This window comes from Pantoea sp. RCC30.1 (assembly GCF_058148845.1).
Genome location: NZ_JBXUHX010000017.1, coordinates 40,628 through 95,928, shown reverse-complemented (window position 1 = coordinate 95,928; position 55,301 = coordinate 40,628). Strand labels below are relative to the sequence as shown.

Here is a 55,301-nt window from a genome sequence, read left to right as displayed (position 1 = left end):
GAAACTGTTTTGCAAAGCAGGAGCCTGCTCTCTCTCTCCTCACATTGTTATGCGCGAATGCGGGCTGGACTTCACTCAGGTGAATGTTGATCTGGCAACAAAACTCACTGAACGCGGTGACGATTTCCGCCAGGTTAATCCTAAAGGCCAGGTGCCCGCGCTGCTGCTCAGCGACGGCACCGTGCTGACGGAAGGCGTCGCGATTGTACAGTATCTGGCGGATCTCAAGCCCGATCGCCATCTGCTGGCACCGGTCGGCAGTCTGACGCGTTACCACACCATAGAATGGCTCAGCTTTATCGGCAGCGAGCTGCACAAAAGCTTTGGACCGCTGTTTCGCCCGGGTTACTCCGACGAGGTGAAAGCGCAGACCCGCAGCCAGCTGGAGGCGAAATTCCGCTATGTCGATGAGTCGTTGCATGACAAGCAGTGGCTTATGGGGATGCATTTCAGCGTGGCGGATGCTTATCTGTTTGTGGTGACGCGCTGGGCAAAAGCGCTGGGACTGGATTTGTCCGGCTTTACGGCGCTTGGGGCATGGTTTGATCGTGTCGCGGAACGTCCTGCGGTGCAGGCGGCGCTTAAAGCGGAAGGCTTAGCCTGAGTGAACAGGGCCGGTTATCCGGCCCTGATGCTTTATAGTTTTTCGGCCGCGAAGTGCTGCGTCGGACGGGCGATGGCATCCTGTGCCGCCACCAGCTGCAGTTCATACTCACCCATCTCATGGGTTTTCAGCATCACCTCATACACCGACGCGGTCACGTGCTCCAGCGCATCCTGTAGTGATTTGCCGTGCAGCAGATTTACCAGCAGCAGACCGCTGGTCAGATCGCCCACGCCGACCGGCTGACGGACACCGAAATCGACCAACGGACGGCTGATGTGCCAGGCGTCTTCCGCCGTCACCAGCAGCATCTCAAAACGATCGCTGCGACGACCTGCCCGCGCCAGATGCTTCACCAGCACCACACGTGGTCCCTGAGCAATCAGTGCCCGCGCAGCGTCCACCGCCGCGTCGACGTCCGTGATGGTGCGCTCGCTCAGCATCTCCAGCTCAAGCAGATTCGGGGCAATAATATCGCTGGCAGGCATCGCCATTTTGCAGTGAAACTCCGCCACACCCGGTGCCACGATGCAGCCTTTCTCCGGATGTCCCATCACCGGGTCGCAAAAATACCAGGCATTCGGGTTGGCCGCTTTCACCTGACGAACAATTTGCAGAATCTGCTCCCCCTGCTCCGCCGAACCCAGATAACCGCTCAGCACCGCGTCACAGGTCTTCAGACGGTCAATGTCCGCAATCCCTTTAACAATGTCGGTTAAATGGGTTGCAGGCATTACCGTGCCGGTCCAGTGGCCATACTGCGTATGGTTAGAAAACTGCACGGTATTCAGTGGCCAGACGTTTGCCCCCAGGCGGCGCATCGGAAACTCCGCTGCTGCGTTACCGGCGTGACCAAAAACAACGTGCGACTGAATTGCTAAGATATTTTTCACTTGTTTGCCCTGTCCAGCCTTGCCATAAAAAAAGGCCGGAAACCGGCCCTGAAAGCTTACTGCCAGTTAATCAGGCAGTAATGTTTTTTGCCGCGACGCAACAGCGTATAGCGGTTAAACAGTTTGTCGCTGTCGCTGAAGCGGTATTCCGCATCAGACTGCTTTTCACCGTTCAGAGAAACGGCATTGGACCCGATCATGGTGCGTGCCTGGCCGCGCGACGGCACCAGCTCCGCTTTCACCAGCGCCTGCTGCAGATCGTCGTCAGCGCTCAGCACGATGGTTGGCATACCATCCTGCGCCAGCTGCTCAAAGTCAGCTTCGGTCATTTCGCTCACAGAGCCAGAGAAAAGGCTGGCGGTGATGCGTTTCGCCGCTGTCAGGCCCGCTTCGCCATGCACCAGACGTGTCACCTGCTCAGCCAGCACATACTGCGCGCGTGGCGCGGTGCCGCTGTTTTTGTCCTCTTCTTCCAGCACGTTGATCTCTTCAATGCTCAGGAAGGTGAAGAACTTCAGGAAGCGATAGACGTCAGCATCCGCAGTGTTGATCCAGAACTGATAGAACTTATATGGGCTGGTTTTCTTCGCATCCAGCCAGACTGCGCCGCCTTCGGTTTTACCGAATTTGGTGCCATCCGACTTGGTGATCAGCGGAACGGTCAGGCCAAAGACCTGTTTCTGATGCAGACGACGGGTCAGATCGATACCGGAGGTGATGTTACCCCACTGATCGGAGCCACCAATCTGCAGCGATACGCCGTGCAGTTCGTTCAGGCAGGCGAAGTCGTAACCCTGCAGCAGATTGTAGGAGAACTCGGTATAGGAGATGCCCTGATCGTCACGGTTCAGACGCTGCTTCACCGCTTCTTTGTTGATCATCTGATTCACAGAGAAGTGCTTGCCGATATCACGCAGGAAGGTCAGCACGTTCATGCCGCCAAACCAGTCGTAGTTATTGGCGGCGATGGCGCTATTACTGCCGCAATCGAAGTCGAGGAATGGCGCCACCTGCTGGCGGATCTTTTCAACCCATTCGTTGACGGTTTCGCTGGTATTAAGTTTACGCTCTGCGGCTTTAAAGCTCGGGTCGCCAATCAGACCGGTTGCACCGCCGACCAGTGCCACCGGCTTGTGGCCGGCATCCTGAAAACGCTTCAGGCAGAGCAGCGGTACCAGATGGCCCAAATGCAAGCTGTCAGCAGTGGGGTCGAATCCGCAATAGAGCGAAATTGGCCCCTGCGCCAGTTTCTCTGTTAACGCGTTTTCATCCGTCACCTGGGCGATAAGGCCCCTCTCCTGCAATTGTTGTATCAGGTTACTGCTGGTCATTACTGACTCCAAATTGATCAGACTGCACCTATGCTGGTACACAGCTTTCCGCTGAGTTGCGGAATCGAAAAAAAACAGGGCTATAGCATAAAGCGCTGACGCCTTCTGTGCCAGCGCTGATAGGGGTAAATCGCGCAGATTCAGGGTGCCAGACGGTCGATTTTCCAGCCGTCGTGATCGCGCTGGTAGATGAAACGATCGTGAAGACGATGTTCGCCTCCCTGCCAGAACTCCACCGTGTGAAATTTCACCCGATAACCCCCCCAGAAGCTGGGCAGAGGCACCTCGCCCTGCTGGAACTTCTGCTTAAGTTCAAGGAACTTCCCTTCCAGAATGCCGCGTGCCGAAATCCGGCTCGACTGCTTCGACACCCACGCACCAATCTGACTATCGCGCGGACGGCTGTGGAAATATTTCAGCACCTCCAGCGGCGACAGTTTTTCCACTTCGCCCAGCACCATCACCTGACGCTCCAGAAAATGCCATGGGAAGTGCAGGCAAATGCGCGGATTGTGCGCCAACTGCAACGCCTTGCGGCTGCCGAGGTTGGTGTAAAAGACCATGCCCTGCGCATCAAAGTGTTTCAGCAGCACGATACGCTGCCATGGCTGGCCCTGCTCATCCACGGTGGCCACGGTCATGGCGGTAGGATCGGGCAGTTTTGCCTCACAGGCCTGGCTCAGCCACTGTTCAAACAGCGCAATCGGATTGTCCGGCAGATCCTTACGACGCAATCCGCCGCGGGTATATTCACGCCGCAGATGGGCAATGGTGTGTAGCGTTTCGCTGTCGCTCATTAATGCTCGCCTATTCAGAGATAAAGTCAGTTGGCAGGTTGCAGCTCACAATCATTCACGACAATCTTATCGTTACGTTCGATAAATGCGCCGTTACCTTTGGACCAGAAAACATAAGTGTCATCGCTGTAGCGCGCGCCGGAGGCAGATACGGTCTGCTTCAGCGTCAGGGGCTTGCCGTCCATAATGAAGCTCACCTGCTCCTTCGCCTCGTCCAGCGTTACGGTCAGCGGCAGCGTTCCGCAGCGATAGTGCAGGGTCTGCGGCGACGGTGGCTGTTTATGCATCAGGCTACAGCCCGAGAGCAGCAGCACCGCGGCAATGGATAATCCTTTCAACATAAGCGGGTCTCCTTCACGAGTGAAGCTGGCATTATAAGAAGGATTTAGCGCGAAGTAAGTGGGAATCCGCGCCAATCTGGTAGATGCTGTCAGGCAGGCTGAATTATTGCGCCTTTTCAGGCGGTTGTCTGAATGCGCAGGCCGCGTTCTCAGGCTACGCTCTATAGATTCTTAAGCGAGGAAGACAAACATGAAATTTGATAACGAAGATGCATTTAAGCTGGCCGTGGCCTTTATGAATCACAAAGAGAATGCCACCATCGCCAGCAGCTACTTTAAAACCTTTATCGACACCTACCAGAAGTTTGACCGCTGGCTGAGCGCATCGGACCCGGTCAGCGCCATGAAAGCAGAAAAAGCGGCCGCCAAAGCGGGCGAAGACTCCGTTCTCTGATCTCCTTCTCCACAGGTCCGATAGCCTTCAGGGTATCGGACCTGTGAATCCCGCCAGACATTCACCCCGATGCTGACTATTTCCGTAGTGCTATTCTGGCTTTTACGGAAATATCCGCTCTGGCTACCGTGCTTATTTCCCGCATTAGCATCGATCTTATTTCGATACAGCCCATCCTCTGCTGTAAAGGCACTGAACGGCTGTGTACATTTGCAATAAATGCTATTTCACGCCGTCATGCCCCCTAATCAGCACCACACACTCCGGTTTTGTTTAAAAAACAGGCAGCGAGACGCGACAGGGCCAGCAAACCTGATAAAGCCGTCTATGCTGTAAACGTTCGGATATACTTCATGGAGCAGAAAAAATGAAAATGAAATCCCTGTCAGCCATCGCGTTGTTGGCTCTCTCTTTAGGTACGCTGGCAGGTTGTGCCTCGAATCAGTCGATTAAGACCACTGATGGCCGCACGATTGTGACTGATGGCAAACCTCAGATTGATTCAGATACTGGTCTGGTTTCGTACCGTAATGCTCAGACAGGAAAAACTGAGCAGATCAATCGTAATGAGATCAGTAATATGAGTGAACTCGACAACTAATATAAGGTGAATAAGATGAAAAAAGCGCTGATTTTACCTCTCGCCGCATTGATTGGTATGACCGTATTAACCGGCTGCACCCGTACCAGTTATGCGATTCAGACTAACGATGGACGCACCATTATTAGTGATGGCAAGCCTTCTGAATCGGATGCCGGCCTGCTGGCTTATACCGATGCAAATGGCGTGAAGCAGCAGATTAATAAAGCGGACGTTAAAGCGGTTTCTGAAGTACCGAAGAAATAAACAGATCGCTGTTGTCCGATGAATAAAGCCGCCCACGGGCGGCTTTATTTTTTCCTGTAATCAATGCGCTGTCTGGGACAAAAAGATATCTATTCCCGGTCTCTTTTAAATCAGAAATATCCGGTGCGTCGTGGCAATAATATTGCTATGTACGGTCAGACATTGCGCCGGAAGTATTGCAAAATATGAAGCACCCAGACGTTTCGCTTATCTGAATTTCAGGCAACGCTCCTGTTATATGACCAGCATAACAGCTCAGTAATTTTCTGACGAACAAATGCGCCCTGCTTTTGTTATGTACTATCAGGAGGTTATGGCTTCGTTTAAAGGTTCAGTTTATTTTTGGTCATCTTCACCGCCTTCAGCCGGGATTTCCGACCTTTTAGTCCGGCGCGCCTTTAACTAGAATATTTATATCGCTATTTAATCAGGAGGGTACAGATGGTTTATCACGATAAAACAACCGGTCATATGATTCTTGGTGAAGCAGCAATTAATCTGGCGTTTGAAGAGCAGGAAATCACCCTGGTGTCATTAATTCGTCAACTGGGCGAAATGGCTGAGAATGAGCGCAGCGACGATCGGGTAGAGCAGTTTGCTGACGCGCGAAACTGGCTAAAAAGTTTCATTAATCCCACAACCCGTGATCGCGCCGAACTGAACTGGCTGGTCGAGACCGGACAGGCACCGGTTTTCCTTAAAGATTATCGTTAGTTATGTGCGGGCCATTGCTGTTTATTTTTAGGGTGCCGCGCGCGGCCTCTCAGCAAGAGACACCGGGACAGGTGTGAGTGCAAATCAGTTATGCCGACCAGAACGTGAACTGTAACGCTCTGTATTTGGCTCCTGTGTCGGCCTGAAACGGCTTCCAGGCAGATTGATGAGTGCGATTACCCTGCGCTCGTCAATCTGCCATCTGGCCGTTAACCGGCAATGCTCGCCTTCTCCCCACCCTGCCGTCACAATCAGCGCGTCAGCGGCTCACCGCTTTCAGTCACCCGTTGTGCCTGTGGATGTTTCGCTGTCTGGGTTTCAAACCCACCACGGGCGGCAAAAACAGAACAGCTAATCGCTGCTACGAGTGTCAGTAAGATTGAAGTTTTCACGAAACAGGCCTTAATTTTCCACGCTATAGATTAAAGCGTGGAAGCCTGGCACATAATCAGATGAGGGGAAAGGCGAGTGCGGAGTTTTTCTGTCTGGAAGCGTGAGCCGGAGAAGTCTGTTAGCCGAAAATCGCACGACCCAAAGCCTGTTCAATATCGAACTCTCTGGGGCGTCCCCGCTCTTTGTTTTTATGCGTTGTGGCTGTCGTGGTCATTATTACCGGCCTGGGGAGGTGTGTCGCTATCAAAATCAATGGCGATTCTATCCCAGGCGGGGGAACAAGATAGGCCGTCCGTTGCCCGTCACGAGCAGACGGCCCGTTATTTCCCGGACGCATTAATATGATTAGCCACTGTCTGACCAGCCGCAGTCTGGTCTGCGGTGCAAGTCGGACGCGGTTCATTCAGATAAGGATGTTGTCTCTGTGCGGCCTTTTTCCCGTTGCTGACTGCGCTTCAGCGCGTTTGTTTTTATCAGCCATAACGTAAATTGCTTAATAAGCAGGCTGGCGTGGTTTTCATTGTCAGCAAAACATAAAAAAAGCCGGGTTTTTATATTGCTGTTATCGTCGATCGCATAAATCTCATATTCGTCGTGATGCCGGGATTTTATGACTGCTGTGAAATGTATTGCGGGCCAGAACATCACTCTGGCTTCAAACTGCCTGAAATCCATTATATTTACCTGGTAATTTACTTAAAATACCCGATGAAAAACTGCTCATCGGGACAGGTAAAGCATAACCTCCCGCCTCTTTTATCGCGTGATAAAAAAAGCTTTTAGCAGAGACCGTGGCTTCAGCAGCAGAGGAACATCGGATCAGCGCTCACTTAAGCGCAACCACAGGCAGATCGGTTATCCGGGTGGTATAGGCAGGCGACAGCATCTCACGCTTCATTGACCAGGCTTTGTTAATCCCCTGCCCCGCAAACCAGAGATTTCCGCTGCCGAGTTTGTTGACTGTGTCGATCAGCTTCATCAGCTCTTCACTATTGCGGCGTGGCTGATGTTCATCAAACAGATCAAGCTGAGCTACACCCTGACTGAAAAAATCCCCCAGCACGATGCCCGCCTTCATGTAGCGATGTCCCTCAATCCAGATGTTATCCAGACACGCCATCGCGACGCTGATAATGTCGCGGGTGTCCTGCGTCGGGATCAGCAACTGACCGGTAGACTGATTACCGTAAAAGGGTTCGTCAGCCGCATGCGGGCTGGTACGCACAAACACCCCTATCTGGCGACAATATTGATTCTCACGACGCAGCTTTTCTGCCGCGCGCTCGGCATAGGCGCAGACGGCTTCGCGCATCTGATCGTAGTCGGAGATACGGCTGCCAAACGAACGAGAACACATGATTTGCTGTTTTACCGGCGTCACCGACTCCAGCTCCAGGCAGGACTCACCGCGCAATTCTCTGACGGTGCGCTCCAGCACCACGCTGAACTGTTTACGAATGGACTCGGTGCTTTGATCGGCCAGATCTTTCGCCGTCATGATGCCCATGGCGTTGAGTCGTTTGCCGATCCGGTGACCGACGCCCCAGACGTCAGCCACATCAATCAGCGCCAGCAGCTTTCTTTGACGTTCGGGGGCCGACAGATCGACAATGCCGCCGGTTTTGCTCCACTTCTTGGCCGCAAAATTCGCCAGTTTGGCCAGCGTTTTAGTCTGGGCAATGCCGACGCCCACGGTCAGATGGGTCTCTTTGCGAATCCGTTCTCTGACCTGGCGACCAAAGGTTTCCAGCGCCATACAGTTCTGCACACCGGTGAGATCCATAAAAGCCTCGTCGATCGAGTAAATCTCCACCGATGGCGCCATCTCTTCCAGTAGGGTCATCACCCGAAGGCTCATATCGGCGTAGAGCACGTAATTGGAGCTGAAGACGTGCACCGCGTGACGCGTCAGCTCTTCACGCATTTTAAAATAGGGCGCGCCCATTTTGACGCCGGCTTTCTTTGCCTCGGCACTGCGTGCAATCACGCAGCCGTCGTTATTCGACAGCACCACCACCGGTTTACCTTTAAGATCAGGCCGGAAAACGGTCTCACACGATGCGTAAAAGCAGTTCACATCAACCAGCGCGAACATGGTCAGTGGGTCGCTTTAATCACAAAGGTCACCACGCCAAACACCTCCAGCGCATCTTCAGTCTGGATAGCAATCGGTTTAAATTTCGTGTTCATCGGCATCAGTTGCAGGCAGGGATGAAGCTGGAGACGTTTAACGGTGAATTCGCCTTCAACGGCGGCGACCACGATATCGCCGTGTGAGGCGGTGAGGGAGCTGTCGACCACCAGCATGTCTCCATCGTTAATGCCCGCCTCAATCATCGACTCGCCGCTAACCCGGACAAAATAGGTGGCGCTGGGGTGCTGAACCATAAGCGCATTGAGATCGATACGTTGCTCGACATAATCCTGCGCCGGAGAAGGAAATCCACACGGCACACGTTCGATATAAAGCGGTAAAGGCATAACGGCGCGAATGTCCGCAGGTTTAATGAATTCCATAATGTCACTCCCTTCTCAAACTACTGTATATAAATACAGTAATAGCTAATCCCCCTTTTAATCAAGTGACAGAAAAGATTTTTAAGCGAAGGGGTTGATGGTAATGCACTTTTTTTTAAGCGTTTTTTCGCATTGCCGTCAGAGTAAGCAGAAACGGGTTACTTTCGCCGCACTGCGGGAATATCAGCGTTTTTTTCTTACAGTAACGCATCTTATAAATTCAGCCGCTGATTATTCTGACTTAAGGAAAATCTGACAACGCCTCTCTGGACACTGGCGGAGGTTTGAATATTACGAGCGGGCTGGTTATTCTGCTTTTTTAAGCATGGAGGGGTTATGGCAGACGACGATCGAATCAAACATCTGGAAGAGGCAGTCGCGCAGTTAAGGGTTGAGACCACGGTATTAAAAGCGATACTTGGTCAGCAAATAGCACTGAATAATCTTAATTACAAAGGGAAGTTTGACGATGTGCTGGCGGCGCTGGCGAAAGAATATGCCGAGCGCGGTCTGGAGGAAGGCAATAATCAGGCCATCCATGATGCCCTGCGTGAATATATTAAATATGAGCCGCCTGCAGTGGAATAAGCGGTTTCTGGCAGCGTCCGATTGCCGGACATGTCCGGCTCACGAACGCTGCCACCCCTCTGACCTGACCTGCCCCGGCAACTGCCTCAGGCAAAACCGGTCAGTGATTAAGCCTGACTGTCACTCTCCAGCGCATCCTGAATTGCATCGGCCAGATTACCAATTTCATTCGCCACGGCCTGCAGATCCCAGGAGGTTTTTGAGCCGGTTGCCGATGTGGAGGCGCTGACCGACTCCTTTGCCACTGACAGAGCCGCTGCCACAGCCACTGCACGTTTATGTTGTTCCTGAGTTACGCCCGCAGGCGGAATCGCGAAATAGTCGTGAACCATGATCATTTCCTTGTGATGAATAAGGGCTCAACCTTAGCCTTCTGCATCAGGCGTGGGAAGTGAATTATGCGGCGTGGCTGGTCAGACGGCCAGGATTGCAGCAGTATCGATGCGTTGTGCCTTTTTCCTGCGCTAAAACCTGTACAGCTTTTTCTGCGATCTGCGGAAAAACCCCGCTTTAACGCCATAAGGTGACATTTTCTACTCTTCACACCTTTTCCCCTGAAAACCCTCCCGGCCCGAAAAATACAAGCAACACTCTGTATTTTATAGGTTAATAATAAAAATCATTTCTCCGATTTAAACATGCATCTGACATACATCACCGACCAGTGTAATTTTGTCAAATTTCGTTGTACAAGTTTTCAATTCTTGTATAACTTTATCCCGTGATGTTAAATCACTTGTAACGAGGGTGCTTTGCACCGCATCTGAAGGTGTTGTGGATTTCCACCTTCAGATGCATTTTTTTTGCGTCATCCGGCAACCGGATCTGAATCGACGTATTCTCCCCCCTTTCTTATGAGGCCTGACATGCAAACAACGATGAATACAGAGTCTCAGATTTCTGATTACTTCATGAACTCTGGCGCGGCGCTGACCACTGAACAACAGGTGGTCGCCGCCGTTCATGCTGAACTCGCCCGTTCGAAAGCTCATGTCTCACAAAAAGATGTCGTGCTGGGCCTGATTAATCGCCTGGAGAGCGAGCGTGACGTGGTTAAGCAGGATATTTACCGTCAGGCTCTGGAACATGTTCTGCAGCGTGCTTCGGCCACCAGCGAAAGCTAAATTGTTAAGTGGGAACGCGATTGAGCATGGATGCTTTTCCCGTCCGGAATCAGCCCCTTTTGAGGGGCTTTTTTGTTTTCCCTGCACTGCGCCACACGTCCCTTTCTTATCGCTAATATTGCCTGTTCTGTCGGGCCAGATATAGCTCCGGAAATCACCTCTTTTGCCGCTTATTTCGCCGAAAATTCCGGTTAATTTCTCTCGTTTCGCTTTATTTATCCGATATCTGTGTCCAGACTTTTCCTGCATCTACTGCAAACACAGACGAGGAAAATAACTATGTTTCATCATTCATCAAAACTTCAATTCCCGGTTCGTGTAGAGAAGCCCGATCCAGAATTTGCCATGCTGTTACAGCAGGCCATCGGCGGCGTCGAAGGTGAGATTCGTGTAGCGATGCAATACTTTTTCCAGGCGATGGGCGCGCGGGGTGATGTGCGGATTCGGGATCTGCTGATCTCCACCGCCACCGAAGAGCTGAGCCATATCGAAATGCTGGGCTACGCCGTGGCGCTGAACCTGGAAGGTGCACCGCTCTCTTACCAGGAAGCGTCAGCGAAAGATCCGGTGGTCAATGCCATTCTGGGCGGCATGAACCCACGCCATATCCTCTCTTCCGGTCTGGCTGCGATGCCGGTGAACGCCAACGGCATGCCTTTCGACATGAGTCACATCTACGCATCCGGCAACGTGGCCGCTGATATGCTGGCTAACGTCACCGCAGAAGCCACGGGCCGTGTGCTGGCTACCCGCCTCTACAACATGACCGAAGACAAAGGCATGAAGGATTTCCTCTCCTTCCTGATCGCCCGTGACACCATGCACCAGCAGCAGTGGCTGGCGGTGATCGAAGAGATGGGCGGACTGAACGCGTCGCTGCCGATCCCGAACAGCTTCCCGCAGGAACATGAGGCGCAGGAACACTCTTACTACTGTCTGAATACCTCGCTGGATAAACCGCTGCCGGAAGGTCGCTGGAGCAGTGGTCCGGCTTACGATGGTCATGGTCAGTTCAGCGCGAAACAGCAGCCCGACATTCTGGGCGATGAGCCGGTGCTGGGCAATGCCCGTCCCGGGTCCGGTGCGCAGTCAGAACAGATCGACGGCGTCACACCACCAAAACCTTAATCCCTCACCTGTCAGGATCTGATGTCCTGACAGGGTTGTCCCATTTTTACGGAGGAAAAGTCATGTCATCCACTCAGCGTCCACAACCCCCTTTTGCAGAGCAGCAGCAGTCGTGGCCTGGCAGCACTGCCGCGATGCAGCCGCAGCCCGATCATGGTGAAGAGAGCTATCAGGGTTCAGGCCGTCTGGCGGGTAAAAAAGCGATTATTACCGGCGGGGATTCTGGCATTGGCCGGGCCGTCGCCATTGCCTTTGCCCGGGAAGGTGCCGATGTGCTGATCTCTTATCTTGATGAGCATGAGGATGCGCAGGATACCGCCCGGCTGGTCGAGGCCGCGGGGCAGAAAGCGGTGCTGGTGCCTGGCGACATCACCGATGCGTCACACTGCAACGTATTGGTCGATAAAGCCGTCGAAGCCTTTGGTGAGATTAACATTGTGGTCAATAACGCGGCGTATCAGATGACCCGCGAGTCGCTGGATGAAATCAGCGACGATGAGTTTGATCGCACCATGAAGACTAACCTTTATGCGATGTTTTACATCACTAAAGCGGCCACGAAACATATGCCAGCGGGCGGTTCGATCATTAATACCGCCTCGATCAATGCTGACCAGCCGAAACCGAAGCTGCTTGCTTACTCCGCGACCAAGGCCGCCATCATTAACTTCTCAGGGGGCCTGGCCGCCCTGCTGGCGGAGAAAGGCATCCGTGCCAATGCGGTCGCTCCCGGTCCTATCTGGACACCGCTGATCCCTTCGACCATGCCGGTTGAACAGGTGAAGAACTTTGGCAGTGAAGTGCCGCTGCAGCGTGCCGGTCAGCCTGCTGAGCTGGCACCCACCTACGTGATGCTGGCCAGTGACGAAGCCAGTTACATTTCCGGGGCAACCATCGCCGTCACGGGCGGCGTGGCCATTATTTAACGTTCGCCGATTCCCTGGTCTCTTCGGCCAGGGGATTCCCTATCAGTTTCTGCGTTAACCCCCACTGATAGAGCGACTCCCGCGCCAGATTCTTCATTTTCACTTCGCACATGATGTCGAAATCCTGGAAAGACAGCGCCCACGCATTTAGCGTCGGATTAAAGAAGTAGTCGGAGTGCGCCCGCAGTTTGCTTTTGCTCACGCCCAGCTGCTGCTGATCGGGCCAGCCCTCCTGCGGAATAATTCCTTCCTGCGAAATTGAATAGTGCAGCACAGGCCGCACGCCGCGCCACGACTCAATAACCCTGGCGACACGCGCATCATCCGGCTGAATAAACTCACTCTCTTTGACCCAGTGATGGTGGATATCCAGCACCACCGGACAGAGCGGTGCCGCCTGCAGCACATCATCCAGCGAGCAGGATATCTCATCATTCTCCACCGTCAGCATCCGCCGTGCTTCCGGGCTGAGCTGATTAAATGATCGTTTAAAGCCGTCGAATCCCGCCTTACCGTTCATATGAATATTGATTTTGAAATCCTGGAAGGTCTTGCCGTAACCCATCAGACAGGCGCAGAGCGTGTGATACTCCACATCCTCCAGCGCGCGCACCACCACATCGGGATTATCGGAAGCCAGTACCGTATATTGTCCCGGATGGAAGGAGAGCCGGATCTGATGCGCCCGCGCCAGTTCACCACAGCGGGCAAAGAGCGGATAGAGCTCAGGCAGGAACTCCGCAAACAGCGGGGTCGCTTCGGGCACGGTGTAGAGTGGCAGCAGATCGCTGCCGATACGCATCATCCTGAGTGGTTCTGGTAACGTAGCCAGATGCTCAAGCGTCAGGTAGAGATTATTAAGGTTAGTAACGGTAATCTCATGAACCAGCTGATGACGTTCAGCCTGCGGTAAACTCAGAAATCGTTTACGGGTGGTGGCACGAAACGGGAAAAACTGTTTGCCGTCGCTATTGAGATACTTACATGCAAAGCCTAATTTCATGTCTGCTCCTGATTTATGCTTATCAGAAGTGTAACAGGCCCCTGCCGACCAGCCAGTCGCGGGCCGCAGACTCAGGCTGAATAATTACAGGGAGACTCACTATGCAGGGCCATGAAATCCAGCGCATCGCCATTGAAGCGGCTGAACGGCTGCCCGCCGCTGAATGCAGCTATCCATTCGGGCCGGAACATCAGGTCTATAAAGTGTGTGGAAAAGTGTTTTTGCTGCTGACTGAACTGCGGGGCGTGCCGATTATCACCCTGAAGTGCGAACCGCAGCAGGCGGAGTTGCACCGGGTGATCTATCCCTCGATCACCGCCGGTTATCATATGAATAAACGTCACTGGATCACGGTCTATCCCGGTGACAACCTTTCGCCGGGTCTGATTCAACAGCTGGTTGAGGAGTCATATCAGCGTGTGGTGCGCGGCATCCCCGCCTCACGCCGCCCGGCCTGGGTGGGATGAAACGGGTGAACGGAGTGAGTGAGTCTGGATGAAAGCTGAGTCTGATAAAAATTAAAAACCCCACGCTGACTCGCGGCTCATCCGATCCCGGCCCGGCACTCAGTGATGCAGCATCTCATCTACCACCTGGGGGTTTGTCATCTGGTACGGGTAATAGGTTGGCCAGTTGTCCATCTCAGCCAGCAGGGCCTGCTGAGAGTCGTTACCCATAAATATATGGAAATGGGCGGACTTGCGCGGCCCGATAGTATGGTCGCTGAACTGCACATATTTAGGCGCTTTGCTGCTGGCGTCCTGGCACTCAAACAGATAGCGCACCCCTTTTTTGCCTGAATTGTAAGTCAGGATTTTGTGGCCCGCGTAGCGGTAGTGACAGGCGCTGACCCGATCGCCGACGTGAAACTCCATCACCCCATTTTCGATACCGATGGTATCGACGTCGGTGGCGTAGCCTTTACGATAATAAGCTTTAACTTCCTCTGCCGTTTTACGGTGATCCTGCTGCGCTTTCTTCTGCCAGACAGGGTCCAGCTCACCGCTTTGAAGCAGCGGATAGACCGACTGCCACAGCCCGTCCCAGTCAGAAAGCAGACGGTCTTTCACATCGCTATCAGCAAAGACCCCTTTTGCTGCTTGCTGCTCCATCGCTGACAGCGGTTTGCCATGTGTATGCGTGCCATGTGCCAGTGTCTGCTGGCTGATTAGCAGCGCGCCCATAACCCCAATCCATTTGCCTGCGTAATTCGTCAAAGCCTGATCCTCAGTCAACGTTACAAACTAAAATGTTATGATATAACATTTCACAATTCAACCCAAAATGTCACATTACAGCATTAATTTTATTTATTGATTACCGCCCTCTCCTGGAACATCACACTGTCAGGCGACGGGCGAATCTGATGGGGTAGTAAAGCAGGTTTCCAGCATAGCGGGTGCGGGCTGACACGGCGCTAAGCCAGACGGCGCAAGGCGTGAATAAGCGAAGCGATAACGGGAATTAAGACGTAAGTCTGATTTTTCTGCTGGACGGAAAAGGCGCAGTCACTGCGGTTAAATGGCCGGTTTACCCTCAGTATTGTTCAGGTTGTTCTATATTTAGTGTCGTCGAAAGTAAAATAACAGCTGGAGCATGGATTCATGTCGAAAGAAACAGAGAAGAAACCCCTGAGCGAACGCGCGCCCACCACCGGTCCGGAATCATCAGAGCCGGGCCTGGGATCGCTTGCACCAAAAGATGGTTCGCATCAGCCCCCAGCCGAACCGACCCCGCCAGGCAAGCAGCCTACCGCTCCGGGCAGCCTGAAAGCGCCACAGACGCACAACGCTAAACTTGACCAGCTTGAAGCCAGCCGCAAAAACGGCACCGATCGCGCCCTCACCACCAACCAGGGCACACGCATCGCAAACGATCAGAACTCACTGCGCGCCGGTTCGCGGGGTCCGACGCTGCTGGAAGACTTCATTATGCGTGAGAAGATCACGCATTTTGACCATGAGCGTATCCCTGAGCGTATCGTGCATGCCCGTGGCTCTGCCGCACATGGCTATTTCCAGCCTTACCGCTCACTGACAGATCTGACCAAAGCGCAGTTCCTTAGTGACCCCGAGCAGACCACGCCGGTGTTCGTGCGTTTCTCAACGGTTCAGGGCGGAGCGGGCTCTGCGGATACCGTGCGTGATATTCGCGGTTTCGCCGCCAAGTTCTACACCGAAGAGGGTGTCTTTGACCTGGTCGGTAACAACACGCCGGTGTTCTTCATTCAGGATGCGCATAAATTCCCTGATTTTGTGCACGCCGTTAAGCCAGAGCCGCACAATGAAATCCCGCAGGGTCAGAGTGCCCATGACACCTTCTGGGATTACGTCTCTCTGCAGCCGGAAACCATGCACAACGTCATCTGGGCGATGTCTGACCGTGGTATTCCGCGCAGCTATCGCACCATGGAAGGCTTTGGTATTCACACCTTCCGCCTGATCAACGCCGAAGGCAAAGCGACCTTTGTCCGTTTCCACTGGAAGCCGGTGGCCGGTAAAGCCTCGCTGCTGTGGGATGAATCGCAGAAACTGACCGGCCGCGATCCCGATTTCCATCGCCGCGATCTGTGGGAAGCGATTGAAGCCGGTGATTTCCCGGAATATGAACTGGGTCTGCAGCTGATCCCGGAAGAGGATGAGTTCAAATTCGACTTCGATATTCTGGATGCCACCAAGCTGATCCCGGAAGCGCTGGTGCCGGTGGAAATTGTCGGCAAGATGGTGCTGAACCGTAATCCGGACAACTTTTTTGCCGAAACCGAGCAGGTGGCGTTTCACCCAGGCCATATCGTGCCAGGTCTGGATTTCTCCAACGATCCGCTGCTGCAGGGCCGTCTGTTCTCCTATACCGACACGCAGATCAGTCGTCTGGGTGGACCGAACTTCCATGAGATCCCGATCAACCGTCCGACCTGCCCGTACCATAACTTCCAGCGTCAGGGCATGCATCGTCAGGATATCGACACCAATCCGGCAAACTACGAGCCAAACTCAATCAACGACAACTGGCCACGCGAAACCCCACCGGCTGCAAAAGGCGGCGGCTTCGAGAGTTATCAGGAGCGGGTTGAGGGCCACAAAGTGCGCGAGCGCAGCCCGTTATTTGGTGAATATTATTCCCAGCCGCGTCTGTTCTGGAACAGCCAGACTGAGGTTGAGCAACAGCACATCATTGGTGCCTACTCGTTTGAACTGAGTAAAGTGGGTCGCGCCTATATCCGTGAGCGCGTGGTGGATCATCTCGCACGCATCGATATTAAGCTGGCGCAGGGTGTGGCGGATAATCTGGGCATCGCGCTGACCGATGAGCAGCTCAACATCCAGCCACCTGCTGCGGTGAACGGCTTGACGAAAGATGACAGCCTGAGCCTCTATGCGATTCCTGATGGTGAGATCAAAGGCCGTCAGGTCGCGCTGCTGCTGAGCGATGGTGTGAAAGCGGCGGATGTGCTGGCGATTCTGCAGGCATTGAAAGCGGAAGGCGTGCACGCCAAACTGCTGGCGCCGCATATGGGCCAGGTGCGTGCCGACGATGGTTCGGTACTGCCGGTCGATGCGACTTTCGCCGGTCTGCCTTCGCTGACCTTTGATGCGGTGATGGTGCCGAATGGCAATATCGATGCCCTGCTGTTAAGCGGCGATGCCCGCTACTTCCTGCTGGAAGCCTACAAGCACCTCAAGGTGATTGGTCTGGTGGGCGACGCGCGTCGATTTAAAGCGCAGTTCGGTCTGGAAGATGCCGATCAGGAAGAAGGCATTGTGCAGGGCGACTCGGCGGAGAGCGCACTGATGTCTGATTTTACTCAGGCGATGAAGGCGCACCGCGTCTGGTCACGCAGCCAGAAGGCACAATCCGTTCCAGCCTGATGCGTTGAGTGAATAAAAAACCGCCCCCTGGGGCGGTTTTTTTATGCCGGAAATCGTAGCACTGTCGCGTGCGCAGTGATCTGTCAGACGTTCCGTTATCAGAAGGTCTGCCAGTTCTCATTGTCTGTCACGACGGCAGGCTGACGTTTTGGCACGCCCATCGCCTTCGCGACCGGTGCAGCGGAGAACGTGGCGTGCAGGCTGCCGGTTTTGAATACCGATACCGTTTTACGCAGATAGCTCGCCTGCTCTTCCAGTGAGGCGGCGGCACTGGCCGACTCCTCCACCAGCGCGGCGTTCTGCTGCGTCACGCCATCCATCTCAGAAACCGCAATGCAGACCTGCTCAATGCCACGAGTCTGTTCTGTCGAGGATGCGGCGATCTCTTCGATCAGCTGCGTCACCCGGCTCACCGACTTCACGATGCTCTCCATGGCGATGCCCGCCTGAGAAGCATGATCGGCACCGGTTTTAATGCGCTCGGCTGAGCGGTCGATCAGACCACGGATCTCCTGCGCGGCGCTGGCGCTGCGTCCGGCCAGCGAGCGCACTTCACCCGCGACTACCGCAAATCCTCGCCCCTGCTCACCGGCACGCGCAGCTTCAACCGCGGCGTTCAGTGCCAGAATATTGGTCTGGAAGGCGATGCTGTCAATAATGGCGATAATACCGGCGATCTGATTCGAGCTTTCGCTGATCTGATCCATGTTGGCGATAACCCGGGCAACGGTTTCGCCGCCCTTTTGTGCTGTGGCGGACGCCTCTTTCGACACCGTAGTCGCCTGCTGCGCATTGTCTGCGTTAAGTTTCACCGTCGAGGTGAGCTGCTCCATACTGGCGGCGGTCTGCTCCAGCGCGGCAGCCTGCTGCTCGGTACGGGAGGAGAGATCGGTACTGCCAGCGGAAATTTCCGCGGCACCCGTAAAGATAGAGCGCGTCGCATCATCCACTGAGGTAATGGTCACCACCAGCGCATCGCGCATCTGCTGCAGTTCCTGAATCAGCAGGCCCATCTCGTTGCGGCCTTCGTGCTGAATATCGGAGGTTAAATCGCCTGCCGAGATGGCACGCATATGGCCGGTCAGTCGGGCCAGCGGGCTAATCAGCAGCTTCTGCAGTCCCATCCAGACCGCCACGCCAATCACGCCGGTAATCAGGCCGATAGTCAGCAGCGCCCAGAGCGCATCCGTCAGGCTGCGCTGGTTATGTTCAGAAGTATCGTTCATCAGTTGCATATTCACCGCACGCCAGGCTTCATAAGCACTGTCAAGCTGGTCCTGTGCCGCTTGCGCTTCAAGGTTGCCGTAGGCCGCGTAGTTGCCCTGTTTCAGAAAGGTAATGGAGGCCAGCATCGTGTCGCGCATCTGCTGATAAGCGGTCTGAAATTGCGTCGACTGGGCTTCGCCCTGCCCCTCTTTGCGCGGCATCGCCTGCCACGCTTTGAAATCAGCATCGGCTCTGTCCGCTGACTGCCCCGCCTGCTCCAGCAGTGTGGCGATGGCCGCCATGGATTTAGGATCCTGCTGGTTTTTCAGGAAACGGATCGCCACACGGTTGATCGTGACGCGGGTTTTAATCAGGGTTTTTACGGCATCGCTCAGATGCTGCTGCTGCAGCGTCAGTTGCCCGGCGGCCACAAAATTTTTATCGGCTTTTGAAACGCCGTTGTAGAACAGAAATCCGGTCAGGGTCAGTAACGTAATAAAGACGGCAAGCACCGCCAGAATACCGTGGGTTATTTTAAGATTTTTAAGCATGTCCGCAGGCTCATATCAGAGAAGTTAGAGTGGTTATCGGCCAGCTTAGGATTTATCTGAGTGAAGGTGCAGAGAAAGCCGCTCTTCGCCACTCGCCAGGCACAGCCAGCGCGCCGTTCAGGGCAGAAAAACGGAGCGGCTCTGCCTGAACGCATTTGGCGCTTAACAACCGACCCCGTGCTGTGGTTGAATTCGCCCCTTACTTTTTCGTTCGTGGTTAACATGCATTACATTCAGAGTCTGATGAGTTTTATTGAGGGAAACAGGGTGCTGTCGATCAGCTTCAGCCTGTTGCTGCTGATCGTGGCAGGGATGGTCACTCACCTGATCTGCAAGTTTTTCATCGTCAAAGTGATCAGAAAGGTCTTTTTCAGCAGCCATAAAAAGGGCGTTCCGCTCGATAAGGACATCCGCCTCTCTCAGAAGCTGTCAAATTTTGTGCCGGTGATTGTGGTCTACAACTTCCTGCAATTCATGCCGGGCCTGCCTGAAAATCTGAAAGTCGCGATTCAGACCATTTGCGGCATCCTGTTTTTTGTCTATCTGTCGATCTTCTTCAACGAAGTGCTGGAGATTGTTAACAACTCCTATACGCGCAAATCCAAGCGCAAGAATCACTCGATCAAGGGCTATATCCAGATCGGCAAAATCCTGGTGCATATCATCGCCGCGATCATGATTCTGGCGATTATGTCCAATAAGTCACCCGCGATTATCATCTCCTCGCTGGGTGCGGTTGCCGCGGTGCTGATGCTGATCTTCCAGCATACGCTGCTGTCGCTGGTGGCGAACATTCAGCTCTCCTCTAACGATGTCCTGCAACTGGGCGACTGGATTGAGATGCCGGACAGAAACATCAGCGGTGAGGTGATCGACATTGCGCTGCATACCATCACCATCCGCAACTGGGATAACACCATTTCGCGTATTCCGACCAAGAACTTCCTGACCGAGACCTACACCAACTGGCAGGCGATGTTCTCGTCGGGCGCGCGCCGCATCATGCGCAGCTTTTATCTTGATCAGAAGTCGATCACCTTTGTGAATCAGGAGATGCTGCAGTCGATGAGCCAGATCCGCCTCGCAGGCGAAACGATTACTGAGCTGCTGGATGGGCGCGATATCAATGCCGTTGGCGACCGCTGGTTTATGGAAAACGGCATCACCAATCTGATGGTGTTCCGTAAATACCTGACTGTCTGGCTGGCCCAGCGCGATGACATTATGAAAGAGATGTATATCGTAGTCCGGCCGCTGAAGCCGTCACCGGATGGGCTGCCGGTAGAGATCTACTGCTTCACCTCATCGATTTTCTGGGCCGATTATGAAAATACTCAGGCGGCGATTTTTGAGTATATCTATGCGATGGCCCGACTCTTTGAACTGCAGATTTACCAGCACCCGGCAGGATCTGATTTCGCCCGGCTGGCTCAGCCGCGGCCCGACAGCCGGGATGCACAGCAGAACGGCGTGTAATAACGCGCGGTGGCAATCTCTTGCCACCGCCAGATTAAACTGTGCTAAGCATTAACTCTTGCTGAGCGCATAGTTCAGCACTTTGTCATTTTTCATCTGCACGGTCAGCGTCTGCCCCTCGGTGGTGTTCAGGGTGCGCGCCTCGCTGTAGGTCCACTTCAGCAAACGCTGTCCGTCCGGGTAAGGCGTTTCACTGTCAGGCTGACCAAACAGCGCGATCAGCTGAGCTTTGGTGGTCTGACCGGCATGAATATGCTGCAGATTACTGCTGTCCAGCCGGTGCCCGACCTGGTTAGAACAGGCGGCGAGCAGCAACAGCAGCGCGGCTAACAGAACTCGTTTCGTCACGTAACATCCTTTTGAAGTATTCAGCGCCGCAGGTCATTGAGCGCGGTCGCGTTTAAGCTTATAGCGAATCCACGCCATCCGGCAGGGTTTTCTGCGTCTGCACTTTCTCCTTTCCCCAGGCAAAGTCCGATTCACGGCAATTAACGCAAATTAATACTGCCAGATGCCCCGCAACCCTGCGATTGCAACATCTTAGTCTATGATTACTCTCTGTATGCCGCGTGGAAGCGGTCTCACTTCTTCCTTCCCGCCGCATCACGCTGAATATCAGTCCAGTTTCCTGGCTGAAGAGACGCGCCAGCCCACCTGGCACCCTGGTCTCGCTGCAAGGTTTATGATTTTTGACGCTGACGTCATCGACATCCTTTTCACGCGGTGGCCGCCATCGCGTATTTCCAGACTAAATGAGGCAACTGAATGGAATCCAAATCTTTTTTAAAAAGTTGGGGCGCTGAACGGGTTGCCAGTGATGAGGTGCGTTTTCGCCTCTGGGCAACCGGTCAGCAACGCGTGACGCTGCGTCTCTCCGGCAAAGATATCGAAATGACACCGCAGGCTGATGGCTGGTTTGAAACCCAGGTCGCAGGTGTGGCAGCAAATGCCGAATATGATTTTGTGCTGGCGGATGGCACGGCCGTGCCCGATCCCGCCGCCCGCGCACAGAAAGCAGAGGTTAACGGCCCGTCGCTGGTGATCGATCCTGATGGGTATCAGTGGCAGAACACAGGCTGGAAAGGCCGTCCGTGGCAGGAGTCGGTCGTGTATGAACTGCACATCGGCACCTTTACGCCTGAAGGCACCTTCCGGGCGGCGATTGACAAGCTGCCGATGCTGGCTGAAACCGGCATCACCATGCTTGAAGTGCTACCGGTGTCACAGTTTGGCGGCAATCGTGGCTGGGGTTACGATGGCGTGCTGCTCTATGCACCCCATGCTGCCTACGGGTCGCCCGATGATTTTAAAGCCTTTATCGATGCGGCACACGGCCACGGTCTGTCGGTGGTGCTGGATATCGTGCTGAATCACTTCGGCCCGGAGGGCAACTATCTGCCGCTGCTCGCGCCAGATTTCTTCCACAAAGAGCGCCAGACGCCATGGGGCGCGGGTATCGCCTATGACGTTGATGCGGTGCGCCGCTACATCGTGGAAGCGCCGCTCTACTGGCTGCAGGAGTTTAATCTGGATGGACTGCGCTTTGATGCCATCGATCAGATTGATGATCCGAGCGAAAAACATGTACTGATTGAGATTGCTGAGCGCATCCGCGCCACCATTACCGACCGCCCTGTCCATCTCACCACCGAAGATTGCCGTAACGTCACCTTCCTGCATCCGCGCGACGAGAACGGGGATGCTCCGCTGTTTACCGGCGAATGGAATGATGACTTCCACAACGCCGTGCATGTGCTGGCAACCGGTGAAACCCACGCCTATTACCAGGATTTCGCCGACCAGCCGGAACAGCGCGTAGCACGGGCGCTGGCAGAGGGCTTTGTCTATCAGGGTGAAGTTTCGCCGCAGTCGGGTGAGCCGCGTGGCGTGAAAAGCAGCAGCCAGCCGCCAGTCGCTTTTGTCGACTTTATCCAGAACCATGACCAGACGGGCAACCGTGCGCTGGGCGAAAGGCTGGTCTCGCTGGCAGGCGCAGAGCGGACGCAGGTGCTACTGGCCATGCTGCTGGTCTCGCCGCATATCCCGTTGCTGTTTATGGGCGAAGAGTATGGCGAAACCCGGCCGTTCCTGTTCTTCACCGATTTCCACGGTGATCTGGCCAAAGCGGTGCGTGAAGGTCGCGCCCGCGAGTTTGAAGGCCATGCCGGTCACGGCGAAACGGTGCCGGATCCTAACGATGTCACCACCTTTGAACAGTCGAAACTCAACTGGCAGCGCACAGAAACGCCGGAAGGTCAGCAGTGGCTGGCGCTGACGCGTCATCTGCTGGCACTGCGCCAGGAACATATCGTGCCGCTGCTGCAGACCGCCGGAGGTGATGCCGGTCAGATAGTGAAAACAGCAGAAGGTTTCCTGGCAGTACGCTGGGACTTCCCGCTGGGCACACTGTCACTGGCGCTGAACGTCGGTGACAGCACGCAGCCGATCCCGGATTTGCCGGGCGAAACCCTGTTTGCCTGGCCGCAGACCGCTACCGAACTGATTCCCAACGCTATCGTGGTGCGTCTGGAAAAGAGAGAAGCAGAATGAATATTCCTACTTCAACGTACCGCATCCAGTTCCGCAACGGCATGACCTTTGACCGTGCGGCAGCGCTGGTGCCCTACCTGAAACAGCTGGGTATCAGCCATCTTTACGCCTCGCCGATCTTCAGCGCGACCGCGGAGTCGACCCACGGCTATGACGTGACCGACGTTAACCAGATCGAGCCGTCGATTGGCGGCCGTGAAGGCTTTGACCGCATGGTTGCCGCACTGAAAGCGGCCGGGCTGGGGCTGATCCTCGACATCGTGCCAAACCATATGGCCGCCTCGCTGGAGAACCCCTGGTGGCGCGATGTCATTGAACATGGCGAACAGAGTCGCTACGCCCGTTATTTTGATATCGACTGGTCACGCCGCCTGACGCTGCCGTTCCTCGGTGACACCTTTGAGGCGGTGCTGGCAAAGGGTGAAATTAGCGTGAAGCGCGATCCCCAGACCGGCAAGCCAGCGCTGGCCTATTTCGACAATTTCTATCCGCTTAAACCTGAGACATGGCAGGATCGGGAAGAGGCGGTGCTCGCCCTGCGTGATGCGGCACAGATTGCCGAACTGCATGATCAGCAGCCGTGGCGACTGATCTCCTGGCGTGATGCGCCCAATGACCTATCCTACCGCCGCTTCTTCGAAGTCACCGGTCTGGTGGGCGTGCGCGTGGAAGACAAGGAAGTCTTTGATGCCGCACATCAGCTGATCCTCGAACTGGTCCACAGCGGCGCGGTGCAGGGATTGCGCGTTGACCACGTGGATGGTCTGGCCGATCCGCGCGGCTATCTGGAGCAGTTACGCCAGGCTGCGGGTCCCGACTGCTATCTCACCGTGGAGAAAATCCTCGGCGACAATGAACAGTTGCCTGACGAGTGGCCGGTTTCCGGCACCACCGGTTATGAGTTTATGGCTGCGCTCGCCAATCTGCTGGTCGACAGCGATCGCCTGAGCGGCCTGCGCAAAGCGTATCAGGCTGTCATCGGCAAAACCGTCGACATGAAAGCGGAGCTGCGTGCCGCCAAGCTGCTGATGGCGAACCGTAACTTCGCTGGTGAATTTAACCGGTTACAACAACTGGCTCTGAAGATTGCTGATACGGAAGGCGCGCCACAGCCGGAAGCCGAACTGAAAAATGCGCTGCGTGAACTGCTGGTGGCGTTCCCGGTTTACCGCACCTACGGCACACCGCAGGGCCTGACACCGGCCGACACCGCGCTGCTGCAACAGGTGGTTAGCGAGGTCAAAGCCAGCGACCATGCGCCGGACACCCAGGCGCTCGACTTCCTGACGCGTATTCTGCGTGCTGAAGTTACCGACGCTGCTCGCGACGATGCGACACAGTTCCGCACCCGCTTCCAGCAGCTGACCGGCCCGCTGATGGCGAAATCGGTAGAGGACACCCTGTTTTTCCGTCAGCACATGGCGCTGGCACTGAATGAAGTCGGCGCTGAACCGCTGGCACGTCATTTCTCGCTGGATCAGTTCCATGCGGAGATGCTGGCGCGGCGCGAGCATCAGCCCGATGCGCTGTCAGGCACCTCAACACACGACACCAAGCGCGGTGAAGATGCCCGTGCGCGTCTCTATACGCTGACCGAAGCGCCGCAGCGCTGGGCGGAGTGCGTCAGCCGCTGGCGGGAGATGAACAAAGATCATGTCGTTCGCCTGAAAGATGGTCCGGCACCGGAACCGGCCGTCGAGTGGATGCTGTATGAAGCGCTGGCAGGCGTCTGGCCGACGACTCTCCAGCCGCAGGATGCCGATGGTCTGGCGGCGCTTGAAGCGCGCTTTGTGGTCTATGTGGAGAAAGCGCTGCGTGAAGCCAAACTGCGTACCGACTGGGCCGACAACAACGACGCTTATGAAGAGGCGGTGCTGAGCTATGCCCGTCACCTGCTCGCGCCCGCCAACAGCGCCTTCCTTAGTGATTTCTGCCAGTCGCTGCAACCCTTTATGCGTGCCGGGCTGGTCAACAGTCTGACCCAGACCGTGGTGAAGCTTACCGCGCCTGGCGTGCCTGATATTTATCAGGGTAGCGAGGCGCTGGACTTCAGTCTGGTCGATCCCGATAACCGCCGCGAGCCTGATTTCGACGCCCTGGCCGCGATGCTTAACGCGCCAAAGCACGACGGCAGCGAAGCGCACTGGCTGCGCGGCCAGGTCAATCAGCAGGCGATTGTGACGCTGCTGGCGCTGCGTCAGCAGCAGCCTGAGCTATTCCGCCATGGTGACTATCTGGCGCTGTCGGCCAGGGGCGAGCAGCAGGATAAAGTGCTCGCCTTTGCCCGCACCCACCAGAATCAGGCGGTGATTGTGATTGTGTCACGCCGGGTGTTTAACGCGCTGCCAGAGAATCTCGATCAGCCACCCGCAGCGCGCTGGGCTAATACCGTCATCGCCCTGCCTGCTGCATTGGGCAATCGCCGCTATCAGGATCAACTGAGCGGCAAAACGCTCAATGCCGGCGACCAGTTGCCGCTCACAGAGCTGGCATCGCAGTGGTGCGCCGTGCTGGTGGCACAGTGAAATCCGAATGAATTTGTTTATTACGCGTCAATCTGTTCATTGAATAACGAGGCATAAATGTCAAACAGTCAGCGTTTTGAAATTACGGCGGGTTACAGCCATTTGCTGGGGGCCAACTTTGATGGCCAGGGCGTGAACTTCGCCCTGTTCAGCGCCCACGCCGAGCGGGTTGAACTCTGTCTGTACGATCCCAGCGGCAAAACGGAAATTGCCCGTCTGGAACTGCCGGAATACACCCATGAAGTGTGGCACGGCTACATTCCGGGGCTGAAGCCCGGCGCGCTCTATGGCTATCGCGTCTATGGTCCTTATGATCCGGAAAATGGTCATCGCTTTAATCCAAACAAGTTGCTGCTCGACCCGTACGCTCGTGAGCTTGCGGGCGACATCGCCTGGAACGAGGCGCACTTCGCGTACGATCTCTATCACGACGATAAAGATCTGACATTCGACACCCGTGACAGCGCGCCGTTTACGCCAAAGTGCCGGGTGATCGATCCCAACGAATTCGACTGGCAGGATAAAAATCGCCCGAATGTGCCGTGGCCGAAAACCGTCATCTATGAAACCCACGTGAAAGGCTTTACGCAGCTCAACACCGCGCTGCCGCCGGAAATGCGCGGCACCTTTGACGGCATGAGCCACAAATCGACCGTCGACTACATCAAAAGCCTGGGCATTACCTCGGTAGAACTGCTGCCGGTACACTGGTTCCCGGATGACCAGCACCTGCTGGATAAAGGGCTGAAAAACTTCTGGGGATATAACACGCTGGGCTTCTTTGCACCCGCCACCCGCTACTTCGGGCCGCGCGGTATCCAGGGCTTCCGTGACATGGTGCGCGCCTTCCATGATGCTGGTATCGAGGTGATCCTTGACGTGGTCTACAACCACACCGCCGAGGGGAATGAACTGGGGCCGACGCTGTCATTTAAAGGCATCGATAACTTCTCCTATTACCGCACGATGCCAGACCAGCATCGTTACTACATCAACGACACCGGCACGGGTAACACCGTGAACACCTCACATCCGCGCGTACTGCAGATGGTGCTCGATTCGCTGCGTTACTGGTCGGAGTCGATGCATATCGATGGCTTCCGCTTCGACCTGGGTACCATTCTTGGTCGCGAACCTGATGGTTTTGACCCGCGCGGCGGCTTCTTCGATGCCATAATGCAGGACCCGATCCTATCGCAGAAAAAGCTGATTGGTGAGCCCTGGGATATCGGTCCGGGCGGCTATCAGGTGGGCAGCTTCCCGCCAGGCTGGGCAGAATGGAACGATCAGTACCGCGACACGGTGCGTGACTACTGGAAAGGCAACAACGTCTCCACCGACTTTGCCGCCCGCCTGCTGGGTTCTGGCGATCTCTACGATCAGCACGGTCGTCGTCCGTGGGCCAGCGTCAACTTCATTACCGCGCACGATGGCTTTACCCTCAACGATCTGGTGTCATACAACGACAAACATAACGCGGACAACGGCGAAGATAACAACGACGGTCACAACGACAACCGCTCATACAACTATGGCGTTGAAGGCCCGACCGATGACGAAGGTATCAACGCGGTGCGCGAGCGTCAGAAGCGCAACTTCCTTGCCACGCTGATCTTCTCCCACGGCACACCGATGCTGCTGGCAGGCGATGAGTTTGGCCGCAGCCAGATGGGTAACAACAACGGCTACTGCCAGGACAGCGAAATCTCCTGGGTACACTGGGATAACCTGCCGGAATCTGCCGAGGCGCTGCGCGAATTCACCCGCCAGATCCTGACACTACGTGCTCAGCAGCCGTTGCTGCGCCGTGAAAGCTGGCGCGACGGTATGGATATCAAATGGTTTAACGCTGGTGGCGGCTTCCAGCAGGCTGAGCAGTGGGATGAAGGCTCAACGCTGGGCGTCTATATCGGCCGACCGGATCTACAGCCCGAGGAAGGCATCTGGCATGACGTACTGATGCTGCTTAATCCGTTTGAAGGCAATGTGCCGTTCCGCATTCCGCAGTTCGGAGAAGGCGGCTGGGTGCTGGAGCTGACCACCAGCGATGTGGCGAAACGCGGCCTCGTTATCACCAAAGAGAAGGATTTCGAACTGGAAGGACGCAGCTTCGCCCTGTTCAGACGTCCATAGCCGTTAACCCCGGTTAGAAAGTAGTCATCTGGCGCAGCGCATTTCGCGCTGCGCTTGTGTTTCTGGCTATGGCTGCCAGGCTTAACCGGTTGTTAACAGTGAGAATTGATGCTGATAAGGAGGCATAATGTCCAGATTTACGCAGAAAGTTGTGGTTGTGACAGGTGCCGGGTCCGGCATTGGCGAAGCCAGCGCAAAGCGCTTCGCTGAAGAAGGGGCATCAGTGGTGCTGGTAGGCCGTACCGCGCAGAAACTGGAAGAGACGCTGGCCGGAATGACGCCGGGCGATCACCTGGTGGCAGCGTGTGACGTCTCAGAAGCCGAACAGGTTAAGCAGCTGTCAGAAACCGTGCTGAAGAAGTATGGCCGGGTTGACGTGCTGGTGAATAACGCGGGCGTCATCGTGCAGGGCCGCGTCCATGAAGTCGGACTCGACGCATGGAAAACCCTGATGAAAACCGACCTTGATGGCGTTTTCCATGGCGTACACTATTTCATGCCTGCCCTGTTAGAGAGCAAAGGCAACGTGGTCAACATCTCTTCCGTATCCGGCTTAGGCGGTGACTGGGGCATGAGCATCTACAACGCAGCCAAAGGGGCGATCACCAACTTCACCCGTGCGCTGGCGATGGACTACGGCGCAGATGGCGTGCGGGTTAATGCAGTCTGCCCCGGCTTTACGCTCACTGATCTGACCGAAGATGCCAGTCAGGATCAGGAATTAATGGAACGCTTTTACGATCGCATTCCGCTGCGCCGTGCTGGTGAAGCAGATGATATCGCCCGTGCCATTCTGTTTATTGCCAGTGACGAAGCCAGTTATATTACCGGCGTCAATCTGCCGGTCGACGGCGGAATTACCGCCTCTAATGGCCAGCCTAAACAGGCATAATTATCAGGGCAGCGTCTTTACGCTGCCTTTTTTATTGTGAACGCCCCGCCCTGTTAATTCGCTTTATTTTTTTATGCGGCCATATTTTGCCAGCGAATTATTATACCAGCGAATTAATGTCTTGGCGTATGACGGGTTGGCGTTGCTGCACGTGCCGGTTTAATTGCCGTGCTGCTGGTCGGGCAAATAAACGTGCTCAGGCAGGCATTACAGAGTATGGCATTGGCGTGATGAACTTTCGCCACCGCCAGCGCCTGCTGTCGGGTATAAAGCGAACCAATAAAGACGCGTTTGTCGTTCTTTGACAGATTAACGCAACCTTCTTTGTGTAAAATCCATCCACCCATGGGACGCGGGCACAGATAATAGTAGCTGGCTTTGAGCATGGTAGTCATCCTGATAGTTGCTGTATGTATCTTAAAAAACGAACCAAAATTCGTAAGAGGTTTTTTTTGTAATCTGAAGCGTTATTAAACTAACTGAGAATTTACCCTAAAACCACTTTATTGCATGACTCAAACTGACTTTGAGAATATGCCCTTTTTTGCCGCTGACATCGCTTCAGGCATTCGGTGCCCTGAAACATACCCACGCGTTTAGCAGCCCCGCTTGTATTTGTGATGCTAATGCATCAATAAAACAACAAAAATCAAAATAATCCAATAAAAACAACAATATAATAAACCACCTGGCGAATAAGCCCTGCAAGTACCCACCGTTATGATTAGAGTCACAACTAACTCATTCACCCCCCACAGGGGTAAGTATGAGTATTGATAAACTGAGACTAAAAAACAGTGAAAGCCCCCTGCCGCACGCCTTTAAGCGAAGCGCCAGAGCGCCTGGCGTCGGGGATTTATCAATACCGCCGTGTGCAAAGGATAGGAATGGGCTTGAAAAAGTAAAACGATCGGTTTACTTTTGAGTAATGAAAAAGAGAAACGATATCATTCAGGCTGCCGAGCGGCTCTTCTACACACATGGCTTTCACGCCACCACTACCGATCAACTCTGTCGGGAAGCGGGTGTCTCTACGCGTACGCTTTATCATCACTTCGCATCACGCGAAGCACTGACCTCTGCCGTGATGAGTGCCCGCGAGCAGCGTTTTATGGCTGACCTGCTGCCATCGCAACAGCCAGAGGCGATAGCGCAGCTGTTTGTGGTACTGGGCGACTGGACAAAGGCAAACGGTGCCCATGGCTGCTTCTTCCTGAAAGCCTGGGGGGAATATGCTGAGCGCGACAGCGAACTGGCCGCTCAGGCACTGGCCTTCCGTGCCACAATGCGCCACTACATAACACAGTGTGTGACGCATCTGTACGGTGCTGAAGATCGGCAACTGAGTGATGCCATCTGGATACTCTTCGAAGGCGCGATCACCACGGCGCTCCTGACCGGTCCTGCCGCGGCCCGGCAGGCGGCTCAGGTCGCCCGCCAGCTACTGCGTCAAAAGGGCGTGACCGGATGAGATCGTCTACAGCACTGGCACTCACCGGCTTTAGTCTGATCGCCGCTACTTACGGTATGGCCCGCTTTTCATGGGGATTGATGCTGCCCGCTATCTCTTCAGATATCCCGTTCAGCCCACAGCAGGCGGGGTTGCTGTCGGCATGCAGCTTTGTGGCTTACTGCTTCACTATTCTTACTTCAGCAGCGCTGACAGATCGCTATGGCGCACGAGTGACCGCGCTGCTGGCCTCACTCAGTGCAACGGCAGGTCTGCTTCTGCTCGCCAGTGCCTCTTCAGCACTGATGCTGGCGGCCGGACTGTTTATCGCCGGATTGAGTTCTGGTCTGGCTTCACCCGCACTGGCCGCGGCGGTCAGTCACCGAATTCCTGCAGCACGTCAGCCGCGCACAAATACGCTGATCAATACAGGTACCAGTGCGGGCATTATCCTGACGGTGGTGATCCTGAGCCTGCTGCCTGGCGGCTGGCGCGCCGCCTGTCTGCTGTTTGCCCTGCTATCGCTGGTCTGTGTGCTGCCAGTAATACGCGTGTTAAAGAGTCAGGCTGCCGAAGGCGACGCCAGAGTGCGTCACTGGCACCAGCGGCTGTATCGCCGCTCCATGCATCGGCTGATGTGTATTGCGTTGATTTCGGGTCTGGTCAGTGCGGCCTGGTGGAGCTTTGGGTCAGCGCTGCTGCGACAGCATGTCGGTGTTGATGAGGAGACCGCCCGCTTACTCTGGCTGATTGCCGGAGGGGCTGGGATCGTGGGTGCAGCAACCGGTCCGGTCGCTGCCCGTATCGGGCTGAAGGGTGTATACCGGCTCTCACTGTGCGGGATGGGAGTGCCGCTACTGGTGCTGGCCTTGAGTCATGGTGAATCTATCGGCTTAGGTATCGCGGTTGCCTGCTGCGGCGCAGGTTACGTCACGCTGTCGGGCGTGCTGCTGGTGTGGGGTGCTCGCGCCACCGCCGAAGACCCGGCGACCGGCGTCGGCATCCTGTTTTTTATGCTGGCGGTGGGCCAGGTAGCGGGATCGCTGCTGTTTGGCCAGCTCTACGCCTTCTGGGGTGCGACTACGGCCTTAACGCTCTTTGCGATCGGTGCCCTGCTGTTACTGTTTGTTGTACCGGCACAGAACAGCTGAGAGGCAGTTAAATAAGGGGGGGGGAGAATAGGCTAAAATAGTCGGTGACCGTAATAAATAGTCGCTGACGTGCCCTGCCAGACAGTCCAAAAATAAGTACCCGGCTCATGAGGAGTAATAGATTCATCCGGCTGACTATCGCGTGATTAGCATTCCGAGGGCGTATCAGATCGCGCGGATATTTTTAATGCGGGGATTAACTTTCTGCTGAAGTAAATCTTCTTTGGGTCCCAGATAATAAGGTACAGCACACTGCTTACCATCTTTAGTAAAAATAATCTGGTTATCGTGCAAGAATAACGCCGTGAAATGGCCCAGTACCACACCATTTAATTCAAAGCAGTGATTTCTTGCTGCACGCAGCCCCTGCTTACTATTCAGAAAATCAACAAATCGCATCACGCTGCGCCTCCAGATAATTAGTCATCCCAACCAGAACCGCAAGGATAATAGCCTTAACCCTGGCACGAATCACCCGACTGATGCTGTTTTCAGAATAGACTTAACCACCATTCAGTCGTGGCACTAAACCGACATGGCTTTTTATTCCCTTATAGCCAGGACTAATCCTGGAAAACAGGTCAAAAATGAAATTACGCAGGGGCATCATATTTATATTGCGCCCTCTCTCCGCCCGCTATACCGTTGTTTTTTCACCAGGTGCAGATTTTCAGATCAAAAACCGGAGCAGGTTATGGAAATTTTTGAAGCAGATGAGCGCCACATCGCATCAATTCAGCAGATCTACGCCTGGCACGTCCTTAACGGCACAGGCTCTTTTGAAACCGTGCCGCCCGATGCCGCAGAGATTGGCGAGCGGATGCGGAAGATCCAGCAGGCGGGCCTGCCGTGGTTCATCGCCGTCAGCGACGGGGAAGTGCGGGGCTTTTGCTATCTGGCCCCCTATCGTCCGCGCCACGCCTACCGGCATACGCTGGAGGACTCTATTTATATCGACCCCGGATTTCAGAAGCGCGGTGCCGGTTCACGTCTGTTAGAGCATGCTATCAGGTGGGCTGAGCAGAAAGGATACCGCCAGCTCATCGCTAACGTCGGCGACAGCGAGAACCAGGGTTCGATTGCTGTGCATCGCGCCGCGGGTTTTGAAATGACGGGTATCCTGCGCTCGGTGGGTTTTAAACATGACCGCTGGCTGGATACCGTTTTTATGCAGCGCATGCTGGGAACGGGCGATACCACGCTGCCGGTTGACTAAACAGAGTCAGAGTGAGAAAGACGTACTGGCCCTCGTTTTCCCCGGAAGAAGCTTCTGGTAAGGTGCCGTAACAAAAAATAAAAAATTCCGGAAATCTTTATGTTGTCGACAATCATTTATCGCAGCCACATTACAGAGAATGTGCCGCTGAAAATCCTGAATGATCTGGCGTTAAAAGCGAATAAAATCAATAAATCATCCAGCGTCACCGGAATTTTATTGTTCAATGGCACGCACTTCTTTCAACTGCTGGAAGGTCCGGAGGCAGCGGTAAAGTCGGTCTACAGCAGGATTTGCCAGGATCCGCGCCACCATAATCTGGTCGAGCTGCTGCGCGATTACGCTCCGGCGCGGCGTTTTGGCCATGTCGGGATGGAGCTGTTCGACCTGAGACTACATGATAAAGAGACGGTGCTGGAAGCGGTGCTGGCAAAGTGCACCACCAAATATCAGCTGACCTATGCCGATCGCGCCCTGCAATTCCTGCGCACCTTTGTCGAAGCGCGGGAAAAAGAGAACTATTTCGAGATCCCTTCCGCCAGCGGCTGGTCGTTTATCCGTAATGAGTCAGAACAGCGTGAAGGCAACAAAGCGCTGTTGGCAGCGGATGAGGTCAGCTTTGCTTTTCAGCCGATCGTCGATCCCTTCGCCTGTGAAATTGTCTCGCTGGAGGCGCTGCTGCGCGGGCCGCAGGGTGAACTGCCGCTGGAGTACTTTGCCCGACTGTCACGTGAGCAGCTCTATCAGGTCGATCTGAATTCGAAAAAGATCGCTTTTGCCCAGGCGAAGCATCTGGGGATCGAGGGCATGACCCTGTCGATTAATCTGCTACCGATGACGCTGGTAGAAGTGCCCGACGCCGTCCCGTTTTTGCTGGATGAAATTGCTGCGCAGGGGCTGGTGCCGGAGCAGATCATGGTTGAGTTCACCGAGAATGAAATTATCTCGCAACCTGAGGCCTTTGAAGCTGCCCTCAGGCAGCTGAAAGCAGCCGGCATCAGTCTGGCGCTGGATGATTTCGGTGCCGGTTTTGCCGGGCTGTCGCTGCTGACGCGCATTCAGCCCGACAAGATCAAGATTGACCGGGCCATTATTTCTGATGTGCATAAAAGTGGACCGAAGCAGGCGATCATTCATGCCATTCTGAAATGCTGCGCCTCACTGGAGATTGGCGTTATCGCCGAGGGCATTGAACAGCCTGAAGAGTGGATGTGGCTTGAAGCGGCAGGCGTGACCCAGTTCCAGGGTTTCCTGTTCTCCAGGCCTGAACTGAATGGCATCGCCGCTGTGGCCTGGCCGGAGTTGGTTTAACCCTGCGATAAGGATGAATTTGCGATTCCCTGCCTTGCTGGATCCTCCGGCTGCTGCTAAATAATTAACAGCGCCGGGGGATCATCTTTCTGTCATCTTCCCGCGTCACAGTCATAACAGAATCAGTGATTAAATGTTTAGCAGTCAGATGTTCAGTGTTTAGGCCAGCGCTACGCGCCATGCGTGCGACGTGACTCCAGGAACAGCATTTGAGGAACTGAATGAAGCAAATCATCCGCGGTGATAAAGAACCCTCCCATATCCTGGCAGCGACCCGTGCGCTTGAAGCGCACTACTCCCGCTACGGAGAAGGTAATAAGTACCATCCCATTATCTATTCTATCGCCTACCGTAGCCGGTTTTACCAGGTTGAGGTGATTACCCGACGTGAAACCATGGTGGCCACGGTGATAACCGGGGTTCGTAACCTGACGCATCTCTCCGGCGCCGCCTGACGGCCGCCTGTTCTCCTGCGGGGGCATGCAGCCCCCGCATCCCCGCTTAACGTCGATAGAGTGAATTGGCCGGATAAATTGCGCCAATCACGCTTTTTTCACGTGCGCCCGTCACCGCAGGCAGGTTGCCCGGCAGCCCGGAGAGCGTGCGGAACGCCAGCCAGGCAAACGCCAGCGCTTCCATATCGTCGCCACTGATTCCCGCCGCATCGGTGGTAGTCACTTCCGTGCCGGGAAGATGCGCCGCCAGACGCGCCATCAGCTGCGGATTGCGACTCCCGCCGCCACACACCAGCAGACGGTCACAGCCATCATTGAGTAACACCTGCTGCGTGATGGTGATGGCGGTCAGCTCGACCAGCGTGGCCTGCACATCCTGTGGCGCCAGACCCGGGAAGTAGCGCAGATGCTGTTCCAGCCAGCCCAGATTGAAGTGTTCGCGCCCGGTGCTTTTCGGCGACGGCAACGCAAACCAGGCTTCACGTAACAGCGCCTCCAGCAGCGCCGGAATTACCGTTCCGCTGCGCGCCCACTGCGCATCTTTGTCATAGGGCAGCCCCTGATTACGCCAGATCCAGGCATCCAGCAGCATATTGCCGGGGCCGGTATCGAAGCCGCGTACCGGCTGACCTGGGATCAGCACGGAGAGATTGGCAATGCCGCCAATATTCAGCACCATGCGGCGTTCAGTGGCATCCATCAGCAGCGCCTGATGAAAGGCGGGCACCAGCGGCGCGCCCTGCCCGCCCAGCGCCATGTCACGACGGCGGAAATCGCCCACCACGGTGACGCCAGTTGCCGCCACAATCTGGTTGTTGTCACCAATCTGCAGCGTATTCGGTGCGTCGCCCTGTGGCTCATGCCAGACGGTCTGACCATGACAGCCAATTGCCGTAATATCGCTGGCCTCCAGCGACGCGCGCTTCATTAATGTCACCACGGCCTCAGCAAACAGCTGGCCGAGGCGGGTATCGAGCTGGCCGAGCTGAGACAGCGTCAGCGATTGTCCCTGACAAATCCCCAGAATCGCCTGACGCATCTCTGGTGGCATCGGATGGCAATAGCTCGCCTGCTGCGCCACCATATTCTCATCAATGGCGGCCAGCACCACATCCACCCCATCCAGGCTGGTGCCTGACATTACCCCGATATAGCGTCCTGATTTCATAGCCATTCCTTACTTCCGGCGGGAAGTGCGATTCATCTGCGGCTAGCCTGACAAATAATGTTCGCTAATTCTATGATTAAATTGTTTTTATCCAATCGTGCTCACCGATAACGTAACGGGACTATTTTTAATCCGCGATTGAATTATTGTTGATCCTGAATAGTCTATGCTTCGTCCAACCATGTTTTATTCGGACAGGGATTAATTTGCCAGGTTTGTGTCTTATACTGAGTGCAGGATACAGCGGTAAACGTGGCGCCTTCTCGACTAAAGGAGTTTCAAATGATTAAGCGTGTAATTGTGGTCGCTCTGGCCGGTGCTATGCTGGCAGGTTGTAGCAATACCAGTACGCTGTCGGGTGATACCTACAGTGCCAGTGAAGCTAAGCAAATTCAGAACGTTTCGTACGGTACCCTCGTCTCTGTGCGTCCGGTGAAAATCCAGGGCGGCGATGAGAGCAATGTTATCGGTGCTATCGGTGGTGCGGTGCTGGGTGGCTTCCTGGGTAACACTATTGGTGGCGGCACCGGCCGTAGCCTGGCGACAGCCGGTGGTGCGGTTCTGGGTGGCGTAGCGGGCCAGGGCGTTCAGGGCGCAGTCAATAAAACCGATGGCGTAGAGCTGGAAATCCGCAAGGATGATGGCAACACCATCATGGTGGTTCAGAAACAGGCCGCCTCGCGGTATTCTGTTGGCCAGCGTGTTGCGATGGCGTCCAATGGCAGCCAGGTGACGGTTTCACCTCGCTAATGCTGTGAAACAAAAAACCGACGCCTGGGCGTCGGTTTTTTTATTTCTCTTTGTTCTGAAATTCGAGAATGTTTTTTTCAAGCCGGGCGATCAGCGTCACCATCTGACTGATCTCTTCCCGACTGATGCCGGACAGGATATCGTCCCGCGTCTCATCAATCACACTCTCAACCTGTTCGATAATCGGCTCCGCCTGCTGAGTCAGCTTGATCCGCTTGGCGCGACGATCGTTGGCGCAGGTCGAACGGGTAATAAGTCCCTTTTCTTCCAGCTGGTCCAGCGTACGCACCAGTGAGGGCTGTTCAATACCAATCGCTTTGGCTAACTGAATCTGCGACTGTTCGGGCGGCAGTTGATGAATGTTGTGCAACGTCACCCAGTGAGTCTGCGTCAGCTCAAGCGGCTTGAGCCGCTGATCAATCAACGCGCGCCAGATGCGCACCAGACGAGATAAATCCGTTCCGAGGGGCGTATCCATTTCAGCTCCTTATAATTAGCTTGCTAGCTATCAAGCCAGATTTTACACTATTCTGCGAGTTTACAGGACAAATTACAAATCCCAGACCAGAGCATGATAACGGGGTAGCGCTTCCCGTCTGCCGTTTGGGTTAACGAAGGATGTTATCACGTGCTCACTCCTGCTTTTTCAGGTGCGAATCCGCTGACCGATCTGGTCGTGGGCGCCTCACTTTTTTTCCCGCCAATATTCAAAGCGGTGATCCTCGGCTTCTTTTTCTGGCTGCTGATCCACCCGCTGGTGCGCGGCTGGATCTACTCCGGCGAAGTCTGGCATCCTACCCTGTTTGATCTCTCCCTGTTTGTGCTGTGCGTTACCGCCGCACTCTGGCTCATCGGTCACGGATAATCGATATGAAATTTAATGCGGTAAAATACTTCTCAACACTGATTGTCTTTGCCCTGGCGCTGCTGGCCGGTGGCTGGCTGTGGAACTACTACATGCAGTCGCCCTGGACCCGTGACGGGAAAGTGCGGGCAGAGCTGGTGGATATCACGCCTCAGGTCTCGGGCCGGATTACGCAACTGAAGGTCAAAGACAATCAGTTTGTGCATCAGGGCCAGCAGCTGTTAACGCTGGACCCGGTGCCGTGGCAGATCGCGCTCGACAACGCCGCCGCTCAGCTCAGCAAAGCGCAGGCGGACCTGGCGAAAGCGCAGCACGAATTTAACCGGCGCAGCAACCTGCCGCGCAACATCATCTCCGCCGAGGATCTCGATGCGGCACGCTTAAGCGCCGGAGCGGCTGCTGCCAGCACTAAAGCCGCGCAGGCGGAGTGGGACCGGGCGCGCTGGAATCTGCAACAGACGACGCTGACCGCACCGGCGGATGGATGGATCACCAATCTCACGCTTCGGTCCGGCAACTATGCCACTGCGGGTTCACCTCTGTTTGCCCTGGTCGACAGCCACTCTTACTACGTAATGGGCTATTTCGAAGAGACTAAACTTCGCCATATTCATCCAGGCGCGGCGGCGCAGGTGGTGCTCTACAGCAATGGCATGCGGCTGAAGGGCCAGGTAGACAGCATTGGCCGCGCAATCTATGACCAGAGCATTGAGACTGACAGCGGACTGGTGCCCGATATCAAGCCAAACGTGCCCTGGGTGCGGCTGGCGCAGCGGGTGCCGGTACGCATTCGTCTCGATTCGCTTCCGGCCAATGCCGATCTGGTGGCCGGCACCAGTTGCACCATCACCATCCAGCCATGAATTTTCAGTGGCTGGCATGGGATCAACTGCCCTGGATTAAGGCTAACGCCGGTCAGTGGCGCTATGCGTTACGCAACGCAATTGCGATGTGTCTGGCGCTGAGCATCGCCTATGGACTGGATCTCGATGAGCCTTACTGGGCAATGACCTCTGCCGCCGTGATCAGCTTTCCCACCGTCGGCGGCGCGATCAGTAAAAGTCTTGGCCGCATCGTGGGCAGTCTGTTGGGGGCCAGCGCCGCGCTGGTGATCGCCGGACATACCCTTAATGAGCCATGGCTGTTTACCTTTGCGATTGCCGGCTGGCTGGCGCTTTGTACCGGCATTTCAAATCATTACCAGAACAACGTCGCCTACGCATTTTCGCTGGCGGGTTACACCGCCGCCATTATCGCCTTTAGCAGCGTGAATATCACCGATATCACCACGCTGTGGACGATTGCGCAGGCACGCGTCTGCGAGGTGATATCCGGCATTCTCTGCGCCGGTTTGATGATGATGGTGCTGCCGAGCACCTCCGACGGCGAGACGTTAATCACCTCGCTGAAGCAGATGCATGCCCGCTTGCTGGAACATGCGGTGTTACTGCTGCAGCCCTCGGCCAGCGATACTATTCGTGTCGCGCATGAAAACGTCATCAGCCAGATCCTGACTATGAATCTGCTGCGGATTCAGGCGTTCTGGAGCCACTATCTCTTTCGCCGACAGAACAACGTCCTGAACTATGTGCTGCACCAGCAGCTGCGACTCACCAGCGTGCTCTCCAGCCTGCGCCGCATGTTGCTAAACTTGCCCGACGCGCCTGAGGCGCTGTTTGAAGCATTGCAGCTCCTGCTGGCTGAGCTGGCGAAACCGGCGTGCGATAAATATCGTCTGGCACAAATTCTGCGCAGCGTGACGCCTGCGGCGGATGGTGATTACCGGCAGCGTGCTTTTTGTCAGCGGCTGCGCTACTTCTGCTGGATGTACCTCAATGTGCTGCGCTGGATCCGGCTGCTGGATCGCGCCGATGCCGATACCCGCTTTCAGCCGCCGCCGGTCCCGGCGCTGGCGCGCGACAGTGACAGTGCCGAAGCGGGATGGAGCGCCCTGCGCACCTTCTGTGTGATCGTGCTGGGCTGTGCCTTCTGGATCAATACGCAATGGTCTTCCGGAGCTTCTGCGCTCACCTTAACCGCTATTGCCTGCGTGCTTTACGCCTCCGTGCCCTCACCCGGAGGCAGCGTCACGCTGTTGCTGAAAACCCTGCTGTGGCTGTTTGCGTTTAGCTTTGTGATGAAGTTTGGCCTGATGGTGCAGATCAGTCAGCTGTGGCAGTTTTTGCTGTTTCTGTTCCCGCTGCTGGTGACGCTGCAACTTTTCAAGCTGCAACAGAAACAGCGCGCCGGGATGTGGGGGCAGTTCATCGTCTTTATGGGCTCATTTATTGCGGTGACAAATCCGCCCAGCTGGGACTATCAGGACTTCTTTAACGATAACATCGCCAAAGTCTGCGGCGTGCTGCTCGCCTGGCTGGCGTTTCAGATTCTGAAGCCCAGTTCTGATGCGCGGCGCAGCCGACGCCATATCCGGGCACTGCGGCTGGCGTTTCTCGACCAGCTGCGGCAACGGCCCCGGCTCAGCGAGAGTCGCTTCGAATCGCAGATTTATCATCGTATCAGCCAGCTCAGTCACAGCCGGGATGAACAGGCGCGCGTCTGGCTACTGCGCTGGGGCGTGGTGCTGCTCAATTGCTCGCATATTGTCTGGCAGCTGCGTGAATGGCACGCCGGTTCGGCTGCGCTGATGGCGTTTCGCGATAGCAGCCTGCAAAATTTACAGCAGATTATCAGCAGCCGCGGCGTGCGCCACAACTCACTGGATCAGATGCTGACAAAACTGGAAGGGACCATCGCCGCACTGCTGGCGCTGGAAAATAACGAGGCCAGCGAACTGGCGGGGATTATCTGGCGATTACGCTGTTCGCTGGCACAGCTGAAGCAGGCGGTGCCGGAGTGATTACTGGCAATATTGCTGCTGTTGCCGGTTAAAATCATCCTGCAGCTGTTGCAGCGTTTTATGGCCTTCGAAGCGGGTTTTATCCATTTCGGTCATCGGTTCAATCACCAGTGCTTTCTCATCAGGTGAGAAGATAAACCGGCGCGTCAGCTCGGTGCCGGTAAAACTTTGACCGTGAATGCCACCGCACACCATGGTCATGGAGTGGCGATAGATGGTGCTATCCGTGAAATTGGTTTCGGTAGCGCTGCGAAAGACCTGATCACAGCCCTGCGCTTCCAGCTTGTGCACCATGTTGCGACTCAGCCATTCACGGCCTTTGGCAATCTTTTCACAGGTGACACGCATCGGACTGGTATCAATGGTGCGCTGAAGCTCGCGTCCGGTTTCGGTAACCAGTTGCGTATCATTGGGTTTATCGCATCCCACCAGCAGCAGACACAGCAGTAATGCGCCCTTGAATTTCATTTTCCTGCTCCTTTCCCCATCACGCTTTCGTACCTGAATCAATATCATAGGGGGGAAATGTCAGGGATGGTACAACAATTCATAAACAGTCAGGCGAAAAGCGGGCGGCCATTGCCTGCCGCCCGGAAATTCAGATTACGCCGCAGGCATAGCGTGCCCCGCCACCGCCCAACGGTTTAGGATGGTCGGCATGATTATCACCGCCGACATGCACCATCAGCGCTTTGCCTTTAATCTCTTTTAACGATTTCAGACGCGGTGCCAGCACCGGATAAGTGGCATTGCCTTTGTCATCAACATAGACCGCGGGCAGATCGCCCAGGTGCCCTTCAGCGTAAGGCCCCAGATGTTTGCCGCTGTTGGCCGGATCAAGGTGGCCACCCGCCGCACCGGCGGCGACCACTTTGCCGTCTGACTCGCCCGGTTCACAGCTGCCTTTGGCATGGACATGGAAACCATGAATGCCCGGCTGAAGCCCCTGCAGATCCGGCGTGAACTGCAGACCATACTGTGTCTCGTCAATCTTAACGGTGCCCAACGATTTTCCAATCCCTTCAGCGGTAACCTGATGGATAGTAACCTGCTCGCTGGCAGCCTGTGCTGCACCGCAGGTGATCAGGGCGAATAGCGCAACTGCTTTCATTTTCATGGTGACTCCATTTGCATCCCAGGGTTTGAGATAAGTCTGGTCGCTTTTGCGCTATTTTGTCGGAGATTGACGCAGTTTTACGCTTCACGGCACATCAAATCCCAGCGCTGCCTTGCGAATACGGAACCACTGCTGACGTGTCAGGATTAAGTTCAGTGCACCGGCGGCTTCGCTGACCCGCGCAGCTTTACCGGAGCCAATGATCGGCAGCGGGCGCGACGGTAGCATCAGTATCCAGGCGTAGACCACCTGCTCCAGGCTGGTGGCGCCAGTTTCCTGCCGCACCGCTTCCAGCTCGCTACGCAGTGGCTGGAAATGCGGACCGTTAAACAGGCGGCCGCCACCCAGGCAGGACCAGGCCATCGGACGAATGCGCAGCTGCTGACACTGATCCAGCGATCCATCCAGCAGCACGCTTTGCTGAACCGGTGAGATCTCCAGCTGATTGGTGACCAGCGAGAACGGCAGACGAGATTGCAGCAGGGAAAACTGGAATGGGGTGAAGTTTGAGACGCCAAAATGCAGCACCTTGCCGCTCTGATGCAGTGCCATAAAGGCTTCAGCCACTTCGTCAGCTGCCATCAGCGGATCGGGACGATGGATCAACAGCAGGTCGAGACGATCGGTGTGGAAATGGCGCAGCGAGTTTTCTGCACTCTGCAGGATATGACTTTTATCGGTGATGTAGTGGCCAATCTGATGCTCAGGCCGGGCGCGGGTGGCGATGCCACATTTGGTCACAATCTGCAGCTGGTCACGCAGTCCGGGTGCCAGTTTCAGCGCCTCGCCAAACGCCGCCTCACACTGGTAATCACCGTAGATATCTGCATGGTCCACGGTGGTAATGCCAAGCCTCAGATGGTGCTCAATAAACGCGACTCGCTCCTGAGGCGACATGCCCCACTCCATCAGACGCCAGTATCCCATAACCAGCGGTGAAAAATCGGGCCCCTGTGAAGCGATGGCTTGCGGTTCTAACATGACGTTCTCCCTGTTGCGCGTGGGCTGTAACTAATGTGTCAGAGAGTATAACGGAAAGCGCAAAGTCGTCAGAATAACTCCGGCTGTTGGGGTTCGGGCGGCTCGTCGCCTTTCTGCTGCCGTTGCAGGCGCTGACGACGCTGCTGGCAAAGGCGTATCACCTCGCGCTTTTGCGCATCACTGAAGCGCAGCCAGTTGAACCGCTCATCGCGACTGCGTAAACATCCCAGACAGTAGCCGCGCGCATCAGTCTGGCAGATGCCGCGACAGGGGCTGGGAACCGGGAAAAACTCAAGCTGCTCGGCCACCACGACTCCGGATTCACAGAATAAACAGTTCACTAAACAGCGTAGCCTGGTTGCGAAGGAAGTAAGCCCCGCCCCACCAGATTTATCCTTTTCTTTCATTGACGAGTGAACACTCTGTGCCAAATGTACGGTGCGGTGTTGCATTAGACCGACTGGTCTACTAATCTCCCTGCCATGAATAAGACGCTACAACGCAATGAAACCCGCGAACACCTGCTCCAGACAGGTGAGCAACTCTGTCTGCAACGCGGCTTTACCGGAATGGGCCTCAGCGAGTTGCTGACGCAGGCGGCGGTGCCGAAAGGCTCCTTCTACTACTACTTCCGTTCTAAAGAGGCGTTTGGCGTGGCCTTACTGGAACGCTACTTTGCGCGTTACCTGCAGGATGTAGAGTTACAGCTTAACCAGACTGACGGCACGCCGCGTGAGCGCCTGCTTAATCATTTTCGTGCTGCCGTTGAGCTGTTTGTGCAGCAGGGCCATATCGTCGGCTGCCTGGGCGTTAAAGTCTCCGCTGAGGTGTGCGATCTCTCTGAGCCAATGCGTGACGCCCTGCAGCAGGGTGCAGGAAAGATTACCGCCCTCTACGCCCGGACGCTGATCGCTGCAGAGCAGCAGGAGCCGCTGAGCCTGCCGCAACCTCCGGTGCAGATGGCGGAATTACTGTCGCTGCTGTGGCTCGGTGCGAGCCTGCAGAGCAAAATTTCCCGCGCGGCGCAGCCACTGCGTCTGGCATTGAGTACCATCGAACAGTGGCTTAAAAGCTACTGATTTTTAAAAAACGTATTTGTAGACGACTGGTCTACTAATCAGGAGCTATTATGGCGAGTACACAGCTGTTTCGTCCGCTGAAAGTCGGCGCAATTACCGTCCCAAACCGCGTATTCATGGCACCGCTGACCCGTCTGCGCAGCATTGAGCCAGGCGACATCCCTACTCCGATGATGGCGGAATATTACTGTCAGCGCGCCAGCGCTGGTCTGATCATAACCGAAGCGACTCAGATCTCTTTCCAGGCGAAAGGCTATGCCGGTGCCCCAGGCTTACATACGCAGCCACAGATTGCAGCGTGGAAAGTGATTAACGAAGGCGTGCACCAGGCTGGCGGTCACACCGCAGTACAGTTATGGCACACTGGTCGTATCTCACATAACAGCGTGCAGCCGGAAGGCAAAGCACCGGTAGCGCCATCAGCGATTGCTGCCGGCACTCGTACTTCACTGCGTGCTGAAGATGGCAGCGTTTATCGCGAAGATACCTCAACGCCGCGTGAACTGACCGTGCCAGAGATCAAGCAGATCGTGGCTGATTTTGGTCAGGCTGCGGCCAACGCGCGTGAAGCGGACTTTGATCTGCTTGAGCTGCACTCCGCGCACGGCTACCTGATGCACCAGTTCCTGGCTCCTGGCTCAAACCATCGTACCGACGAATATGGCGGCAGCATCGAAAAACGCGGTCGCTTTGCGCTGGAAGTGGTTGATGCAGTCATCGCTAACTGGTCAGCCGATCGCATTGGTATTCGCGTCTCACCCATCGGCAGCTTCCAGAATCTGGACAACGGTCCGGACGAAGAAGAAGCGGCGCTGTGGTACATCGGCGAGCTGGCAAAACGCAACATCGCCTATCTGCACCTTTCAGAGCCAGACTGGGCCGGTGGTCAGCCTTACACCGATGCCTTCCGTCAGAAAGTGCGTGATCTCTTCCCGGGTGCCATCATTGGTGCCGGTGCCTACACCGTTGAGAAAGCCGATGATCTGATCGGTCGCGGTCTGATCGATGCGGTTGCGTTTGGTCGTGATTACATTGCTAACCCGGACCTGGTTGAGCGTCTGCAGCAGGATGCCCCACTCAATCCACAGCGCCCGGAAAGCTTCTACGGCGGCGGCGCTGAAGGTTATATCGACTACCCGACGCTGTAACTGTTTTGGGCTGCCGTCCGGGACGATGGCGGCAGCCATTATTCAATGGCGATTTTCATCGCTATACTTATCGCCTGGGTCATCCGGCGATGGCGTTTTATTTAAAAGAGGATGTTATGCGTTTACTTCATACCATGCTGCGCGTTGGCGATCTGCAACGTTCTATCGATTTCTACACCCGTGTGCTGGGCATGCGCGTGCTGCGTCAGAGCGAAAACACCGAATATAAATATACCCTGGCGTTTGTAGGCTACACCGACGAGAGCGAAGGTGCGGTGATCGAGCTGACTTATAACTGGGGCGTCGATAAGTATGACCTCGGCAATGCGTATGGTCACATTGCGCTGGGCGTTGATGACGCAGCAGCAGCGTGCGAACGTATCCGCAAAGATGGCGGCAACGTGACGCGTGAAGCGGGTCCGGTTAAAGGCGGCTCCACCATTATTGCCTTTGTTGAAGATCCTGATGGCTACAAAATCGAGCTGATCGAAAACAAAGATGCCGGTAACGGCCTGGGCAACTAAACCTGCCCCTCAGCCTGCCTTCCGGGTGGGCTGAATCCCCTTCTCTTCGCTTCATCTGCTGCACCCGGCCCCGTTTTTTGCCATAATACGCGCTGCCCTTTTTCTGCAACGAGATCCTGATGTCTGAATCGAATTCCCCTAATGCACTCAATCAACGTTTCCGTGGCTTCTATCCGGTGGTGATCGACGTTGAAACCGCAGGTTTCAACGCCCAAACCGATGCGTTACTGGAGATTGCCGCTATCACGCTGAAAATGGATGAAGAGGGATGGATTCAGATCGACCAGACGCTGCACTTCAACGTCGAACCTTTTGTCGGCTCGCTGCTGCATCCGGAAGCGCTGGCCTTTACCGGTATCGATCCGAGTAATCCGCTGCGCGGCGCAGTCAGTGAATATGAAGCGCTGCACGCCATTTTCAAAATGGTGCGCAAGGGCATTAAAGACAGCGGCTGCAATCGCGCCATTATGGTGGCGCACAATGCCACGTTCGACCTGAACTTTATGTCAGCGGCGGCGGAACGTGCCAGCCTGAAGCGCAATCCATTTCACCCGTTTGCCACCTTTGACACCGCAGCGCTGAGTGGACTGGTGCTGGGTCAGACGGTTCTGGCGAAAGCCTGTATTGCGGCGGGAATGGAGTTTGACAGTACGCAGGCGCATTCGGCGCTCTATGACACTCAGCAGACGGCAACGCTGTTCTGCGAGCTGGTGAACCGCTGGAAACGGTTAGGTGGCTGGCCACTGCCCTTCGCGGAAGGTGATGCAGAAGCCACGACATCCGCATAAGGGATGCCGCAATGAAAAAGGCCGACGTGATGTCGGCCTTTTTTTATTCTGCTTCTTTAAACTTCTCTGCAGTCTCTTTGATCAGCGTCTGCAGTTCACCTCGTTGTAACATCTCGACGATGATGTCGCAGCCACCGACCAGCTCGCCATCAACCCACAACTGCGGGAAGGTTGGCCAGTTAGCGAATTTCGGCATCTCGGCACGAATGTCCGGGTTCTGCAGAATATCCACGTAAGCAAAACGCTCACCACAGGCTGACAGCGCCTGTACCGCCTGTGCAGAGAAACCGCAGCTAGGCAGTTTCGGGGAACCTTTCATGTACAGCAGGATCGGGTTTTCTGCGATCTGGCGCTGAATTTTTTCTACAGTACTCATAATTGCCTTCCTTAATTCGTCACTTCGTGTTTGTTTATTGTAGCGACTTCGCAGCGTGACTGAAAACGAGATTTTGACCGCTGCCCGATTAAATCGCCATCATTGTTAAGTTCAGCTTCGTGACGCCTGAATCCCTGATTATTAACAGCTGGTAACAGTTTAATAATTCGTAATAATTTCGTTGATATAAGACGCTGAAAATGTTCATTTTCAGCGCGATTACGTGGGTTGCAAAGATTAATATTAAAAGGCATTACAGTTTTTAAAAGAACTGGACTAGAATGGCCTGGGCGCTGATCCTGGATCAGATTAATCTCAACTTTGTCGCGGTGCGTAGTGGCCCTGACAACTTAACTAATCAACGGACTATGCGTTTAATCATTACGCTTTTGATGCTGGCCTTTGCGCAACTGTTTTTCAACGTCGCTGCTGCTTCACCGCACGCGCCGGTGAACGTCAGTACGCATAAAGCAGAAAAAAAGAGTGCGCGCGACGATGAGCGCCGCAAACGTCGCCAGGTAAAAACGGTGACGAAAAAGACTCGCCTCAGCCCTGTTCAAAAACTCAAAACTAAAAAACAGAAAAAAGTCGAACTCACTGCGAAACAGACGCCTGCTAAGAAGACCTCGCTTAAAACCGCCCGTATCAGCAAAAGCAAAGAAAAAAATAAAGAGAAGAAACGCTATGGTCATCAGCGCCAGCTAAAAACCGCTGAGGTCACCACCAGCGAACCTGGCACAATTAAAATGAGCAAATCCCACCGTCAGCGCTATCAGAAGGCACGTGAAACCGCGATGACCAAGCTGATGGGCCAGTTGGGTAAACCTTATCAGTGGGGCGGCACGTCACCCCATACTGGTTTCGATTGCAGCGGTCTGGTCTGGTACGCCTATAAAGATCTGGTGAAGTTTAAGATCCCGCGTACCGCTAACGAGATGTATCACCTGCGTGACGCAGCGCCAATTAAACGCGAGTCGCTGGAGAAAGGCGATCTGGTCTTCTTCCGCATTAACGGTCGCGGTACTGCGGACCACGTCGGCGTTTACCTGGGCGATGGCAAGTTTATTCAATCGCCACGTACCGGTAAAGATATTCAGATCAGCGCATTAGGAGAAGATTACTGGCAGCGCCACTACATTGGCGCCCGTCGGGTGATGACGCCAAAAACTATACGCTGAGCAGCAGAACAGTCAGAAAAAGCCGGGATAATCCCGGCTTTTTTATTAGTGCAGAATGGCAGTAAAACTAAAGGCCACAATCATCAGCAGACAGCCTGCGGTGGTCATTAACGCCAGTTTAAGATCGGTACTCATTGTTTGCTCCTTAGTCACACAATTTGTAGGGATATGGCATTTTCCCACACAGCCCGGTAAAAATCTCGTTTTATCCGTCCAGCCTTGTTAGAATCCCGCCTCTGTTGCGCAACGCGCGCAACTCTGATTCCGTTTGCGCATCTTTTAAGGCATTTATTCTCCGCCAGCGGCCTGTTTACGGGCAAGAAAAGCTGCATTTTTGCGGAAAAAACCCTGAGCAGACGCAAACGTTTAACACTACGCTTATCATAGAGTTAGATAAGCACTGGAGTCCGATTTTCATGGCAACAATTAAAGATGTGGCGAAACGCGCCGGCGTCTCAACGACCACCGTTTCGCACGTCATCAATAAAACCCGCTTTGTCGCTGAAGAGACACGCAACGCGGTCTGGCAGGCGATAAAAGAACTTCACTACTCGCCGAGCGCCGTCGCGCGCAGCCTGAAAGTGAACCACACCAGGACGCTGGGCCTGCTTGCCACCTCCAGCGAAGCGCCCTATTTTGCTGAAATTATTGAAGCGGTTGAAAATCACTGTTTTGACAAAGGCTATACGCTGATTCTGGGTAATGCGCATAACGACCTGCAAAAGCAGCGCGCCTACCTCAGCATGATGGCGCAGAAACGCGTCGATGGTCTGCTGGTGATGTGCTCTGAATATCCGGACGATCTGCTGCAGATGCTGGAAGAGAACCGTAATATCCCAATGGTGGTGATGGACTGGGGCGAGTCGCGCGCCGACTTCACCGACACGGTGCTCGATAATGCTTTCCAGGGCGGCTATCTGGCTGGACGCTATCTGATTGAACGCGGACACCGTGATATTGGTGCTATCCCCGGTCAGATGGAACGCAACACTGGTGGAGGACGCCACGCCGGTTTCCTGAAGGCGATGGAAGAAGCGGGTATTCAACCGCGTGCCGAGTGGATTGTGCAGGGTGACTTCGAGCCGGAGTCAGGCTATCAGGCGATGCAGCAGATCCTGTCGCAGAAACAGCGTCCAACGGCGGTGTTCTGCGGCGGTGACATCATGGCGATGGGCGCGATTTGCGCCGCCGACGAGATGGGCCTGCGCGTCCCGCAGGATATTTCGGTGATCGGTTATGACAATGTGCGCAACGCCCGCTATTTCGCACCGGCCCTGACGACCGTGCATCAGCCTAAAGCCCAGTTGGGTGAAAAAGCGCTGGATATGCTGCTGGACCGCATCACCAGTAAGCGTGAAGTGTCACAAACGATTGAAGTCCACCCTACGCTGATTGAACGCCGTTCCGTGGCCGATGGTCCATTCCGCGACTATCGCCGTTAATCTTCGCTTAACCACTCCTGATTAAGTGTTTGCGCATCACCCAGATAGCTGAGCAACCAGCCTGTTGCCGGTGATGCGCGATCTTCAGCCCAGCTGACGCAGCAGGGGCTGTCCGGGAACGCCACCGGCAGTGTCAGTTCAACCAGCTGGCCGCTGTCCAGCAGTGGCCTGGCAAGATGACCCGGCACCATCGCCACACACAATCCCGCCTGTACGCACTCCAGCCCGGTCTGCCATTCCGGCACCACCAGCCTGCGCTGGTTATCCAGCGTCCATGTCATACGGCGTGGCAGCGCACGCGAGGTATCTTCCAGCACCAGTGATGGCCAGCTTCGCAACGTGTCATCATCGATCTGGCTCGCCTGCGTCAGCGGATGATCCGGCGCGACCACGCAGCGCCAGTTGAGAGTGCCCATATCGCGAAACGCAAAACGTCCGCCCACCGGGATTGCCTGCGTGGCACCAATCGCGACCTCCACCCGGCCATCGGCCAGCGCATCCCAGACGCCGTTAAAGACTTCATAGCTGATGATGAGCTCCATATCGGGGAAGTGGCGATAGAAATCTTTAACCAGTTGCCGGGTGCGCTGAGGCTTTGCAATACGGTCAACGGCAATGCTGAGCTGCCCGCGCCAGCCGTTGGCAAGCTGCTGACACTGTCGCCGGGTGGCAAGCATTTTTTTGATGACGCTGCGCCCTTCCCTGACAAAATGCTCGCCTGCCGGGGTGAGGACCACTTCACGATGCTGACGCTCAAATAGCGGCACCGCCAGCCAGTTCTCCAGCTGGCGCACCGTGTAGCTGATGGCAGAAGGCACCCGATGTAACTCCTGCGCGGCAGCGCTGAAGCTGCCCCCACGGGCGACCGCGTCAACCACTTCTAATGCATATTCTGACCACATAATCTGCCTTCAAAAATTTTAACAGCAATCGGCAAATATTACCGTTTCACAGCAGCAAACGCACCTTTTACACTCTGCCGCGTTTATCCTGCAAAAATGAGAATGAGATGTTGTCGAATAAAGGATTTATGCCTTACCTTGCCCTGCTGAGCATGCTCGGCTTTTTAGCCACAGATATGTACCTGCCCGCCTTCGGGGCGATGCAGCAAACCTTTAATACCTCACCCGGCCTGATCAGCGCCAGTATGAGTCTCTTTCTGGGAGGCTTCGCCCTGGGTCAGCTATTCTGGGGACCGCTCTCCGATCGCATTGGTCGCAAACCTGTGCTGCTGGCCGGACTGGCCATGTTTGGCATCGGCTGTGCGGGCATGCTGTGGGTGAATAATATCTATCTGATGCTGGCGCTGCGCTTCGTGCAGGCGATTGGCGTCTGTGCTGCGGCCGTGAGCTGGCAGGCATTAGTGGTGGATCGCTACCCTGCCGCGCGCGCCAACAAAGTCTTCGCCACCATTATGCCGCTGGTTGCGCTCTCTCCCGCGCTGGCGCCGTTGCTGGGTGCCTGGCTGATCGGCCACTTCCACTGGCGTTCGATTTTCCTGGTGCTGACCCTGATTGCGATGGCGCTGATACTGACCACGCTGCGTCTGCCCACCGTTCGCAAAGCCGCAAGTGAAAAAAAGGCGCAGCCGGGCTTCTTCACGCTGCTGAAATCGCGGGTCTACAGCGGCAACGTGCTGATCTACTCTGCCTGTTCTGCCAGCTTCTTTGCCTGGCTGACTGGCTCGCCGTTTATTCTGGCGGATCTGGGTCTCTCACCCGCCGATATCGGCCTGAGTTATGTGCCCCAGACCCTCGCCTTTTTAATAGGTGGATTCGGCTGTCGCGCTCTGCTCAACCGCTTTAACGGTGCACAGTTGCTGCCCTGGATGCTGGGCGTCTACAGCCTAAGCATTCTGTCGCTGTTTGCTGTTGCGCTTGCAGGCAACAGCACGCTGGTGAGCCTGATGGTTCCGTTCTGCGGGATGGCGCTGGCTAACGGGGCGATCTATCCGATTGTGGTTTCCAGTGCACTGATGCCCTTCCCGGATGCCACTGGTAAAGCTGCTGCTTTGCAGAACACCCTGCAGTTAGGACTCTGCTTCGCCGCCAGCCTGGCGGTATCAGCTGGATTAACCCAGGCGCTGTTTACAACCACGCTGATGATGGCGGTGACCATTGTGCTCGCGTTGATCGGTTACGCCATGCAGCGTGCCGCAAACGCACAAACTGTTGTTGCCTCTGCGCAACCTGCCTGCCAGGATAATCATTGATACCCTGACTTCTTACTTAGCGCCCTAACAATAAGTTATTGAATATTGACCCGCGTGAGCATATACTCATCCGGGTCAACAAACCTGTAATAAATCAACAATATAATAACGTAATAATCTGATTGGCACCCTGCTGCCGGGACGGTATTCGCGCGCGTTATTCTCATCTTACCCGACCTGCTGCAGGCTGTTCCAGTCCTCTGTATCACACAATAACCGGTTTGCGGAGCCATCCGCATCGTTTCTCAATGCCTGAATAAATTGACTACTCTTTGTTCAGGTTCAGATTGGACAGGTGGTGGAAAATCTATGAGTTCATCTTATGCAGAAGCAGTGAGCCCTGAAGAGAACCATTGGTATCGCATCGTTCATGAACTGCTGGAAAAAGCGGATATCGAAATTAATGGTTCACGTTCCTGGGATATTCATATTAATCATCCTGGTTTTTTTAAACGTGTTCTGCAGGAGGGCTCTCTTGGGCTCGGTGAGAGCTACATGGATGGATGGTGGGAGTGTGACCGGCTGGATATTTTCTTCCACCAGGTACTTAAACACAAACTCGATCAGCAGCTGCCTCATCACTTTAAAGACACGCTGCGCATTGCCGCCGCCCGCTTAACCAATCTGCAGTCAAAAAAACGGGCGTGGATTGTCGGTAAAGAGCATTACGACCTGGGCAACGATCTCTTTTCACTGATGCTCGATCCATACATGCAATACTCCTGTGGCTACTGGAAAGAGGCTACGACGCTGCCAGCAGCGCAGGAAGCCAAGCTGGATATGATCTGCCGTAAATTAGCGCTGGAACCCGGGATGTCGCTGCTGGATATTGGCTGTGGCTGGGGCGGCCTTGCGGAATTTGCCGCACGTCATTACGGCGTCAAAGTGCATGGCGTGACGATTTCCGCTGAACAACAGAAACTGGCGCAGCAGCGCTGTAGCGGGTTAGACGTCACGATTCTGTTGCAGGATTATCGCGATCTGAATGAGCAGTTTGATCGCATTGTTTCGGTGGGGATGTTTGAGCATGTCGGGCCGAAAAATTACGCCACCTATTTTGATGTGGTCGATCGTAATTTAAAGCCTGACGGTCTTTTCCTGCTTCACACCATCGGTGCGATTAAGACCGATATGAGTGTCGATCCCTGGATCGATAAATATATCTTCCCCAACGGCTGTCTGCCTTCAGTGCGTCATGTGGCGGATGCCAGCGAGCCCCACTTTATTCTGGAAGACTGGCATAACTTTGGTGCCGATTACGACAAAACACTGATGGCCTGGCATGAACGCTTTTTGCAGGCCTGGCCAGAGCTGGCTGATAAATATGGCGAACGCTTTAAACGGATGTTCTCCTATTATCTGAATGCCTGCGCTGGTGCCTTCCGGGCGCGTGATATTCAGCTGTGGCAGATTGTGTTTAGTCGCGGCGTTGAGGGCGGATTACGGGTGGCGCGGTAGGACCCGGTTATCATGCAGATGCTGCGAATGCCAGATCATATTGGATCTCACAGCAATGAATAGGCTTAACGAGCAGGGAACCGGATCAGAACAGGAAAGCGTCCCGCCGCCCGGATAAAAATGCCGGAAGCATTTTTGAACAGCGCAACGCGTTGGCCCGGCAACGTGCGCACCTCAGGGATGAGGTGCGTAATCGCGCGGGCCGAGCGTGTTATGGACTGGTTTTTGCGTCTTTCCAATCTGACCCTGTTGCCTGTGATGGCTCGGTATCACCGCAAAACAGTTCAGACCCTATCACAACGCTCAAAGGCGCTTACACGCCTTTTATTTACTCTCGGAGTCAGGCTGACCGGTCAGCATACTCATCGCCGCCGCAGCATCGCGCTGGGCTAACACCCGCTCCACGGTCTCTACGATTGCCTGCGTGTGCGGATCGATCTCAATATTGACCCGGTCGCCAAACGTCTTCGCGCCAAGAGTCGTGCGCTCCAGCGTTTCGGGGATCAGATAGACGCAGAATTTGGTCTTAGTCACATCACCTACTGTCAGGCTGATACCGTCGATGCCGACAAAACCTTTATGTAGAATATATTTCATCTGCGTCGGGTCCTGGATTTTAAACCAGACTTCGCGGTTATGTTCTGACTGGATAATCTTGCAGATCTCAGCGGTGGTCATAATATGACCTGACATCAGATGTCCGCCTATTTCATCGCTGAATTTTGCTGCACGCTCAATATTGACCACATCGCCCTGACGTAAATCGCCAAGATTAGTCACCCGCAAGGTCTCTTTAATTAAATCAAAACTGACGCGGTCGCCGTCAATTGCCGTCACGGTTAAGCAGCAACCGTTATGCGCTACCGATGCGCCCAGCGCCAGGCCCGGTAACAGGTCTTCCGGCAGTCGGACAGTGTGAGTACGAAACAGTTCTTTCTCTTCAATGGACACGATTTCTGCGGTGCCCTGCACAATACCGGTAAACATAGTCTTTGCCTCTGCGAAGTTTGCGTTAGTTTATCACAGCTCAGGTCGGCTGTTAGAATTCAGCCCGCGCAGCGTCTTTAATGGGGCGGCAAACCGCATCGTGTGACAAAGATTGGCGAATAGTGTTACGCCAGTTACACTAGTTCGCGCAATTTCCTGGGCTTTTCTGCCCTTTTAATTCATTCAACAAGTCAGGTGTTAACGTGCAGAAGTATTTAACAGAAGCGCGTCAATTGCTGGCCCTTGCGATTCCGGTCATCCTTGCTCAGGTGGCTCAAACCGCAATGGGATTTGTGGATACCATTATGGCCGGCGCAGTCAGCGCCACGGATATGGCCGCCGTTGCTGTCGGCACCTCTGTCTGGCTTCCGGCCATCCTCTTTGGTCATGGTCTTCTGCTTGCATTGACGCCCACCGTTGCGCAACTCAACGGTTCAGGTCGCCGCGAACGCATCGGCGAACAGATCCGCCAGGGATACTGGCTCGCCTTCTTTGTCTCCCTGCTGATTATGGTGCTGCTGTGGCATGCCGGTTATCTCATCCGGGCGATGCATGACATTGATCCGGCGCTGGCGCTGAAAGCAGAGGGCTATCTGCATGCGTTGCTGTTCGGCGCACCTGGCTACCTCTTCTTCCAGGTGCTGCGCAATCAGTGCGAGGGGCTGTCGAAAACCAAACCCGCCATGGTGCTGGGCTTCCTGGGACTGATGTTCAACATCCCGCTTAACTATGTCTTTATCTATGGGCACTTCGGCATGCCTGCCCTGGGCGGGGTCGGCTGCGGCGTGGCAACCGCGTCGGTTTACTGGGTGATGTTTATCTGCATGCGCTTCTGGGTGCGCCGGATGGGCAGCATGCGCGATATCCGGATGGAAAGCCGCTGGTCACCGCCTTCGCGTCCGATTCTGAGCCGCCTGATGACGCTGGGATTGCCAGTGGCGCTGGCACTCTTCTTTGAGGTCACGCTATTCGCCGTTGTCGCCCTGCTGGTCTCGCCACTGGGTATCGTTAACGTGGCCGGTCACCAGATCGCGCTGAATTTCAGCTCACTGATGTTCGTGTTGCCGCTGTCGCTGGGTGTCGCAACCACCATCCGCGTCGGGTATCGTCTGGGTCAGGGCTCCACCGAGCAGGCCCGGGTCGCGGCCTGGACCGCCCAGGGCGTCGGTATCAGCATGGCGGCGCTGACCGCGATTTTTACCGTCACGTTCCGTCATCAGATTGCCCTGCTCTACAACGACAATCCCGACGTGGTGACGCTGGCGGCGCAACTGATGATGCTGGCGGCGATTTATCAGTTCTCAGACTCGATTCAGGTGATCGGCAGCGGGATCCTCCGCGGCTATAAAGATACGCGATCAATATTCTTTATTACCTTTATCGCTTACTGGCTGCTGGGACTGCCGGCTGGCTATCTGCTGGCGCTGACCGACTGGATTGTGCCCCGAATGGGACCGGCGGGCTTCTGGTGCGGCTTTATCATCGGCCTGACCTCGGCTGCTATCATGATGCTCTGGCGCATCAGACGGTTACAGCAATCCCCGGCTGAAATCATTCTGACGCGCGCGGCGCGTTAGCCAAAAAATGCGGGTCGTTCATGGCCCGCAATGACGAAAAAAACGACGGTTAGCACAGTTGCTGCTCAGTCACGGCGAAAAAACTATTTTCCCCTTGCCAGGCTTACACGCTGCCGTTAATATTCGTCCCCGCTGTCGCCCTGACAGCATGTTGCGCTCTTAGCTCAGTTGGTTAGAGCACCACCTTGACATGGTGGGGGTCGATGGTTCGAGTCCATTAGAGCGCACCAAGTGCGTCCGTAGCTCAGTTGGTTAGAGCACCACCTTGACATGGTGGGGGTCGGTGGTTCGAGTCCACTCGGACGCACCAATATTCAGAAGATTCAAAATGCGCTCTTAGCTCAGTTGGTTAGAGCACCACCTTGACATGGTGGGGGTCGATGGTTCGAGTCCATTAGAGCGCACC

General features: G+C 55.0%; 59 protein-coding genes and 3 tRNA genes (1 of these 62 cut by a window edge). 37 read left to right on the top strand and 25 right to left on the bottom strand.

Annotation, left to right across the window (positions count from 1 at the left end; translation table 11 throughout):
• Window positions 1–604, top strand: the 3' portion of a protein-coding gene (gene gstA, locus AC2LB6_RS15975; protein ID WP_490094236.1) for a glutathione transferase GstA. It extends 2 nt beyond the left edge of the window; 604 of the gene's 606 nt are visible here — the last part of the coding sequence; the start codon is cut by the window's left edge — 1 of its three bases falls inside, at window position 1; it ends in the stop codon at window positions 602–604.
• 32 nt (window positions 605–636) lie between these two features.
• On the opposite strand, the gene pdxY is transcribed toward gstA, so the two are convergent.
• The 4 genes from pdxY to AC2LB6_RS15955 all read right to left on the bottom strand — a co-directional run bounded on the left by pdxY (window position 637) and on the right by AC2LB6_RS15955 (window position 3,966).
• Entirely contained in the window at window positions 637–1,497 is an 861-nt protein-coding gene (gene pdxY / locus AC2LB6_RS15970) for a pyridoxal kinase PdxY (RefSeq protein ID WP_090961381.1), read from the bottom strand.
• 56 nt (window positions 1,498–1,553) lie between these two features.
• Entirely contained in the window at window positions 1,554–2,828 is a 1,275-nt protein-coding gene (gene tyrS, locus AC2LB6_RS15965) for a tyrosine--tRNA ligase (protein WP_490094235.1), read from the bottom strand.
• 140 nt (window positions 2,829–2,968) lie between these two features.
• Complete coding sequence (gene pdxH, locus AC2LB6_RS15960; protein WP_434147272.1) at window positions 2,969–3,625, bottom strand: pyridoxamine 5'-phosphate oxidase; 657 nt, start codon at window positions 3,623–3,625, stop codon at window positions 2,969–2,971.
• A gap of 26 nt (window positions 3,626–3,651) precedes the next feature.
• Window positions 3,652–3,966: an MliC family protein gene (locus tag AC2LB6_RS15955; RefSeq protein WP_490094234.1), complete on the bottom strand. Its 315-nt coding sequence runs from the start codon at window positions 3,964–3,966 to the stop codon at window positions 3,652–3,654.
• 190 nt (window positions 3,967–4,156) lie between these two features.
• Here AC2LB6_RS15955 and AC2LB6_RS15950 point away from each other — a divergent pair, with 190 nt between their 5' ends.
• The 4 genes from AC2LB6_RS15950 (at window position 4,157) to AC2LB6_RS15935 (ending at window position 5,921) form a co-directional block, all read left to right on the top strand.
• On the top strand, window positions 4,157–4,360 hold the full coding sequence (locus AC2LB6_RS15950) for a hypothetical protein (protein WP_009090370.1): 204 nt from the start codon (window positions 4,157–4,159) through the stop codon (window positions 4,358–4,360).
• 367 nt (window positions 4,361–4,727) lie between these two features.
• Window positions 4,728–4,961 (top strand): YgdI/YgdR family lipoprotein, encoded by a 234-nt coding sequence (locus AC2LB6_RS15945; protein WP_490094233.1) that lies wholly within the window; start codon window positions 4,728–4,730, stop codon window positions 4,959–4,961.
• A 15-nt stretch (window positions 4,962–4,976) separates the two neighbouring features.
• Window positions 4,977–5,207: a YgdI/YgdR family lipoprotein gene (locus AC2LB6_RS15940; RefSeq protein WP_010245445.1), complete on the top strand. Its 231-nt coding sequence runs from the start codon at window positions 4,977–4,979 to the stop codon at window positions 5,205–5,207.
• Between the two features lie 441 nt (window positions 5,208–5,648).
• A complete protein-coding gene (locus tag AC2LB6_RS15935; RefSeq protein ID WP_490094232.1) occupies window positions 5,649–5,921 on the top strand; it encodes a hypothetical protein in 273 nt (90 codons plus the stop codon).
• Window positions 5,922–6,172: 251 nt separating this feature from the next.
• On the opposite strand, the gene AC2LB6_RS15930 is transcribed toward AC2LB6_RS15935, so the two are convergent.
• From AC2LB6_RS15930 to umuD, 4 genes are all read right to left on the bottom strand, one after another.
• Window positions 6,173–6,313 carry a hypothetical protein gene (locus tag AC2LB6_RS15930; RefSeq protein ID WP_242634160.1) on the bottom strand — a complete coding sequence of 47 codons (141 nt, stop codon included), beginning with the start codon at window positions 6,311–6,313 and terminating at the stop codon, window positions 6,173–6,175.
• Between the two features lie 400 nt (window positions 6,314–6,713).
• Window positions 6,714–6,989 (bottom strand): hypothetical protein, encoded by a 276-nt coding sequence (locus AC2LB6_RS15925; protein ID WP_490094231.1) that lies wholly within the window; start codon window positions 6,987–6,989, stop codon window positions 6,714–6,716.
• Window positions 6,990–7,140: 151 nt separating this feature from the next.
• On the bottom strand, window positions 7,141–8,409 hold the full coding sequence (umuC, locus tag AC2LB6_RS15920; RefSeq protein ID WP_490094230.1) for a translesion error-prone DNA polymerase V subunit UmuC: 1,269 nt from the start codon (window positions 8,407–8,409) through the stop codon (window positions 7,141–7,143).
• Window positions 8,410–8,411: 2 nt separating this feature from the next.
• Window positions 8,412–8,831 carry a translesion error-prone DNA polymerase V autoproteolytic subunit gene (gene umuD / locus AC2LB6_RS15915; protein ID WP_010245460.1) on the bottom strand — a complete coding sequence of 140 codons (420 nt, stop codon included), beginning with the start codon at window positions 8,829–8,831 and terminating at the stop codon, window positions 8,412–8,414.
• 336 nt (window positions 8,832–9,167) lie between these two features.
• On the opposite strand from umuD, the gene AC2LB6_RS15910 reads away from it, so the two are divergent.
• Window positions 9,168–9,419, top strand: a complete 252-nt coding sequence (locus AC2LB6_RS15910; RefSeq protein ID WP_490094229.1) for a hypothetical protein — start codon at window positions 9,168–9,170, stop codon at window positions 9,417–9,419.
• A gap of 107 nt (window positions 9,420–9,526) precedes the next feature.
• Here the strand turns inward: AC2LB6_RS15910 and AC2LB6_RS15905 are convergent, their stop codons facing one another.
• On the bottom strand, window positions 9,527–9,751 hold the full coding sequence (locus tag AC2LB6_RS15905; RefSeq protein WP_179895851.1) for a hypothetical protein: 225 nt from the start codon (window positions 9,749–9,751) through the stop codon (window positions 9,527–9,529).
• Window positions 9,752–10,297: 546 nt separating this feature from the next.
• On the opposite strand from AC2LB6_RS15905, the gene AC2LB6_RS15900 reads away from it, so the two are divergent.
• From AC2LB6_RS15900 to AC2LB6_RS15890, 3 genes are all read left to right on the top strand, one after another.
• Window positions 10,298–10,543 carry a biofilm development regulator YmgB/AriR family protein gene (locus AC2LB6_RS15900; RefSeq protein WP_490094228.1) on the top strand — a complete coding sequence of 82 codons (246 nt, stop codon included), beginning with the start codon at window positions 10,298–10,300 and terminating at the stop codon, window positions 10,541–10,543.
• A 279-nt stretch (window positions 10,544–10,822) separates the two neighbouring features.
• Window positions 10,823–11,671 (top strand): manganese catalase family protein, encoded by an 849-nt coding sequence (locus AC2LB6_RS15895; protein WP_136198390.1) that lies wholly within the window; start codon window positions 10,823–10,825, stop codon window positions 11,669–11,671.
• A gap of 62 nt (window positions 11,672–11,733) precedes the next feature.
• Window positions 11,734–12,597 carry a glucose 1-dehydrogenase gene (locus tag AC2LB6_RS15890; RefSeq protein ID WP_490094227.1) on the top strand — a complete coding sequence of 288 codons (864 nt, stop codon included), beginning with the start codon at window positions 11,734–11,736 and terminating at the stop codon, window positions 12,595–12,597.
• On the opposite strand, the gene AC2LB6_RS15885 is transcribed toward AC2LB6_RS15890, so the two are convergent.
• Window positions 12,590–13,600: a UV damage endonuclease UvsE gene (locus tag AC2LB6_RS15885; protein ID WP_490094226.1), complete on the bottom strand. Its 1,011-nt coding sequence runs from the start codon at window positions 13,598–13,600 to the stop codon at window positions 12,590–12,592. The two genes, AC2LB6_RS15890 and AC2LB6_RS15885, sit on opposite strands and share 8 nt — an antisense overlap.
• A 101-nt stretch (window positions 13,601–13,701) precedes the next feature.
• Between AC2LB6_RS15885 and AC2LB6_RS15880 the strand changes: the two genes are divergently transcribed.
• The gene (locus AC2LB6_RS15880) at window positions 13,702–14,067 is read left to right on the top strand and encodes an MmcQ/YjbR family DNA-binding protein (protein ID WP_490094225.1); all 366 of its coding nucleotides are present in this window, start codon (window positions 13,702–13,704) and stop codon (window positions 14,065–14,067) included.
• A gap of 99 nt (window positions 14,068–14,166) precedes the next feature.
• On the opposite strand, the gene zinT is transcribed toward AC2LB6_RS15880, so the two are convergent.
• Window positions 14,167–14,784, bottom strand: a complete 618-nt coding sequence (zinT, locus tag AC2LB6_RS15875; protein ID WP_490094259.1) for a metal-binding protein ZinT — start codon at window positions 14,782–14,784, stop codon at window positions 14,167–14,169.
• Between the two features lie 420 nt (window positions 14,785–15,204).
• Here zinT and katE point away from each other — a divergent pair, with 420 nt between their 5' ends.
• On the top strand, window positions 15,205–17,469 hold the full coding sequence (katE, locus tag AC2LB6_RS15870) for a catalase HPII (RefSeq protein ID WP_490094224.1): 2,265 nt from the start codon (window positions 15,205–15,207) through the stop codon (window positions 17,467–17,469).
• A gap of 98 nt (window positions 17,470–17,567) precedes the next feature.
• On the opposite strand, the gene AC2LB6_RS15865 is transcribed toward katE, so the two are convergent.
• The gene (locus tag AC2LB6_RS15865; protein WP_490094223.1) at window positions 17,568–19,226 is read right to left on the bottom strand and encodes a methyl-accepting chemotaxis protein; all 1,659 of its coding nucleotides are present in this window, start codon (window positions 19,224–19,226) and stop codon (window positions 17,568–17,570) included.
• 222 nt (window positions 19,227–19,448) lie between these two features.
• On the opposite strand from AC2LB6_RS15865, the gene AC2LB6_RS15860 reads away from it, so the two are divergent.
• Window positions 19,449–20,702, top strand: a complete 1,254-nt coding sequence (locus tag AC2LB6_RS15860) for a mechanosensitive ion channel family protein (protein WP_490094222.1) — start codon at window positions 19,449–19,451, stop codon at window positions 20,700–20,702.
• Window positions 20,703–20,753: 51 nt separating this feature from the next.
• Here AC2LB6_RS15860 and AC2LB6_RS15855 read toward each other — a convergent pair whose 3' ends face one another.
• Window positions 20,754–21,050 carry a hypothetical protein gene (locus AC2LB6_RS15855; RefSeq protein ID WP_490094221.1) on the bottom strand — a complete coding sequence of 99 codons (297 nt, stop codon included), beginning with the start codon at window positions 21,048–21,050 and terminating at the stop codon, window positions 20,754–20,756.
• Window positions 21,051–21,467: 417 nt separating this feature from the next.
• Between AC2LB6_RS15855 and treZ the strand changes: the two genes are divergently transcribed.
• The 4 genes from treZ (at window position 21,468) to budC (ending at window position 28,802) form a co-directional block, all read left to right on the top strand.
• Entirely contained in the window at window positions 21,468–23,252 is a 1,785-nt protein-coding gene (gene treZ / locus AC2LB6_RS15850; protein ID WP_490094220.1) for a malto-oligosyltrehalose trehalohydrolase, read from the top strand.
• A complete protein-coding gene (treY, locus tag AC2LB6_RS15845; RefSeq protein ID WP_490094219.1) occupies window positions 23,249–25,777 on the top strand; it encodes a malto-oligosyltrehalose synthase in 2,529 nt (842 codons plus the stop codon). The genes treZ and treY overlap by 4 nt, the downstream gene beginning before the upstream one ends.
• A gap of 57 nt (window positions 25,778–25,834) precedes the next feature.
• Complete coding sequence (gene glgX / locus AC2LB6_RS15840; protein WP_490094218.1) at window positions 25,835–27,910, top strand: glycogen debranching protein GlgX; 2,076 nt, start codon at window positions 25,835–25,837, stop codon at window positions 27,908–27,910.
• 127 nt (window positions 27,911–28,037) lie between these two features.
• Window positions 28,038–28,802 (top strand): meso-2,3-butanediol dehydrogenase, encoded by a 765-nt coding sequence (gene budC, locus AC2LB6_RS15835; RefSeq protein WP_490094217.1) that lies wholly within the window; start codon window positions 28,038–28,040, stop codon window positions 28,800–28,802.
• Between the two features lie 113 nt (window positions 28,803–28,915).
• Here budC and AC2LB6_RS15830 read toward each other — a convergent pair whose 3' ends face one another.
• Window positions 28,916–29,188 carry a hypothetical protein gene (locus AC2LB6_RS15830; protein WP_490094216.1) on the bottom strand — a complete coding sequence of 91 codons (273 nt, stop codon included), beginning with the start codon at window positions 29,186–29,188 and terminating at the stop codon, window positions 28,916–28,918.
• A gap of 542 nt (window positions 29,189–29,730) precedes the next feature.
• Between AC2LB6_RS15830 and AC2LB6_RS15825 the strand changes: the two genes are divergently transcribed.
• Together AC2LB6_RS15825 and AC2LB6_RS15820 are read left to right on the top strand one after the other, a co-directional pair.
• Window positions 29,731–30,273, top strand: coding sequence for a TetR/AcrR family transcriptional regulator (locus AC2LB6_RS15825; protein ID WP_490094215.1), 543 nt, complete (start codon window positions 29,731–29,733; stop codon window positions 30,271–30,273).
• Entirely contained in the window at window positions 30,270–31,403 is a 1,134-nt protein-coding gene (locus AC2LB6_RS15820; protein WP_490094214.1) for an MFS transporter, read from the top strand. Before AC2LB6_RS15825 ends, AC2LB6_RS15820 begins: the two co-directional genes overlap by 4 nt.
• Before the next feature lie 165 nt (window positions 31,404–31,568).
• On the opposite strand, the gene AC2LB6_RS15815 is transcribed toward AC2LB6_RS15820, so the two are convergent.
• Entirely contained in the window at window positions 31,569–31,802 is a 234-nt protein-coding gene (locus tag AC2LB6_RS15815; protein ID WP_490094258.1) for a hypothetical protein, read from the bottom strand.
• Window positions 31,803–32,097: 295 nt separating this feature from the next.
• On the opposite strand from AC2LB6_RS15815, the gene AC2LB6_RS15810 reads away from it, so the two are divergent.
• From AC2LB6_RS15810 to AC2LB6_RS15800, 3 genes are all read left to right on the top strand, one after another.
• Window positions 32,098–32,619, top strand: coding sequence for a GNAT family N-acetyltransferase (locus AC2LB6_RS15810; RefSeq protein WP_490094213.1), 522 nt, complete (start codon window positions 32,098–32,100; stop codon window positions 32,617–32,619).
• A 99-nt stretch (window positions 32,620–32,718) separates the two neighbouring features.
• The gene (locus tag AC2LB6_RS15805) at window positions 32,719–33,930 is read left to right on the top strand and encodes a diguanylate phosphodiesterase (protein WP_490094212.1); all 1,212 of its coding nucleotides are present in this window, start codon (window positions 32,719–32,721) and stop codon (window positions 33,928–33,930) included.
• A 221-nt stretch (window positions 33,931–34,151) separates the two neighbouring features.
• Window positions 34,152–34,385, top strand: a complete 234-nt coding sequence (locus tag AC2LB6_RS15800; RefSeq protein WP_003850264.1) for a DUF4060 family protein — start codon at window positions 34,152–34,154, stop codon at window positions 34,383–34,385.
• 46 nt (window positions 34,386–34,431) lie between these two features.
• On the opposite strand, the gene anmK is transcribed toward AC2LB6_RS15800, so the two are convergent.
• On the bottom strand, window positions 34,432–35,553 hold the full coding sequence (anmK, locus tag AC2LB6_RS15795) for an anhydro-N-acetylmuramic acid kinase (protein WP_490094257.1): 1,122 nt from the start codon (window positions 35,551–35,553) through the stop codon (window positions 34,432–34,434).
• A 282-nt stretch (window positions 35,554–35,835) separates the two neighbouring features.
• On the opposite strand from anmK, the gene slyB reads away from it, so the two are divergent.
• Window positions 35,836–36,303 (top strand): outer membrane lipoprotein SlyB, encoded by a 468-nt coding sequence (gene slyB, locus AC2LB6_RS15790; RefSeq protein ID WP_490094211.1) that lies wholly within the window; start codon window positions 35,836–35,838, stop codon window positions 36,301–36,303.
• A 40-nt stretch (window positions 36,304–36,343) separates the two neighbouring features.
• On the opposite strand, the gene slyA is transcribed toward slyB, so the two are convergent.
• Window positions 36,344–36,781, bottom strand: coding sequence for a transcriptional regulator SlyA (slyA, locus tag AC2LB6_RS15785; protein WP_490094210.1), 438 nt, complete (start codon window positions 36,779–36,781; stop codon window positions 36,344–36,346).
• A gap of 150 nt (window positions 36,782–36,931) precedes the next feature.
• Between slyA and AC2LB6_RS15780 the strand changes: the two genes are divergently transcribed.
• The 3 genes from AC2LB6_RS15780 to AC2LB6_RS15770 are packed head-to-tail and all read left to right on the top strand — an operon-like array spanning window position 36,932 to window position 40,028.
• Window positions 36,932–37,168 carry a DUF1656 domain-containing protein gene (locus tag AC2LB6_RS15780; protein WP_490094209.1) on the top strand — a complete coding sequence of 79 codons (237 nt, stop codon included), beginning with the start codon at window positions 36,932–36,934 and terminating at the stop codon, window positions 37,166–37,168.
• 5 nt (window positions 37,169–37,173) lie between these two features.
• A complete protein-coding gene (locus AC2LB6_RS15775) occupies window positions 37,174–38,031 on the top strand; it encodes an efflux RND transporter periplasmic adaptor subunit (RefSeq protein WP_490094208.1) in 858 nt (285 codons plus the stop codon).
• Window positions 38,028–40,028: an FUSC family protein gene (locus AC2LB6_RS15770; protein ID WP_490094207.1), complete on the top strand. Its 2,001-nt coding sequence runs from the start codon at window positions 38,028–38,030 to the stop codon at window positions 40,026–40,028. The genes AC2LB6_RS15775 and AC2LB6_RS15770 overlap by 4 nt, the downstream gene beginning before the upstream one ends.
• Here the strand turns inward: AC2LB6_RS15770 and AC2LB6_RS15765 are convergent, their stop codons facing one another.
• The 4 genes from AC2LB6_RS15765 to AC2LB6_RS15750 form a co-directional block, all read right to left on the bottom strand.
• Window positions 40,029–40,496 carry a hypothetical protein gene (locus AC2LB6_RS15765; RefSeq protein ID WP_490094206.1) on the bottom strand — a complete coding sequence of 156 codons (468 nt, stop codon included), beginning with the start codon at window positions 40,494–40,496 and terminating at the stop codon, window positions 40,029–40,031.
• 130 nt (window positions 40,497–40,626) lie between these two features.
• Window positions 40,627–41,145 carry a superoxide dismutase [Cu-Zn] SodC gene (sodC, locus tag AC2LB6_RS15760; RefSeq protein WP_490094205.1) on the bottom strand — a complete coding sequence of 173 codons (519 nt, stop codon included), beginning with the start codon at window positions 41,143–41,145 and terminating at the stop codon, window positions 40,627–40,629.
• Between the two features lie 84 nt (window positions 41,146–41,229).
• The gene (locus AC2LB6_RS15755) at window positions 41,230–42,126 is read right to left on the bottom strand and encodes an aldo/keto reductase (protein ID WP_490094204.1); all 897 of its coding nucleotides are present in this window, start codon (window positions 42,124–42,126) and stop codon (window positions 41,230–41,232) included.
• 68 nt (window positions 42,127–42,194) lie between these two features.
• Window positions 42,195–42,434: a DUF1289 domain-containing protein gene (locus AC2LB6_RS15750; protein WP_003850275.1), complete on the bottom strand. Its 240-nt coding sequence runs from the start codon at window positions 42,432–42,434 to the stop codon at window positions 42,195–42,197.
• 174 nt (window positions 42,435–42,608) lie between these two features.
• On the opposite strand from AC2LB6_RS15750, the gene AC2LB6_RS15745 reads away from it, so the two are divergent.
• From AC2LB6_RS15745 to rnt, 4 genes are all read left to right on the top strand, one after another.
• Window positions 42,609–43,205 (top strand): TetR/AcrR family transcriptional regulator, encoded by a 597-nt coding sequence (locus AC2LB6_RS15745; protein ID WP_490094203.1) that lies wholly within the window; start codon window positions 42,609–42,611, stop codon window positions 43,203–43,205.
• Window positions 43,206–43,255: 50 nt separating this feature from the next.
• On the top strand, window positions 43,256–44,353 hold the full coding sequence (locus AC2LB6_RS15740) for an alkene reductase (protein WP_490094202.1): 1,098 nt from the start codon (window positions 43,256–43,258) through the stop codon (window positions 44,351–44,353).
• A gap of 116 nt (window positions 44,354–44,469) precedes the next feature.
• Complete coding sequence (gloA, locus tag AC2LB6_RS15735) at window positions 44,470–44,877, top strand: lactoylglutathione lyase (protein WP_008926200.1); 408 nt, start codon at window positions 44,470–44,472, stop codon at window positions 44,875–44,877.
• Between the two features lie 119 nt (window positions 44,878–44,996).
• Complete coding sequence (gene rnt, locus AC2LB6_RS15730) at window positions 44,997–45,665, top strand: ribonuclease T (protein ID WP_010245582.1); 669 nt, start codon at window positions 44,997–44,999, stop codon at window positions 45,663–45,665.
• Window positions 45,666–45,708: 43 nt separating this feature from the next.
• Here the strand turns inward: rnt and AC2LB6_RS15725 are convergent, their stop codons facing one another.
• Window positions 45,709–46,044 (bottom strand): Grx4 family monothiol glutaredoxin, encoded by a 336-nt coding sequence (locus tag AC2LB6_RS15725; protein ID WP_170933470.1) that lies wholly within the window; start codon window positions 46,042–46,044, stop codon window positions 45,709–45,711.
• Between the two features lie 365 nt (window positions 46,045–46,409).
• Between AC2LB6_RS15725 and AC2LB6_RS15720 the strand changes: the two genes are divergently transcribed.
• Window positions 46,410–47,219, top strand: coding sequence for a C40 family peptidase (locus AC2LB6_RS15720; RefSeq protein ID WP_490094256.1), 810 nt, complete (start codon window positions 46,410–46,412; stop codon window positions 47,217–47,219).
• Window positions 47,220–47,264: 45 nt separating this feature from the next.
• Here AC2LB6_RS15720 and cydH read toward each other — a convergent pair whose 3' ends face one another.
• Window positions 47,265–47,354: a cytochrome bd-I oxidase subunit CydH gene (gene cydH / locus AC2LB6_RS15715; protein ID WP_010245592.1), complete on the bottom strand. Its 90-nt coding sequence runs from the start codon at window positions 47,352–47,354 to the stop codon at window positions 47,265–47,267.
• A gap of 281 nt (window positions 47,355–47,635) precedes the next feature.
• On the opposite strand from cydH, the gene purR reads away from it, so the two are divergent.
• Window positions 47,636–48,661 carry an HTH-type transcriptional repressor PurR gene (gene purR / locus AC2LB6_RS15710; protein WP_490094201.1) on the top strand — a complete coding sequence of 342 codons (1,026 nt, stop codon included), beginning with the start codon at window positions 47,636–47,638 and terminating at the stop codon, window positions 48,659–48,661.
• On the opposite strand, the gene punR is transcribed toward purR, so the two are convergent.
• Window positions 48,658–49,563 carry a DNA-binding transcriptional activator PunR gene (gene punR, locus AC2LB6_RS15705; protein ID WP_490094200.1) on the bottom strand — a complete coding sequence of 302 codons (906 nt, stop codon included), beginning with the start codon at window positions 49,561–49,563 and terminating at the stop codon, window positions 48,658–48,660. The genes purR and punR overlap by 4 nt on opposite strands.
• A gap of 107 nt (window positions 49,564–49,670) precedes the next feature.
• On the opposite strand from punR, the gene punC reads away from it, so the two are divergent.
• Complete coding sequence (gene punC, locus AC2LB6_RS15700) at window positions 49,671–50,873, top strand: purine nucleoside transporter PunC (RefSeq protein WP_490094199.1); 1,203 nt, start codon at window positions 49,671–49,673, stop codon at window positions 50,871–50,873.
• Window positions 50,874–51,182: 309 nt separating this feature from the next.
• Window positions 51,183–52,331: a cyclopropane fatty acyl phospholipid synthase gene (cfa, locus tag AC2LB6_RS15695; protein ID WP_490094198.1), complete on the top strand. Its 1,149-nt coding sequence runs from the start codon at window positions 51,183–51,185 to the stop codon at window positions 52,329–52,331.
• Window positions 52,332–52,655: 324 nt separating this feature from the next.
• Here the strand turns inward: cfa and AC2LB6_RS15690 are convergent, their stop codons facing one another.
• Window positions 52,656–53,318 (bottom strand): riboflavin synthase subunit alpha, encoded by a 663-nt coding sequence (locus AC2LB6_RS15690; protein WP_490094197.1) that lies wholly within the window; start codon window positions 53,316–53,318, stop codon window positions 52,656–52,658.
• Between the two features lie 203 nt (window positions 53,319–53,521).
• Here AC2LB6_RS15690 and AC2LB6_RS15685 point away from each other — a divergent pair, with 203 nt between their 5' ends.
• The 4 genes from AC2LB6_RS15685 (at window position 53,522) to AC2LB6_RS15670 (ending at window position 55,299) form a co-directional block, all read left to right on the top strand.
• Complete coding sequence (locus AC2LB6_RS15685; protein WP_490094196.1) at window positions 53,522–54,895, top strand: MATE family efflux transporter; 1,374 nt, start codon at window positions 53,522–53,524, stop codon at window positions 54,893–54,895.
• A 153-nt stretch (window positions 54,896–55,048) separates the two neighbouring features.
• A tRNA-Val gene (locus tag AC2LB6_RS15680) sits at window positions 55,049–55,125 on the top strand.
• A gap of 3 nt (window positions 55,126–55,128) precedes the next feature.
• Window positions 55,129–55,205, top strand: a tRNA-Val gene (locus AC2LB6_RS15675).
• 20 nt (window positions 55,206–55,225) lie between these two features.
• A tRNA-Val gene (locus AC2LB6_RS15670) sits at window positions 55,226–55,299 on the top strand.
• The last annotated feature ends 2 nt before the right edge of the window (window positions 55,300–55,301 follow it).

Coding starts and splice junctions, on each gene's coding strand:
- AC2LB6_RS15775 (WP_490094208.1), top strand. CDS start 37,174: ATGAAATTTAATGCGGTAAAATACTTCTCAACACTGATTGTCTTTGCC.
- AC2LB6_RS15955 (WP_490094234.1), bottom strand. CDS start 3,966: ATGTTGAAAGGATTATCCATTGCCGCGGTGCTGCTGCTCTCGGGCTGT.
- AC2LB6_RS15950 (WP_009090370.1), top strand. CDS start 4,157: ATGAAATTTGATAACGAAGATGCATTTAAGCTGGCCGTGGCCTTTATG.
- AC2LB6_RS15720 (WP_490094256.1), top strand. CDS start 46,410: ATGCGTTTAATCATTACGCTTTTGATGCTGGCCTTTGCGCAACTGTTT.
- AC2LB6_RS15745 (WP_490094203.1), top strand. CDS start 42,609: ATGAATAAGACGCTACAACGCAATGAAACCCGCGAACACCTGCTCCAG.
- AC2LB6_RS15865 (WP_490094223.1), bottom strand. CDS start 19,226: ATGCTTAAAAATCTTAAAATAACCCACGGTATTCTGGCGGTGCTTGCC.
- AC2LB6_RS15765 (WP_490094206.1), bottom strand. CDS start 40,496: ATGAAATTCAAGGGCGCATTACTGCTGTGTCTGCTGCTGGTGGGATGC.
- AC2LB6_RS15740 (WP_490094202.1), top strand. CDS start 43,256: ATGGCGAGTACACAGCTGTTTCGTCCGCTGAAAGTCGGCGCAATTACC.
- cfa (WP_490094198.1), top strand. CDS start 51,183: ATGAGTTCATCTTATGCAGAAGCAGTGAGCCCTGAAGAGAACCATTGG.
- punR (WP_490094200.1), bottom strand. CDS start 49,563: ATGTGGTCAGAATATGCATTAGAAGTGGTTGACGCGGTCGCCCGTGGG.
- slyA (WP_490094210.1), bottom strand. CDS start 36,781: ATGGATACGCCCCTCGGAACGGATTTATCTCGTCTGGTGCGCATCTGG.
- tyrS (WP_490094235.1), bottom strand. CDS start 2,828: ATGACCAGCAGTAACCTGATACAACAATTGCAGGAGAGGGGCCTTATC.
- AC2LB6_RS15880 (WP_490094225.1), top strand. CDS start 13,702: ATGCAGGGCCATGAAATCCAGCGCATCGCCATTGAAGCGGCTGAACGG.
- glgX (WP_490094218.1), top strand. CDS start 25,835: ATGTCAAACAGTCAGCGTTTTGAAATTACGGCGGGTTACAGCCATTTG.
- AC2LB6_RS15935 (WP_490094232.1), top strand. CDS start 5,649: ATGGTTTATCACGATAAAACAACCGGTCATATGATTCTTGGTGAAGCA.
- AC2LB6_RS15910 (WP_490094229.1), top strand. CDS start 9,168: ATGGCAGACGACGATCGAATCAAACATCTGGAAGAGGCAGTCGCGCAG.
- AC2LB6_RS15815 (WP_490094258.1), bottom strand. CDS start 31,802: ATGCGATTTGTTGATTTTCTGAATAGTAAGCAGGGGCTGCGTGCAGCA.
- AC2LB6_RS15890 (WP_490094227.1), top strand. CDS start 11,734: ATGTCATCCACTCAGCGTCCACAACCCCCTTTTGCAGAGCAGCAGCAG.
- AC2LB6_RS15825 (WP_490094215.1), top strand. CDS start 29,731: ATGAAAAAGAGAAACGATATCATTCAGGCTGCCGAGCGGCTCTTCTAC.
- AC2LB6_RS15905 (WP_179895851.1), bottom strand. CDS start 9,751: ATGGTTCACGACTATTTCGCGATTCCGCCTGCGGGCGTAACTCAGGAA.
- umuC (WP_490094230.1), bottom strand. CDS start 8,409: ATGTTCGCGCTGGTTGATGTGAACTGCTTTTACGCATCGTGTGAGACC.
- AC2LB6_RS15945 (WP_490094233.1), top strand. CDS start 4,728: ATGAAAATGAAATCCCTGTCAGCCATCGCGTTGTTGGCTCTCTCTTTA.
- AC2LB6_RS15895 (WP_136198390.1), top strand. CDS start 10,823: ATGTTTCATCATTCATCAAAACTTCAATTCCCGGTTCGTGTAGAGAAG.
- AC2LB6_RS15925 (WP_490094231.1), bottom strand. CDS start 6,989: ATGGATTTCAGGCAGTTTGAAGCCAGAGTGATGTTCTGGCCCGCAATA.
- AC2LB6_RS15860 (WP_490094222.1), top strand. CDS start 19,449: ATGCATTACATTCAGAGTCTGATGAGTTTTATTGAGGGAAACAGGGTG.
- katE (WP_490094224.1), top strand. CDS start 15,205: ATGTCGAAAGAAACAGAGAAGAAACCCCTGAGCGAACGCGCGCCCACC.
- AC2LB6_RS15800 (WP_003850264.1), top strand. CDS start 34,152: ATGAAGCAAATCATCCGCGGTGATAAAGAACCCTCCCATATCCTGGCA.
- AC2LB6_RS15810 (WP_490094213.1), top strand. CDS start 32,098: ATGGAAATTTTTGAAGCAGATGAGCGCCACATCGCATCAATTCAGCAG.
- sodC (WP_490094205.1), bottom strand. CDS start 41,145: ATGAAAATGAAAGCAGTTGCGCTATTCGCCCTGATCACCTGCGGTGCA.
- punC (WP_490094199.1), top strand. CDS start 49,671: ATGTTGTCGAATAAAGGATTTATGCCTTACCTTGCCCTGCTGAGCATG.
- AC2LB6_RS15770 (WP_490094207.1), top strand. CDS start 38,028: ATGAATTTTCAGTGGCTGGCATGGGATCAACTGCCCTGGATTAAGGCT.
- anmK (WP_490094257.1), bottom strand. CDS start 35,553: ATGAAATCAGGACGCTATATCGGGGTAATGTCAGGCACCAGCCTGGAT.
- AC2LB6_RS15900 (WP_490094228.1), top strand. CDS start 10,298: ATGAATACAGAGTCTCAGATTTCTGATTACTTCATGAACTCTGGCGCG.
- umuD (WP_010245460.1), bottom strand. CDS start 8,831: ATGGAATTCATTAAACCTGCGGACATTCGCGCCGTTATGCCTTTACCG.
- cydH (WP_010245592.1), bottom strand. CDS start 47,354: ATGAGTACCGATCTTAAACTGGCGTTAATGACCACCGCAGGCTGTCTG.
- treZ (WP_490094220.1), top strand. CDS start 21,468: ATGGAATCCAAATCTTTTTTAAAAAGTTGGGGCGCTGAACGGGTTGCC.
- pdxH (WP_434147272.1), bottom strand. CDS start 3,625: ATGAGCGACAGCGAAACGCTACACACCATTGCCCATCTGCGGCGTGAA.
- AC2LB6_RS15755 (WP_490094204.1), bottom strand. CDS start 42,126: ATGTTAGAACCGCAAGCCATCGCTTCACAGGGGCCCGATTTTTCACCG.
- AC2LB6_RS15820 (WP_490094214.1), top strand. CDS start 30,270: ATGAGATCGTCTACAGCACTGGCACTCACCGGCTTTAGTCTGATCGCC.
- slyB (WP_490094211.1), top strand. CDS start 35,836: ATGATTAAGCGTGTAATTGTGGTCGCTCTGGCCGGTGCTATGCTGGCA.
- AC2LB6_RS15690 (WP_490094197.1), bottom strand. CDS start 53,318: ATGTTTACCGGTATTGTGCAGGGCACCGCAGAAATCGTGTCCATTGAA.
- zinT (WP_490094259.1), bottom strand. CDS start 14,784: ATGGGCGCGCTGCTAATCAGCCAGCAGACACTGGCACATGGCACGCAT.
- AC2LB6_RS15830 (WP_490094216.1), bottom strand. CDS start 29,188: ATGCTCAAAGCCAGCTACTATTATCTGTGCCCGCGTCCCATGGGTGGA.
- budC (WP_490094217.1), top strand. CDS start 28,038: ATGTCCAGATTTACGCAGAAAGTTGTGGTTGTGACAGGTGCCGGGTCC.
- purR (WP_490094201.1), top strand. CDS start 47,636: ATGGCAACAATTAAAGATGTGGCGAAACGCGCCGGCGTCTCAACGACC.
- AC2LB6_RS15885 (WP_490094226.1), bottom strand. CDS start 13,600: ATGAAATTAGGCTTTGCATGTAAGTATCTCAATAGCGACGGCAAACAG.
- gloA (WP_008926200.1), top strand. CDS start 44,470: ATGCGTTTACTTCATACCATGCTGCGCGTTGGCGATCTGCAACGTTCT.
- AC2LB6_RS15940 (WP_010245445.1), top strand. CDS start 4,977: ATGAAAAAAGCGCTGATTTTACCTCTCGCCGCATTGATTGGTATGACC.
- treY (WP_490094219.1), top strand. CDS start 23,249: ATGAATATTCCTACTTCAACGTACCGCATCCAGTTCCGCAACGGCATG.
- AC2LB6_RS15805 (WP_490094212.1), top strand. CDS start 32,719: ATGTTGTCGACAATCATTTATCGCAGCCACATTACAGAGAATGTGCCG.
- rnt (WP_010245582.1), top strand. CDS start 44,997: ATGTCTGAATCGAATTCCCCTAATGCACTCAATCAACGTTTCCGTGGC.